This is a genomic window from Chromobacterium sp. INPA-IVC (assembly GCF_059047085.1).
In genome coordinates this window covers 55,929-108,866 of the sequence record NZ_JBTNLS010000008.1, presented here as the reverse complement: position 1 = coordinate 108,866, position 52,938 = coordinate 55,929, and the positions used below count along the sequence as shown (strand labels likewise).

The following is a 52,938-nucleotide window of genomic DNA, read 5'->3' as shown; positions in this document are numbered from 1 at the left end:
GTGACGCCCTCGGCCGCTTCGATGGCGATGGTGAAGGCGGTGCCGTAGCGGCTGCCGTTTTCGGCGGCCATCGGCGGCAACTGCAGCCGCTCGGCCCGCTCGGGCGTGACGCACAGGCAGACGATGCCGCTGCCGTCGCGGATCATCCGCGCCATTTCGGGCACGGTGAGCATGTCGGCGGCCAGGATCAGGTCGGCCTCGTTTTCGCGGTCGGCGTCGTCGGCGACGATGACCGGCAGGCCGCGGCGCAAGGCGTCAAGCGCGGCGTGGACGCGCAGGGAAAGGATATCGGTGTGGGCGTTCATGGAAACGGTCCTCAAATAATGGATTGAGAAACACGTCCCGTGGGCGTGAAGCGGATAGCGTACGGCTATCCGGCGCGATAAACGCGCGGATACGACACAGTTTTCCCGCCGCGGGCGCGGACGGAAAGCTGGCGTCGTCTTCTTTCATCCGGACTATTACCGTCGGCTCTGGCATTTCACCAGATCTGCTGACCCCTCGCCGTGCGGCGAAGGCGCTCGCGGGCTCGGCGCTTGCGCGCCATACCGCCGGTGGGGAATTGCACCCCGCCCCGAAGACGTTGGCCGCACAGCGCGGCCAGCGGCGAGTATAGCGCGGTGTTAGAATGTCGGCAGCAAGATTCATCCCAAGAGTTCCCCCGATGATAGAAACCGACAAGCTGTTCGGCGCCGCGCCGGAGCGCCGCATCGTCACCCCGCAACGCGCGTCCGACCAGGAAGAGGCGCTGGAGCGCGCGCTGCGGCCCAAGCTGCTGGATGAATACGTGGGCCAGAAGAAGGCGCGGGAGCAGCTGGAGATCTTCATCGAGGCGGCGAAGAGGCGCGGCGAGGCGCTGGACCACGTGCTCTTGTTCGGCCCGCCGGGCCTCGGCAAGACCACGCTGGCGCACATCGTCGCGCGCGAGATGGGCGTCAATCTGCGCCAGACCTCCGGCCCGGTGCTGGAGCGCGCCGGCGACCTGGCGGCGCTGCTGACCAATCTGGAGCCGCACGATGTGCTGTTCATCGACGAGATCCACCGCCTGTCGCCGGTGGTGGAGGAAATCCTCTACCCGGCGCTGGAGGACTATCAGATCGACATCATGATAGGCGAGGGCCCAGCTGCGCGGTCGGTGAAGATAGACCTGCCGCCGTTCACGCTGGTGGGCGCCACCACCCGCGCCGGCATGCTGACCAATCCGCTGCGCGACCGCTTCGGCATCGTCGCCCGGCTGGAGTTCTACAACGCCGAGGAGCTGACTCGCATCGTCAGCCGCTCGGCCGGCCTGCTCAATGTGCAGCTGTCCGACGACGGCGCCTTCGAAGTGGCCAAGCGCTCGCGCGGCACGCCGCGCATCGCCAACCGCCTGCTGCGCCGGGTGCGCGACTACGCCGAGGTGAAGTCCGACGGCGTGGTGACGGTGGCGGTGGCCGACGCCGCGCTGGCGATGCTGGACGTCGATCCGGCCGGCCTGGACGTGATGGACCGCAAGCTGCTGCAGGCCATCCTGGAGAAGTTTTCCGGCGGGCCGGTGGGCCTGGACAACGTCGCCGCCGCGATAGGCGAATCCACCGACACCATCGAGGACGTGATCGAGCCTTTCCTGATCCAGCAAGGCTATCTTCAGCGCACCCCGCGCGGGCGGATGGCCACTTCCCAGGCCTATCTGCATTTCGGCCTGCCGGCGAAGGATGCCTGATGTCCTGCCCATGATTCGTTGAGCGGCCCTTCGGGGCCGTTTCCGCATCCCGGATGCGGCAGAAGGGGGCTGCGTTTGTCGGCGCGCAAAGGCTGGCCGGGTGGCGAGCATGCAAAGCGCGTACAATGACAGTATTCCTTGATCGAGCAAGCCATCATGTTCTACGTGTTGTTCACCACCATCCTGATCGTGGTGGTGGTTACCGCCGCCGCCGCCGCCCGTTTCTTCGACCCCGCGGTCGGCAAGATACTCAGCCGCACGCTGGGGCAGGACCTGGCCGACGCCTGGCGCAAGTACGTGTTCTTCGCCATCGTGGTCAGCGGCATTTCCGGCGGCGTGCGCCAATGGTCGCTGCAGCAATATCTGCCGCCGGCGCCGGGCAAGGGCACCACCCAGCTGCAATTGAGCGGCGAGCGCTGGCTGCTGGAACTGTTCCAGGCCTTCATCAGCACCTTGCAATCCATCGCCTGGGTGGTGCTGCTGTTCTTCCTGTGCGCGATGCTGGCCTACGCGATCATGCGCGCGGTGGAGTACCGTCGCGAGGAGTCGGGCCCGCGCCAGCATGGCGACGAGTGACGCAGACGACAAGCTGCGCATCATCGCGCCTTTTGGGTTGGGCGATCTGTTCGGCATGGCGGTGCGCCGCAATCCGGCCAGGGCCAATCTGGAGATTTACCGGCAGCGGGTGGCGGACAAGCGCTACCGCGAGCGCTGGCCGCGGGTGACGGTGATCCATGAATGAAAAACGCCAGCCTGAGGCTGGCGTTTTTCATGGAGCGGGCACTCAGCGGCCGATCTTCACCTGCGACCACTGGCGGTTCAGCTCGCGGCGGGACTTCACGTCCAGATCCTTCAGCGCCACGTACTTGCCCTTGGCCGGCTCCAGCATGATCACCGGGTTGGCCTTGATCTGCGGCTTGAAGAAAGCCTCGGCTGCCTTCACCGGATTGGTGGCGCCGATCTGGTTGGAGATCTCAGACGCGTTCTTGCCGTCCAGCATGAAGTTGATGAACTTGTGCGCCAGGTCCGGGCGCGGCGCGTCCTTCAGGATGGTCATATTGTCGATGGCCAGCACATTGCCTTCCCGCTGCGGACGGTAAGCCAGCTCGAACGGCCGCTTGGCGGTCTTCGCATCCTGCTGCGCCTGGAACAGGTCGTTGGAATAGCCCAGCGCCACCCAGATGTTGCCGACGGTCAGCTCCTTGATGTAGCTCTGGTTGTTGAACGCGGCCCAATACGGCTTGGCCTTGCGTATCGTTTCCGCCGCCGCCTTCCAGTCGGACGGGTTGGTGGAGTTGGCGTCCTTGCCCAGATACATCAGCGCGGCGGCCATCAACTCGCGCTGGCTGTCCAGCACGGTGACCTTGCCCTTGATCTTGGCCAGCACGGCCGGATCGAATACCAGCGCCCAGCTATTGGTTTTGCCTTCGACGCCGGCCTTCTTCAGCTGGGTGGCGTTGTAGCCGATCAGCGTCAGCGACACCACGGTCGGGGCGGCGTAACGGTTGCCCGGATCGAAGGGCTGATTGAGCGCCAGATAGCCGCTGTTCAGGTTTTTCCAGTTGGGCAGCTTGCTCTTGTCCAGCGGCTGCAGCTTGCCCTGCTTCAGCAGCGTGTTCACCGCGAAGGCGGTGGGGAACACCATGTCGTAGCCCTTGGCCCCGGCGGCCAGTTTGGCCAGCATCTCTTCGTTGTCGCCGTAATAGTCCTGAACCAGCTTGCACTTGCACGACTGCTCGAAGCGCTTGGCGGTGTCCGGCGACAGCGCGTTGTTCCAGTTGTAGATGTGCAGCACGTCTTCGGCTGCGGCCGAACCGCAGGCCACCGCCAACAAGGCGGCCAGGGCGATCTTGTTCATATACGGAAAATCCTTGTCGATTATTTTGGTGTTGCAAAAACTAACCCCTGCCGGGCAGGGGTCGGGAAAACCGTTTACCGCATGTCGGGCGATGTCAGAGCGCCACCATATTGTCGCGGTGGATCAATTCCGGCTCCACGATGTAGCCGAGCGCGGCTTCGATCTCGCGCGTGCTCTTGCGCATGATCTGGCGCGCCTCGTCCGAGCTGTAGTTGACCAGGCCGCGCGCCACTTCGTTGCCGGCGGCGTCGACGCAGGCCACCGCCTCGCCGCGCAGGAAATCGCCCTCCACCGCGCTGACGCCCACCGGCAGCAGGCTGGTGCCGCGCTCGCGTATCGCCAGGGCGGCGCCGTCGTCCAGCTGCAGGCGGCCGGCCAGCTTCAGGTGGTCGGCCAGCCATTGCTTGCGCGCGGCCATGCGGTTGGTGGCGGAGACCAGCTGGGTGCCGATGCCTTCGCCGTCGGCCAGCCGCGACAGCACGTGCGGTTCGCGGCCGCTGGCGATCACGGTGGCGGCGCCGCTGCGGGCGGCGCGCTTGGCGGCCAGGATCTTGGTGATCATGCCGCCGGTGCCGATGCTGGAGCCGGCGCCGCCGGCCATTTCTTCCAGGCGCTCGTCGCCGGCCTCGGCCTGGTGGATGAATTCGGCGTCGGGATGCTTGCGCGGGTCGGCGCTGTACAGGCCTTTCTGGTCGGTCAGGATCACCAGCGCGTCGGCTTCGATCAGGTTGGTGACCAGAGCGCCCAGCGTGTCGTTGTCGCCGAAGCGGATTTCGCTGGTGACCACGGTGTCGTTCTCGTTGATGATCGGCACCACGTTCAGATTGAGCAGGCTGGTCAGCGTGGAGCGGGCGTTCAGGTAGCGGGTGCGGTCGGCCAGGTCTTCGTGGGTGAGCAGGATCTGCGCGGTGCGCAGGCCGAAGGAACGGAAAGCGCTCTCATAGGCCTGGCACAGACCCATCTGGCCGACGGCGGCGGCGGCTTGCAACTCGTGCACGCCCTTGGGGCGCACGGTCCAGCCCAGACGCTGGCAGCCTTCGGCGATGGCGCCGCTGGAAACCAGCACCACTTGCTTGCCGCGGCGCTTCAGTTCGGCGACTTCCTCCGCCCAGCGCGCCAGGGCGTTCAGGTCCAGTCCCCTGCCGTCGTTGGTTACCAGGCTGGAGCCTACTTTGACCACGATACGGTCGGAAGCGTGAATCACCGAGTGCATCAACGGACCTCTCTATGAAAGCCAATAATTATAGAGAGGGCAGTGTACCCGAAAAAGCCCGGAGCTTGCGCCAGGTCAAAATTGCTCGCTGGGACGGTATTCCATCAGCTGGAAATGCGGCGATTGCTGGTGCAGCCTGGAGACGCGGATCAGTTGCTCGCCGTTTTCATCGCGCAGCCGGAACTCGCGCAACTGGCTGAAGGGATGGCCCGGCAACAGCAGCAGCGCCGGGGCGCCGGCGCTGGCGGGCAGCCTCAGGCCGCGCTGGAAGCTGTCGCCGCTGTGGGTGATGCTGGGCATGGCCCGCACCGGCTGCGGCTGCGGCCCCAGGATTTCCACGCCGCACTCCACTTCCGCCCCGGCCGGCTGCATCAGCACCCAGCGCACCGCGCACAGCCGGACCTCGCCGGCCAGGTCCAGCAGCAGGACTTCCCCGGCGCGCAACGGCTGTTCCAGCGGCAGGCCGCGCAGCAAATAGCCCGATTCGCTGCGGTTGGCGACGGTCAACAGGCTGGAAGCGGGAGGCGGGCGCAGATGGGCGCTGTCCTCGTCGGGGGGCGCGCCGGCCGGCTGCCAGCTGCCGCCGTTGACGCGGTGCCAGATGGCGGCGACGCCGGCGGTGATTTCGGCCACCGCGCGCGCGTCTTCCCGGTTGTGCCGCCGGCGCCGCGGACGCTGCCACTCCTCGGTCAGGCTGCTGAGCAGCCGCACTTCGTCGTTGAGCATGGGAGAGGCGCTGCCGCTGGAGGTTTTGCGCAGCTGGACCAGGCTTTTCCGCATCGAGGCCAGCGCGCCGGACAGCTCGACCAGGAAGCAGTCCGGCTGGGATGGGGACGGCCGGGCCGGGAGGTAGCGGGGCGGGGCGTCTTCCCGCAGGTCTAGCACATAGCCCTGGCGGCCTTCCGGCAGTTGCGCCAGCGGCAGCAGCTCCACCTGCTTGGCCAGGTCATAAGCCAGCTGTCTGGCCAGCTGCATGTCGCCGGTCGATAGTCGGTTGGTGGCGGTGAGTCCCAACAGCAGCAATTGGCGATACATGATGGCCAGCGTGTCGTCGCCGGCCAGTGATTTGTCCTGCCAGCCGCGCTGTAGCGCCAGCCCGTACAACTGGTGGCAGTCGAGCCAGAAACCGGGAGGCAGCGGACAGTAGTTTTGCTGGCTGATGTTCAGGTATTGGCGCGCGGCCATCATCGTGTACAGCAGCAGTTCCTGTTTGGGCTGCTCGCGCTCCAGCAGCGCATGGCGGGCCAGCTTCTCGTTGAGCGTCTGCTTGAAGGCCAGGAACAGGTTGGCGAACAGCTTGACGCCGATGGCCGCCAGCAGCCGCATCTTGGGGGAGGCGACCGCATCGCCGTGCTGGGCTTCGCTCTCCAGCAAGGGGTAGTAACGATCCAGCGCTTTCAGATAGAGCTTGAGCAGCTTGTAGCGCTGCATGGGATCCATCGGGACGCGGCCCAGCTGGTGGAGGCCCTGGCCCAGCAGCTTGCCGCATTCGGCAAGGTCGGTGTAAGGGAGGCGCTCCAGCCAGGCTGCGACGCTGGCTGGCTGGGTGTCGACGAGTTGCGGGTCCATATCCTTCTTCGGCAAGACGAGTGGCGGCATTCGGGCATGGCTCCGAGGCGGGCGCTGCGAAAGGGAAGGGATGGAGGCGCTCAGGGCAGCGGGGTGGCGTCGCCGCCGGCGCTTGTTCCTGCCAGCACCTCGTCCAGCGCGTCGAGGCTGGCCGTCAGCAGCCAGTCCATCTCTTCGGGTTTCAGCGTATACGGCGGCATGAAGTAGACCGTTTTGCCTATCGGCCGCAACAGGCATCCGCGTTTCAGCATGGCCGAAAAATAAGCCAATGCAAAGTCGGAGCGCGTGGTTTCGACGTCGAAGGCCCAGATCATCCCCTGATGGCGGAAATGGCGGATTTCGGGCCGGCTGGCCAGCGGGCGCATCCGCTCGGTGAAATCGGCGGCCTTGAGCCGGTTGGCCTCCAGCACGTTGTCGTCGTCGAAGATGTCCAGCACCGCCAACGCGGCCGCGCAGGCGAGCGCGTTGCCGGTGTAGCTGTGCGAGTGCAGGAAGCCGCGCGCCACGTCGTCATGGTAGAAGGCGTGGTAGATTTCGTCCCGGGTCAGCACGCAGGACAAAGGCAGGAAGCCGCCGGTGATGCCTTTGGACAGGCACAGGAAGTCCGGCGTGACGCCGGCCTGCTGATAGGCGAAGAAGCTGCCGGTTCTGCCGAAGCCGACGGCGATCTCGTCCGCGATGAGATGCACTTCGTAGCGGTCGCACAGCCGGCGCAGCTCGGTCAGGTAGACCGGATCGTACATCGCCATGCCGGCGGCCCCTTGGACCAGCGGCTCGACGATCACCGCGGCGACCTCGCCGCCATGCTTGGCCAGCAGATTTTCCAGCGAGCGGGCGGCGCGCAGCGCGACATCAGCCGCGCTTTCGCCGGGTCCTGCCTGGCGGGCGTCCGGGCTGGGCGCGCGCAGGCCGGGCTTCAGCAGCTCGGCGTAGGTGGACGAGAACAGCGGCACGTCGGTGACCGCCAGCGCGCCGACGGTTTCGCCGTGATAGCTGTTTTCCAGACTGACGAAACGGCTTTTCTGCGGCCGGCCGACATTCTTCCAGTAATGAAAGCTCATTTTCAGCGCGATTTCGGTGGCGCTGGCGCCGTCGGAGCCGTAAAAGGCATGGCCGAGGCCGGATAGCTTGGCCAGGCGTTCGGACAGCTCCACCACCGGGCGGTGGGTGAAGCCGGCCAGCATCACGTGCTCCAGCCGGTCCAGCTGCTCGCGCACCGCTTGCTTGATCCGCGGGTGGCCGTGGCCGAACAGGTTCACCCACCAGGAGCTGACGCCGTCCAGGTAGCGCTTGCCGTCGAAATCGGTCAGCCATACGCCGTCCGCGCTGGCGATGGGTACGATGGGAAGCCGCTCGTGGCGCTTCATCTGGGTGCAGGGGTGCCAGACGGCGGCGAAACTGCGCTCCAGCCAGGCTTGGTTGCTCATGCGGCGGCTCCTGTGTATCCGGGTGGGAAAGCGATGCTAGCACAGTCCGAACGGGCAGTCGGGGTGACGAAAAACGGCAGTTTCTGACCTATGCTGACAAAGCTGTGCCCGGGCCGGCGCCGATGGCTGCTCTTTGCGGGGCTGGCATGTTTCGTGCTGGCTGGTTTCGGTACAACATGACGGGGCAAACCCGCGACCTTTGAAGATGGGAGGGAGGGATGCGCAAACGCGCCTGCCTCCGCTTTGGCTAAGCTTGGCTCAAACTGGGAGTTCAACATGAAGAAACAGCATAAACAACAGGGCTTCACGCTGATCGAACTGATGATCGTGGTGGCCATCGTCGGCATCCTGGCCGCGATCGCGATTCCGGCTTATCAGGACTACTCGAAACGCGCGCGGGTGTCGGAAGGCTTGCAGCTTGCCTCTGCCGCGCAGACAGCGGTGGCAGAATATTATTCGACCAATAACGCGTGGGCGAGCGGTACCGCTCCTTTGAACTCCCTCTATGGGCTTGCCACCACCATTCAGGGCACTTCCGTCCAGGGCGTAGCGGTTGGTGCCAACGGCATCATCTACGTTGCCTTCAATGGCACAGTGTCTTCAGGCAGCGCGATCGCGCTGGTGCCGACCGTCGGGTCCGGCAGCATCACCTGGGGTTGCTATTACTCCGCCGCATCTGCGGTAGGCACGGCGCCTACCGGCTATACGATGAACGGCTTGACCGCGAATGTGGTTCCGACGACTTGCCGGAATTGATGCTTAGAATGCAGTGATGGAACAGGAGGCGCATGCGCCTCCTTTCTTTTTTGGCGCATTCCAAGCGAGAATGCGATTGCATATCAAGCATGGGGGCGCGAGGTGGTGAGCGGCAATATTTCGAACAATATTCGTAGCGGCGGCTTGCTGGCCTTGCTGTACGCCCTGCTTTTCATTTCTCCTTTTCTGAACTTCGCTCGCTACCCTCCCTTTCAGGATTGGTGGAGCAATGCGCTTGCCGTCGGCGGCTGTGGTTTGGCGTCGATATTGCTTCTTTCGACTCGGGCAGAGCTGCTGGCCATTCCGCGAGTGGTGTTGGTATTAGCCGCGCTATTGTTGCAATGGGGCTATTTGTCCGGACTCTGGTATCAGAATTTCCTGTTCGCCATTCCCGCTCTTGGCGCCTTGTGCTGCATGCTGTTTCTTTCCCTGTTCGTCAGCAACGCCGCCCATATAAGCAGGGAGAGGTGGTGCGCGCTCTTGGCAGCTTGCTTGGTGTTGGGCGCTTCGCTCCAGATCATATTGGGCGCGATACAGATCGTGGGACTGGCGCCGCTTTTCCGCGGTTGGGTGTTGTTCAATATGGGTTCGCCGACGGATCTGCTCGGGAATGTCGGCCAGCGCAATATGTATGCCGAGTATGTGGCATGGGCCATTCCCGCGGTTTGCCTGTTGTATGCGCGCGGTGCGTTGAGAATGGGTTTCTGCTTTGCCGTTCTTTTATTTCTGGCGTTGTTCATGACCTGGACGGGAGCCCGGCTGGTGTTGGCGTATGGTTTGGCCTGGGCATGCGTCGCATGGTTCTGGTATCGCCGATCGCCAGCGGATCCAGTGCTGAAACGCATGCTGCACGCGATGCTGTCCGCAGTCATCCTGCTGGTGTTGTTGCAGGTATTCAACCGGGAGATCATTGCCGGGCTGAATCATTTGGGATTGCATCTGCAGATGCAGAGCGGTTCGGATCGTCTGATGGACGCAGGTTTCGGCGCCAGGAGGCGGATAGAATGGAGCAAGGCGTGGGAAGTCTTTCTGGCGCATCCTTGGGTGGGGGGAGGACTGGGCAGTTACGCGGCCGAGTCTGTTCGTCTGGAGGCGTTTGGAGGACTGCCCAAGGCGCCGGAAAGTTGGTTGTTTACGCACTGCCACAACCTTTTCTTCCAGCTATTGGCTGAAACAGGCTTATCCGGCGCGCTGACTGTTCTGGTCGGGCTGGTTTGGTGCCTTTTCCCCTATATGGGAAGGGGCAGGCAAACACCCGAGAACATGATGTTGATCAGCATCGCCGCGGCAATACTGATCCATAGCCAGTTTGAGTTTCCGCTATGGTATATGCCGTTTTTGGCAATGTTGACGCTGATATGCGCCTTGTCGCCTGCCGCGGCGTTGACGCTGCCTTTTTCCCGACTGCTGCGCAATGGCCTCTGCTTGTTGGCCGGCAGCGCGATGTGGGCGCATGTCGCCGGCGGCGCTTTTTTGTTTCCGAAGCTGATTCGATACAATTATCCGACACGATCGATTGCCGAAAATCAGCAGAGGATCATCTTCCTGGAAAAGGCGGGTTTGAATCCGTTCTGGACTGCGGAGACCAATCTCATGCTGGCGAACTATCTGGTGCCGACCCGGGAAATGCTGGCGCTTGAGCTTCCTCGTTTCGAACAGTTTGCCAAGTGGCAGCCTTATCCATCCACGCTGGTCAAGCTCAGCCAGCTGCAAGCTTTGGCTCATCAGCCGGAGGCTGCCCAGGCAAGCCTGGCGCTGGCGATCGCGAGCTTTCCTGACTATTGCCCTCAGTTTGCCGCAGTGCTCGCAGCTAGCCAGGAGCCGGAGATGAAGCCGTTGGCGAGCCTGGCGGGGCGATCCGCTCAGGCATACGCCGCGCATGGCATGTCTACGGATGCCGGCCGCGTGGCCGCGGTGATGACTGTCGCGTCGCCGGTCACGCGCAAGACGCTGTTCTGAGCTTTGTAACGCGCCGACACACTTGATGGGTTTTGCCGGGGCGGCGCATGCGGTATGCTGCCCGCTTCCTGCTTTCCGACATCTGATCTGCCATGACTTTTCAGAAGATTTCCGAGCGCCTGGCGTTGCTGGCACTTTGCCTGATCGCCATCGTGCCTTTCGCCTCCCGCGTCCACTTCGTGCCGCTGCCGCAGTGGTTCGGCGAGATCAACGTGATCTGGCTGCTACTGGCCGCCGGCGTGTTTCTGCTGCCCGGCGCGCGGCTGTTCGATTCGATGCCGCGCGCCGGCTGGCTGTGCCTGGCCCTGGCCGGGGCCTGGGCGCTGCAGCCGCAGTTCGTCCACCTGCTGTTTCCCGGCATGAGCTACGTCACTGCGCTGGCCTGGCTGGCGGCGGCGTTGCTGGCCTCGGTCACAGCGTCGCTGCGCGGCGCCCTGGGCGACCGGGAGTTCGCGGTGTGGCTGGCGCGGGCGGTCATCGTCGGTGGCTTGGTGCAGTCGCTGATCGGCACCGCCCAGCTGACCGGCCTGGCGCCGGCGCTGGGGCTGTTCTACGACGGTTCCCACCCCACCAGCAATATCTTCGGCCATATCGGCCAGCGCAACCAGTACGCCCATTACCTGATGTGGTCGGTGGTGTCCGGCGTCTACCTGTTCGCCGTCGGCCGCCTGGGGCGCGGCTGGCTGGTCGCGCTGGTGTTGTGGATGGCGCTGATGCTGGGCTGGGCCGGCTCGCGCACCATCCTGCTCTATCTGGTGGCGCTGTCGGCGCTGGCCGGCTTGTGGCACTGGCGCGGCCGCGACGAGGCGTCGCGCCGGATGATGCTGGCGATGTGGGCCGCTTCCGGCACGATTCTGGCCGCCCAGTTCGCGCTGCCGTTGTTCAATCACCTGATTTCGCTGCTGACCCACTCCGATGTCGAGAACGCGTCCGGCATCGCGCGGCTGGCGGCCAACGGCGACGATATGGGCGCGCGCCGCTTCGCCGAGATGCACAAGGCCTGGATGACCTTCCAGGCGCATCCGCTGTGGGGCGTGGGCTGGTCGCAGTACGCGGCGGAAAGCGTGCGCCTGCAGCCGCTGCCGCAGTTCGCCGCGGCCGGCTACAACAGCGGGCTGTTCACCAACGCCCACAATCTGCTGATGCAGCTGCTGGCGGAGATGGGCGGCGTGGTGACCGCGCTGGTGGTGGCCGGCTTCGTCTGGACGGTGCTGCCGTTCTTCCGCCGCAAGGCCGAGCCCGAAGGTGTGTTGGCGCTGGGCTGCGTCGCGGTGACGCTGACCCACAGCATGCTGGAGTACCCGCTGTGGTACTACTACTTCCTGGCGATGCTGGTGGTGTTCATGGCGATGGCGCCGCGCAGCGAGCGCCCGCTGGCCTGGCCGCTGCGGCTGCCGTTGCTGGCGGCGCTGGTATGGGTGGGCTGGCTGTCGATCAGCACCTCCTCCATGTTCTGGGAGCTGGTGAACCTCTACGTGCCGACCGGCAACGCGGCCAAGGACAAGGTCCGCACCGAGCGCCTGGTCGAAATCGTCGAAACCAAGCCCTTGTTCGCCTACCACGCGCTGTACACGCTGGACGATTATCTGCCGGTTAACCGGGACAATTTGAAGCAAAAGCTGGCGCTGGAAGACCGGCTGACCGAGTTCCGCCCTTATCCGGATGTGATGCTGAAGCGCGCCCAGCTGGAGGTGCTGGCTGGCAAACAGGCCAAGGCCGAGCAGACGCTGCGCACCACGCTGGCATCGTTCCCGACCTATGCCGGCCAGTTCCTGGAGACGCTGGGCGATCAGGAGCCGGCCTGGGCGCCGCTGCGCAAGATCAGCCGCGACGCCTACGACAAGCTGCCGGCGAAGTTCCGCACGTTGCAGGAGTGATGGTTTTCCTCCGCGCAGGATGGCGGAGGGAATAAAAAAGCCGCTCGAATCTTCGAGCGGCTTTTTCGCGTCCGGCGGCGCGGGATCAGTTGTCGAGCACCACGCCTTCGCTGAGCGCGGTTTTCATCTTGGTCAGCGCCTTGGCCTCGATCTGGCGGATGCGCTCGGCCGACACGCCGAACTCGGCGGCCAGCTCATGCAGCGTGGAGCCGCTGTCGTCGGCCAGCCAGCGCGCCTCTACGATGCGGCGGCTGCGGGCGTCCAGCGTGGACAGCGCGTATTCCAGGCCTTCCGACTGCAGATGGTCGAAAGCGCGGCGCTCCAGCGCGCGGGTCGGCTCGCTGTGGCTGTCGGCCAGCCAGTCTATCGGCGCGTAGCTGTCCTCGTCGTCGCTGTCGGCCAGCAGGGAGATGTCCTGGCCGTTCATGCGGATTTCCATTTCGCGCACTTCCTCGGGCTTGACGCCCAAGTCGTTGGCGATGGATTTGGCTTCCTGCTCGGACAGCGCGGAGAAACCGCTCTTCATGCTGCGCAGGTTGAAGAACAGCTTGCGCTGCGGCTTGGTGGTGGCGATGCGCACCAGGCGCCAGTTGCGCAGGATGAATTCGTGGATCTCGGCCTTGATCCAGTGGATGGCGAACGAGAACAGGCGCACGCCGCGGCCCGGCTCGAAGCGCTTCACCGCCTTCATCAGGCCGATATTGCCTTCCTGGATCAGGTCGGCTTGCTGCAAGCCGTAGCCGGCGTAACCGCGCGACACGGACACCACCACGCGCAGGTGCGACAGCACCATCTGCCGCGCCGCTTCCAGGTCGTTTTCCTGCTGGAAACGGGTCGCGAGTTCGGTTTCCTGCTCCGGCGTCAGCATGGGCACGCTGTTGACGGCCTGGATGTACTGTTCCAGGCTGCCGCTGGTCGACGGGACGGGAAGGGCAAATGTTGTGTTCATTGCGATGGCTACCTCCTTGGGTAGTGCTATGTTAGCACTCGAGTATTGAGAGTGCTAGCAGCGAAAGGTTCCCGAGTCAATGATATTTAACAATCGGCCCGATAGTTGAAACCTTTCGCTTGTCATTTTTACTTCGGCTCCACCTTGCGTAGGTGGTGGTCGGCCGCCAGCCGCGCGCCCAGCATCGCCAGCGCGGCGGAGATGCCGATCAGCGCCGCCAGCTCCGGCAGGTTCAGCGCGCGCAGCTCCACCCGCTCGCCGTACAGCATCGCGAACTCGCTGATGGCCGGGTTGGCCATCGCGGCCAGCCAGCAGGACAGGCCCCAGGCCAGCAGCGCCGCCAGCACGCCCTGCCAAAGCGCGTGATACAGGAAGGGGCGGCGGATGAAACTGTCGGTGGCGCCGATCAGCTTGGACACCGCGATCTCGTCCTGGCGGGCCAGGATCTGCATCCGGATCGCGTTGTGGGTGACCAGCACCAGCGCCAGGCCCAGAGCGGCGGCCAGGAACCAGGTCAGCTTCTTGCCCATCTCCACCATGCCGTACAGGCGCTTGGCCCAGCTGGCGTCGAATTGCGCCAGCTCCACCATCGGCAGGCCGGACAGCTCCTTCTGCAGCATGTCCAGCTCGCGCGGCTCGAGAGACTTGGGCGTCACCACGAAGGCGTCGGGCAGCGGGTTGCCTTCCAGGCCGTCGGACAGGCCGGACAAGCCGTTGCGCTTTTCAAGATCCTGCAGCGCCTGGCCCTTGCTGACGAAGGAGAAGCTCTTCACCTTGGGGTGGTGCGACAGCGTGCTGTTGACGGCGGCGATGTCGGCCTGTTCGGCTGTCTGCTCCATGAACAGCGTGATCTGCGGCGTGGCGGTCAGGCGGCCCACCCATTCCTGCACGCTGTTGACCGCGAGGTAAAGGGACAGCGGCAAAGCCAGCGCCAGCGCCAGCATCAACAGGGTCAGCAGGCTGCCGAAGGGCTGGCGGACGATCTTGGCCAGCGCCTGCTTGGCGCTCTGCCAGTTCAGATAGAGAAAGTGTTTCATGCGGCGAACTGTCCTTCCCTCAGGCGGATGATGCGGCGGCCGTAATCTTCCATCAGCGTTTCGTCGTGGGCGGAGATCAGCACGGTGACGCCCACCTGATGGAAGGACTTGAACAGCTCCATGATGTCCAGCGCGTAGGCGCGGTCCAGGTTGGCCGACGGCTCGTCCGCCAGCAGGATGCTGGGGCGGTGGACTACGGCGCGGGCGATGCACAGCCGCTGCTGCTCGCCGCCTGACAGCCGGATCGGCATCATTTTTTCCTTGGGCAGCAGGCCCACCTTGTCCAGCGCCGCGCGCACGCGCTTGGCGGCGTCGCGGCGGTCGAAGCCGATGATGTCCAGCGGCAGCATCACGTTGTCGAACACGCTGCGGTCGAACAGGATCTTGTGGTCCTGGAACACCATGCCCAGATGCTGGCGCACGTAGGGCACTTGGCTGGCGCGCAGCTTGGACAGGTTCTGGCCATTGACGATGACGCCGCCGCTGGTGGCGCGCTCGATGCCGGCGATCAGCTTCAGCAAGGTGGACTTGCCGGCGCCGGAGTGGCCGGCGAGAAACACCATTTCGCCGGTTTCTATGGTGAACGACAGGTTCTTCAGGGCTTCGTTGCCGCCTGGATAGCGCTTGGTGACCTGGTCGAACTGTATCATTGAGAGGTTTCCCGCTTGTTGGCTGAGAAAAGGCGGCCGCGCCTGCGGCCGCGAATCATGGTTTTATTCGAACAGCGCGTCGATGTAGTCGCGGCTGTCGAACGGCCGCAGATCATCGATGCTTTCGCCTACGCCGACGAAGCGCAGCGGAATCGGCCGCTGTTTGGCGATGGCGGCGATCACGCCGCCCTTGGCGGTGCCGTCCAGCTTGGTCAGGATCAGGCCGGTCAGGCCCAGCGCGTCGTCGAAGGCCTTCACCTGGCTGACGGTGTTCTGGCCGATATTGGCGTCCAGCACCAGCACCACTTCGTGCGGGGCGTCCGGCAGCGCCTTCTGGATCACGCGCTTCACCTTCTTGATCTCTTCCATCAGGTGCAGCTGCGTAGGCAGGCGGCCGGCGGTGTCGGCCAGCACGATGTCGATGCCGCGGGCGACGGCGGCCTGGATCGCGTCATAGCAGACGGCGGCGGAGTCGCCGCCCTGCTGAGCGATCACGGTGACGTTGTTGCGCTCGCCCCAGGCGATCAGCTGTTCGCGCGCGGCGGCGCGGAAGGTGTCGCCGGCGGCCAGGAGCACGCTTTTGCCCTGGCTTTGGTAGTACTTGGCCAGCTTGCCGATGGAGGTGGTCTTGCCGGCGCCGTTGACGCCGGTCATCATGATCACGAACGGCTTCTTGCCTTCCACGTTCAGCGGCACTTCCAGCGGGCCGATCAGATCCTGCAGCGAATCCTTCAGCGCGCCCTTCAATTCGGACGAATCCTTCAGGCCCTTCAGCGACACGCGCTCGCGCACGTCCTGCAGCAGATGGACGGTGGCGTCCATGCCCATGTCGGCGGTCAGCAGCACCGTTTCCAGTTCTTCGTACAGGTCTTCGTCGATCTTGCCGCCGCCGAACAGGCCGGCCAACTGCTTGCCCAGCCGGTCGCGGGTCTTGGCCAGGCCGGCTTTCAGCCGCTCGGTCCAACTCATTTTCTTCAGCGGCGTCGGCGCTTCTTCGACCGGCGCGGCGGGCGCGGCCGCAATCGGCGCTGCCGGGGCCGGTTCGGGGGCAGCCGGCGTGTCTGTCGTCATCGCCGGCATCGCGTCGAGCTGAGGCGCCGCGGCCGGGGCGGGGTCATGGGCCTCAAACGAGGTGGGCGCTTGTTCCGGCGCGGCCTGCGCCGGGATTTCGATTTGCGGCGTTTCCGCCGGCTTGGTCTTTTTCTTGAAGAAGCTAAACATGCGTGAATGGGCCAGAAAAGCGGTAAATGGCTAAGATTGTATCCTCAAACGCCGCCGAGCACAGAATCGGCTGGCGATGCGTGGTCGGAAAACTGCGGCGTCGCTGGAAACATATATAAGGAATAGTTGCCGAATTTCGCCGCCGGCGCGACAGATTCGCCGCCCGGCGCGCGGGAATGAGGCGCTAAAGTCCTGATCAGGTTAAACTCTCGCGCTTGTCCCTAGAGTTTAGCTTTCATGAGTCAGACACGTAATAAGGTCAGAATCATAGGCGGCGACTACCGTCGCCGCCTGTTGCCTTTCCCCGAAGCCGAAGGCTTGCGGCCGACGCCGGACCGCGTGCGCGAGACGCTGTTCAACTGGCTGGGCCAGGATTTGTACGGCAAGAGCTGCCTGGATCTGTTCGCCGGCAGCGGCGCGCTGGGCTTCGAGGCGGCGTCGCGTTCGGCGCGGCGGGTGGTGATGGTGGAGAAGTCGCGCAAAGTCTATGAGTCGTTGCAGGCCAACCGCCAGTTGCTGCAGGCCGGCACGCTAGACGTGGTCGCAGGCGACGCGCTGCTGTATCTGAAGAACAGCCGCGAAACCTTCGATGTGATCTTCCTGGATCCCCCGTACGACTCCGACCTGCTGCCGCGGGCGCTGCCGCTGGCGCTGGAGCGCTTGTCAGAAGAGGGCGTGCTGTATGTCGAGGCGCGGCAATGGCCGGATGAGTTGCCGGAAGGCCTGGCGGCGCTGCGGCGCGACAAGGCGGGCATGGTCCATTACGGCCTATTGAGCCGCCAGCCTGGATAGGAGCGTCGCGGCGGGGAGTTTGCGCCTATGGATATAACCAGCGCGAACTTGCGACCCCGGGCGGCGGGTGACAGAATTCATGTTGTGGAATACCTGAGGAAATTACTATGTCTTTGATGATTACCGACGAATGCATCAACTGCGACGTCTGTGAGCCGGAGTGCCCGAACAACGCGATCTCCCAGGGCGAGGAGATCTACCAGATCGACCCGGAATTGTGTACCCAGTGCGTCGGCCACTACGACGAGCCGCAGTGCCAGCAAGTCTGTCCGGTCGATTGCATCCCCCTGGATCCGTCCCGCGAGGAGACCCAGGATGAGCTTCACCAGAAATATCTGAAGATTTCCGGCAAGGCCTGATCAAGCTAAGTTATTGAAGCAAAATGGAATGCCCCGCAGGTCGCGGGGCATTTTTTATTTTTCGGCGAAAAAGTGAAGTTTTTTTCGCAAAAGGTGTTGACGATCAGGCGGGTCATCTATAATATTCGGGTCTCTTTCAGGAGGGATTCCCGAGCGGTCAAAGGGATCAGACTGTAAATCTGACGGCTCTGCCTTCGAAGGTTCGAATCCTTCTCCCTCCACCAGAATTAGATGAAGCGCTTGGCAGTGAAGTTAAGCTGTCTTGTTGTAAAGCCAGGCGGGTGTAGCTCAATGGTAGAGCAGAAGCCTTCCAAGCTTACGACGAGGGTTCGATTCCCTTCACCCGCTCCAAGCGTCTGATTGTAGCCTGTTTAAGGGCCCATGTAGCTCAGGGGTAGAGCACTCCCTTGGTAAGGGAGAGGTCGGCAGTTCAATTCTGCCCATGGGCACCACCAATTTTATTTGCTTGTTTCGTATTCAGGAAATTTGCCATGGCTAAGGAAAAGTTCGAGCGGACCAAACCGCACGTAAACGTCGGCACCATCGGTCACGTGGACCATGGTAAAACCACTCTGACCGCTGCTATCACCACCATTCTGTCCAAGAAGTTCGGTGGCGAAGCCAAGGACTACTCCCAGATCGACAGCGCGCCGGAAGAGAAGGCTCGTGGTATCACCATCAATACCGCGCACGTTGAATACGAAACCGAAGCCCGTCACTACGCTCACGTAGACTGCCCGGGTCACGCCGACTATGTGAAGAACATGATCACCGGCGCGGCTCAGATGGACGGCGCGATCCTGGTTTGCTCGGCCGCTGACGGTCCGATGCCGCAAACCCGCGAACACATCCTGCTGTCCCGCCAAGTTGGCGTGCCGTACATCATCGTCTACCTGAACAAGGCTGACCTGGTTGACGATGCCGAGCTGCTGGAACTGGTTGAAATGGAAGTGCGCGATCTGCTGTCTTCCTACGACTTCCCGGGCGATGACACCCCGATCGTGACTGGCTCCGCACGTCTGGCGCTGGAAGGCGACCAGTCCGAAATGGGCGAGCCGTCGATCTTCCGTCTGGCTGACGCGCTGGATTCCTACATCCCGACTCCGGAGCGCGCTGTTGACAAGCCGTTCCTGCTGCCGATCGAAGACGTGTTCTCGATCTCCGGCCGCGGCACCGTGGTGACCGGTCGCGTAGAGCGCGGCATTGTGAAAGTCGGCGAAGAGCTGGAAATCGTGGGCCTGAAGGCTACCGTGAAGACCACCTGCACCGGCGTGGAAATGTTCCGCAAGCTGCTGGATCAAGGTCAAGCTGGCGACAACGTTGGCGTGCTGCTGCGCGGCACCAAGCGTGAAGACGTGGAGCGTGGCCAGGTTCTGTCCAAGCCGGGCAGCATCACCCCGCACACCGACTTCGCAGCTTCCGTGTATGTTCTGTCCAAGGACGAAGGTGGCCGTCACACTCCGTTCTTCGCGAACTACCGTCCGCAGTTCTACTTCCGCACCACCGACGTGACCGGCGCAGTTAGCCTGGCCGAAGGCGTGGAAATGGTAATGCCGGGCGACAACGTGGAAATCACCGTTGCCCTGATCGCTCCGATCGCGATGGAAGAAGGTCTGCGCTTCGCTATTCGCGAAGGTGGCCGTACCGTCGGCGCCGGCGTGGTTGCCAAGATCATCAAGTAAGGTTTAAAGGCCAGTAGCTCAATTGGTAGAGTATCGGTCTCCAAAACCGAGGGTTGGGGGTTCGAGACCCTCCTGGCCTGCCAATTAAGACCAGCCGGCGCGTTGCGCCGGTTGGTCTTTTGTCGCATGTGTGCGAGAGAAAATCGACATGGAAATGCAAGATAAGATCAAGTTGTTCCTGGCTGGTCTTGTGGTGGTTGCCGGCATCGTCGGCTTCTATCTGATTCCGGATGGCCAAGGCTTGTTGCGCGCGCTGGCTTTCGTGGCCTCCATCGTGCTGGCTGCCGGCGTGGTGTGGACTTCTGCTCCGGGCAAGGGCTTGGTCGTGTATGCGAACGAGTCCATGGTCGAGGCCCGCAAGGTGGTTTGGCCGACGCGCAAGGAGGCGACCCAGGTGACGCTGATGGTGTTCGTATTCGTCACCGTTCTGGCGCTCTTCATGTGGCTGGTGGATTCCAGCCTGTCCTGGCTGTTTTACGATGTGATTCTCGGTCGAGGTAGATAATGGCAAAGCGCTGGTATGTGGTACACGCTTACTCTGGTTTTGAGAAGAGCGTGCAAAAAGCGCTGCGTGAACGTATCGAGCGTTCCGACATCGCGGACCAATTTGGTCAGATTCTGGTGCCGGTGGAAGAGGTTGTGGACGTCAAGAACGGCCGCAAGTCCATCACCGAGCGCAAGTTCTTCCCTGGCTACGTGCTGGTGGAGATGGAAATGACCGACGATACCTGGCACCTGGTGAAAAGCACGCCCAAGGTGACCGGTTTCGTCGGCGGCACTGCCAATCGCCCGGCTCCGATTTCCAAGAAGGAAGTCGAGGCCATCATGCAGCAGATGCAAGAGGGCGTGGAGAAGCCGAAGCCGAAGGTGTTGTTCGAGGTGGGCGAGCGCGTCCGCGTCATCGATGGCCCGTTCAACGACTTCAATGGCAGCGTCGATGAAGTGAACTACGAGCGCAACAAGCTGCGCGTGTCGGTTCAGATCTTCGGTCGCGACACGCCGGTTGAGCTGGAATTCGGCCAAGTCGAAAAGCTGTAAGATTTTGCTTGGCAAACTTTTGGAAAGCGTGTAACATTCTGCGCTTTCGTCCGGGAAGCGAACGCCTGTTCGCGCTATACCCATTTTAGGAGTTTTAATCGTGGCAAAGAAAATTGTCGGCTATATCAAGCTGCAAGTCGCCGCTGGCAAAGCCAACCCGTCGCCTCCGATCGGTCCGGCACTGGGTCAGCGCGGTCTGAACATCATGGAATTCTGCAAGGCGTTCAATGCTCAAACCCAGGGCATGGAACCCGGCATGCCGATCCCGGTTGTGATCACCGCCTACGCTGACAAGTCCTTCACCTTCACGATGAAGACTCCGCCGGCAACCTTCCTGCTGAAGAAGGCCGCTGGCATCAAGTCCGGCTCCGCCAAGGCGCACGTGGACAAGGTTGGTAAAGTAACCCGCGCTCAGCTGGAAGAAATCGCCAAGACCAAGCAAGCGGATCTGACCGCTGCTGATCTGGACGCCGCTGTTCGCATCATCGCCGGTTCCGCCCGTTCGATGGGTCTGGAAGTGGAGGGCGTATAAATGGCTAAGATCTCCAAGCGCCTGCAAACTCTGAAGGCCACCGTTGACCGCAACAAGCTGTACGCCGTCGACGAAGCCATCGCTCTGGTCAAGGCTGCCGCCACTGCCAAGTTCGACGAGTCGATCGACATCGCCGTGAACCTGGGTGTGGATCCGCGTAAATCCGACCAAGTGGTCCGTGGTTCCGTGGTTCTGCCGCGCGGTACCGGCAAGTCCGTACGCGTTGCCGTATTTGCTCAAGGTGCCAACGCCGAAGCCGCCAAGGCTGCCGGCGCTGAAGTGGTCGGTTTTGAAGACCTGGCCGAGCAAGTCAAGGCCGGCAACCTGAACTTCGACGTTGTGATCGCTTCCCCGGATGCGATGCGCGTTGTGGGTCAGCTGGGCCAGATCCTGGGCCCGCGTGGCCTGATGCCGAACCCGAAGGTCGGCACTGTTACCCCGAACGTCGCCGAGGCTGTGAAGAACGCCAAGGCCGGTCAGGTTCAGTACCGTACCGACAAGGCTGGTATCATTCACGCCACCATCGGCCGCGCTTCTTTCGAAGCAGAAGCCCTGCGTGAAAACTTCTCCGCTCTGGTTGATGCCCTGGTGAAAGCCAAGCCGGCAGCTTCCAAGGGCGTGTATCTGAAAAAGATCGCCGTCTCCAGCACCATGGGCGTCGGCGCTCGCGTAGATACCGCTACCGTCAACGCCTAAGCGTTGCCGGAGCATGACGGGGCGGCGAAAGCCGTCTTGTCAAGGCTTTGGGCTGGCAGGCTCGCCTGCCAGATTGTCAAAGACCGTAGGCGCCGAAAGGCTTAATCGCAGATTGGCTAGCGTAGCAATCCGCATCCTACGCAGATGGTGTACCCGAAACAGGCTTCTTAAGTTCAAAGCTCATGTAGCTCAGGGGTAGAGCACTCCCTTGGTAAGGGAGAGGTCGGCGGTTCAATTCCGCCCATGAGCACCAGTTCTTTTTGATGTCTCCTGATACAGGTCGCCGCTGCAAAGCGAGATGGAAATTTTTCCATTTCATTTCAGTTTAGGAGGTAGACCTTGAGTCTCAATATCGAAGATAAAAAGGCGGTCGTCCAAGCAGTTTCTGCTGAACTGGCAGGCGCTCAGACCCTCGTTATCGCTGAATATCGGGGCATCGAGGTAAGCAGCATGACCAAACTCCGCGCTCAGGCGCGCGAGAGCGGCGTTTACCTGCGCGTTCTGAAGAACACGCTGGTTCGTCGCGCCGTGGAAGGCACTCCGTTCGCTGAACTGGCTGACCAGATGGTCGGCCCGTTGGTGTACGCGATTTCCGCCGACCCGGTTGCTGCTGCCAAGGTGCTGCATCAATTTGCCAAGGCTGACGACAAGATCGTCGTGAAGGCAGGTTCCTACGAAGGCAAGGTACTGTCCGCTGCTCAGGTTGCTGAGCTGGCGTCCATCCCGAGCCGCGAAGAACTGCTGTCCAAGCTTCTCTACGTTATGCAGGCTCCGGTCGCTGGCTTTGCCCGCGCGCTGGCCGCCCTGTCCGACAAGAAGCAAGCCGAAGCCGCTTAACTTATTTGATTCTTATAGAATTCAGGAGATTTTCACATGGCAATCACCAAAGAAGACATCCTCGAGGCCGTTGCTGGTCTGACCGTGATGGAACTGAACGACCTGGTTAAGGCGTTCGAAGAGAAGTTCGGCGTTTCCGCCGCTGCTGTAGCTGTTGCTGGCCCGGCTGGCGCCGGCGCTGCTGCCGCTGAAGAAAAGACCGAGTTCGACGTTGTTCTGTCCGCCGCTGGCGACAACAAGGTTGGCGTGATCAAGGTTGTTCGCGCGATCACCGGTCTGGGTCTGAAGGAAGCCAAAGACATGGTCGACGGCGCTCCGAAGAACGTGAAGGAAGGCGTGTCCAAGGCTGAAGCCGAAGACATCCTGAAGCAACTGACCGAAGCCGGTGCCAAGGCTGAAATCAAATAATCTTCTTTGAAAAAAGAAGGTGAGGCTGGCGGAGAAATCCGCCAGCCTTATTGCGCTTGTAGTTGGCGGAAACGAAGAAGGTAAAAGCCAGCAATATACTAGGCGTGGCTGCTGACTTTTAGTTTCTTGCGCCACCCACCTCGATGGAGACTCTATGAGTTATTCGTTTACTGAGAAGAAGCGTATTCGTAAGAGCTTTGCGAAACGTGCCAGTGTTCTCGACGTCCCCTTCCTGTTGGCGACCCAGATTGATTCCTACACCGAATTTCTCCAGCTGGGCAAGCCGCTGGATGAGCGCAAGGATGTGGGTCTTCAGGCTGCGTTCAAGTCGATCTTCCCGATCGTCAGCCACAACGGCTACGCTAAGCTCGACTTTGCCCATTATATTCTGGGCGAGCCTCCGTTCGACGTGCAGGAGTGTCAGCTGCGCGGCATCACGTTTGCGGCGCCGCTGCGCGCGCGCATTCGCCTGACCATTTTCGACAAAGAGTCTTCCAAGCCGGTGGTGAAGGAAGTGCGCGAGAACGAAGTCTACATGGGCGAGATTCCGCTCATGACCGGCAACGGCTCTTTCATCATCAACGGCACCGAGCGCGTCATCGTCTCCCAGCTGCATCGCTCCCCGGGCGTGTTCTTCGAGCACGACCGCGGCAAGACGCACTCGTCCGGCAAGCTGCTGTTCTCCGCCCGCGTGATTCCTTACCGCGGCTCCTGGCTGGACTTCGAGTTCGATCCGAAAGACCTGCTGTACTTCCGTATCGACCGTCGCCGCAAGATGCCGGTGACCATCCTGCTGAAGGCGCTGGGCTACAGCAACGAAGAAATCCTGTCCGAGTTCTATAGCTTCGACACCTTCTACCTGACCAAGTCCGGCGTGTTCATGCGCGTGGTACCGGATCGTCTGAAGGGCGAAGTGGCCAAGTTCGACATCGTGGCCGCCGACGGCAAGCTGATCGTCGCCAAGGACAAGCGCATCACCGCCAAGCACATCCGCGACATCCAGACCGCTGAGCTGGACCGCATCGAAGTGCCGGCCGACGCGTTGCTGGGCAAGATGCTGGCGCACAACGTCGTCAACCAGAGCACCGGCGAAGTGATCGCGCGCGCCAACGAGGAAGTGACCGAGGAAGTGCTGGCCAAGCTGGCGCTGGCGGAAATCAACCAGGTCGACGTGCTGTTCACCAACGATCTGGACCAGGGCGCTTACATCTCGCAGACCCTGCGCACCGACGACATCCAGGATCAGCTGCAAGCCCGCGTGGCCATCTACCGCATGATGCGCCCGGGCGAGCCGCCGACCGAAGACGCGGTGGAAGCGCTGTTCCAGCGCCTGTTCTTCAGTGAAGAAACCTACGATCTGTCGCGCGTGGGCCGCATGAAGTTCAGCTCGCGCACTTATCAGTACAAGTTCGACGACAAGACCCCGGAATGGTTCAAGTCGCTGATCGGCGACAAGTTCGCTCCGCGCCGCGACGTGATGGAAGGCACGCTGTCGACTGAAGACATCGTGTCCGTGATCGCGATCCTGACCGAGCTGCGCAATGGCCGCGGCGAAGTGGACGACATCGATCACCTGGGCAACCGTCGCGTGCGTTCGGTTGGCGAACTGGCCGAAAACCAGTTCCGCGCCGGTTTGGTGCGCGTCGAGCGCGCGGTCAAGGAACGCCTGAACCAGGCCGAGTCCGACAACCTGATGCCGCACGACCTGATCAACGCCAAGCCGGTATCCGCCGCGATCAAGGAATTCTTCGGTTCCTCGCAGCTGTCCCAGTTCATGGACCAGACCAACCCGCTGTCGGAAATCACCCACAAGCGCCGCGTATCGGCTCTTGGCCCGGGCGGTCTGACCCGCGAGCGCGCAGGCTTCGAAGTCCGCGACGTGCACCCGACCCACTACGGCCGCGTGTGCCCGATCGAAACGCCTGAAGGTCCGAACATCGGCCTGATCAACTCGCTGTCCGTGTTCGCGCGCACCAACGAGTTCGGTTTCCTGGAAACCCCGTACCGCAAGGTAGTGGACAGCAAGGTCACCAACGAGATCGACTATCTGTCGGCGATCGAGGAAGGCCGTTACGTGATCGCTCAGGCCAACGCCGAGCTGAGCAAGGACGGCACGCTGATCGACGAGCTGGTGACCTGCCGCGAGAAGGGCGAAACCATTCTGGCGACCCCGGACCGCGTGCAGTACATGGACGTGGCCACCGGCCAGGTGGTGTCCGTGGCGGCTTCGCTGATTCCGTTCCTGGAACACGATGACGCCAACCGCGCATTGATGGGCGCCAACATGCAACGCCAGGCCGTGCCGTGCCTGCGTCCGGAAAAAGCCTTCGTCGGCACCGGCATCGAGCGTTCCGTGGCTGTCGACTCCGGCACCACCGTGGTCGCCCGTCGCGGCGGCGTGGTGGACTATGTCGACGCCGGCCGCGTGGTGGTCCGCGTCAACGATGAAGAAGCGACCGCTGGCGAAGTGGGCGTGGACATCTACAACCTGACCAAGTTCACCCGTTCCAACCAGAACACCAACATCAACCAGCGTCCGATCGTGAAAGTGGGCGACCACATCGCGCGCGGCGACGTGGTGGCCGATGGCGCCTCCACCGACCTGGGCGAGCTGGCGCTGGGTCAGAACATGACCATCGCCTTCATGCCGTGGAACGGCTACAACTACGAAGACTCGATCCTGATCTCGGAGAAGCTGGTCGCCGAAGACCGCTACACCTCGATCCACATCGAAGAACTGTCCGTGGTTGCCCGCGACACCAAGCTGGGGCCGGAAGAAATCACCCGCGACATCCCGAACCTGTCCGAACGCATGGCTGGCCGTCTGGATGAGTCCGGCATCGTCTACATCGGCGCGGAAGTCGAAGCCGGCGACGTGCTGGTGGGCAAAGTGACGCCGAAGGGCGAAACCCAGCTGACCCCGGAAGAGAAGCTGCTGCGCGCGATCTTCGGCGAGAAGGCCTCCGACGTGAAGGATACGTCCCTGCGCGTGCCGACCGGCACCGTGGGCACCGTGATCGACGTGCAGGTGTTCACCCGCGAAGGCATCGAGCGCGACAAGCGCGCCCAGTCCATCATCGACGTGGAGCTGAAGCGCTATCGCCTGGACCTGAACGACCAGCTGCGTATTTTCGACAACGACGCCTTCAGCCGTATCGAGCGCCTGATCGTCGGCAAAGCCGCCAACGGCGGTCCGAAGCGTCTGGCCAAGGGCACCGTGATCGACCAGGAATACCTGGCCGGCCTGCCGACCAAGCACGACTGGTTCGACATCCGCATGGCTGATGAAGACATCGCCAAGCAGCTGGAACTGATCAAGGAAAGCCTGGCGCAGAAGCGCGAAGAATTCGACCTCAAGTTCGAAGACAAGAAGCGCAAGCTGACCCAGGGCGACGAGCTGCCGCCGGGCGTGCAGAAGATGGTCAAGGTCTACCTGGCCGTCAAGCGCCGCCTGCAGGCCGGCGACAAGATGGCCGGCCGCCACGGCAACAAGGGCGTGGTCTCCCGCATCCTGCCGGTGGAAGACATGCCGTACATGGGCGACGGCCGTCCGGTCGACATCGTGCTGAACCCGCTGGGCGTACCGTCGCGTATGAACATCGGCCAGATTCTGGAAGTGCACCTGGGCTGGGCCGCCAAGGGTATCGGCGAGCGCGTCAACCGCATGATCAAGGAGCAGTCCACTGCCGAGATCCGCGGCTACCTGGAGCGCATCTATAACGAAACCGGCAAGCCGGAGGAAATCGCCGCGCTGTCCGACGTCGAAGTGCTGCAGCTGGCGCAGAACCTGAGCAAGGGCATGACCTTCGCCACGCCGGTGTTCGACGGCGCCAAGGAGGCCGAGATCAAGCACATGCTGGATCTGGCCTACCCGAATGGCGACGCGCTGACCGAGCAGATGGGTTTCAACGAGTCCAAGACCCAGATGACCCTGTTCGACGGCCGCTCCGGCGAAGCCTTCGACCGCAAGGTCACCGTGGGCGTGATGCACTACCTGAAGCTGCATCACCTGGTCGATGACAAGATGCATGCCCGTTCCACCGGTCCGTACTCGCTGGTGACGCAGCAGCCGCTGGGCGGTAAGGCCCAGTTCGGCGGCCAGCGTTTCGGTGAGATGGAAGTGTGGGCGCTGGAAGCTTACGGCGCCGCCTACACCCTGCAGGAAATGCTGACGGTGAAGTCGGACGATGTGACCGGCCGTACCAAGGTCTACGAGAACATCGTCAAGGGCGAGCACAAGATCGACGCCGGCATGCCGGAATCCTTCAACGTATTGGTGAAGGAAATCCGCTCGCTGGGCCTCGATATGGACCTGGAACGTTTTTGATTGGGTAATAGGGCGCGGCGGAAAGCCGCCGCGCCTGTCCCCTGAACTGGAGACGCAATGAAAGCTTTGCTCGATCTCTTTAAGCAAGTTACGCAAGAAGAAGAGTTTGATGCGATCAAGATCGGCATCGCCTCGCCTGACAAGATCCGTTCCTGGTCTTATGGCGAAGTCAAGAAGCCGGAAACGATCAACTACCGCACCTTCAAGCCGGAGCGCGATGGCCTGTTCTGCGCCCGCATCTTCGGACCGGTGAAGGATTACGAGTGCTTGTGCGGCAAGTACAAGCGCCTGAAGCATCGCGGTGTGATCTGCGAGAAGTGCGGCGTCGAAGTGACGCTGTCCAAGGTGCGCCGCGAGCGCATGGGCCACATCGAGCTGGCCAGCCCGACCGCGCACATCTGGTTCCTGAAGTCGCTGCCGTCGCGTCTGGGCATGGTGCTGGACATGACGCTGCGCGACATCGAGCGCGTGCTGTACTTTGAAGCGTTCGTGGTGACCGATCCGGGCATGACCCCGATGCAGTACCGCCAGCTGTTGACCGAAGAGGACTTCCTGGACAAGGAAGACCAGTACGGCGAAGAGTTCGTCGCGATGATGGGCGCCGAAGCCGTCAAGGAACTGCTGAAGAAGCTGGATCTGGACGCAGAGATCGAAGGCCTGCGCCGCGAGCTGGAAACCACCAACTCCGACACCAAGATCAAGAAGATCGCCAAGCGCCTGAAGGTGCTGGAGGCGTTCCAGCGTTCCGGCATGAAGCCGGAATGGATGATCCTGGAAGTGCTGCCGGTGCTGCCGCCGGAACTGCGTCCGCTGGTTCCGCTGGACGGCGGCCGTTTCGCCACTTCGGACCTGAACGACCTGTATCGCCGCGTCATCAACCGTAACAACCGCCTGAAGCGCCTGCTGGAGCTGCGCGCGCCGGACATCATCGTGCGCAACGAGAAGCGCATGCTGCAGGAATCGGTTGACTCGCTGCTGGACAACGGCCGTCGCGGCAAGGCGATGACCGGCGCCAACAAGCGTCCGCTGAAGTCGCTGGCCGACATGATCAAGGGCAAGGGCGGTCGTTTCCGTCAAAACTTGTTGGGTAAGCGCGTCGATTACTCCGGCCGTTCCGTGATCACCGTGGGTCCGACCCTGCGCCTGCACCAGTGCGGCCTGCCGAAGAAGATGGCGCTGGAACTGTTCAAGCCGTTCATCTTCCACAAGCTGGAAGTGATGGGCCTGGCGTCCACCATCAAGGCGGCCAAGAAGCTGGTCGAGCAGGAAGTGCCGGAAGTCTGGGACATCCTGGAAGAAGTGATCCGCGAGCATCCGGTTCTGCTGAACCGCGCGCCGACGCTGCACCGTCTGGGCATCCAGGCGTTCGAGCCGGTGCTGATCGAAGGCAAGGCGATCCAGCTGCACCCGCTGGTTTGCGCGGCGTTCAACGCCGACTTCGACGGTGACCAGATGGCCGTCCACGTCCCGCTGTCGCTGGAAGCGCAAATGGAAGCCCGCACCCTGATGCTGGCCACCAACAACGTGCTGTCTCCGGCCAACGGCGAACCGATCATCGTGCCGTCGCAGGATATCGTGCTGGGTCTGTACTACATGACCCGCGACAAGGTGAACGGCAAGGGCGAAGGCATGGTGTTCGCCGACACCAAGGAAGTGCATCGCGCCTACGAAACCCGTCAGGTCGAGCTGGCCACCCGCATCACCGTCCGCCTGAAGGAATGGGAAAAGGACGAGCAGGGCGAGTTCCAGCCGGTGATCAAGCGTTACGACACCACCGTCGGCCGCGCGATCCTGTCGGACATCCTGCCGAAGGGCCTGCCGTTCGAGCACATCAACAAGGCGCTGAAGAAGAAAGAAATCTCGAAACTGATCAACGTTTCGTTCCGTCGTTGCGGCATCCGCGACACGGTGATCTTCGCCGACCAGCTGATGTACACCGGTTTCGCCTACTCCACCCGCGGCGGCATCTCCATCTGCGTGGACGACATGCAGATCCCGGCCAAGAAAGTTGACCTGCTCGGCGAGGCCAACAAGGAAGTCAAGGAGATCGAGGAACAGTACCGTCAAGGTCTGGTCACCCAGGGCGAACGCTACAACAAGGTAGTGGACATCTGGGGCCGCACCGGCGACAAGATCGCCAAGGCGATGATGGACGAGCTGTCCAAGCAGAAGGTGCTGGACCGCGAAGGCAAGGAAGTCGATCAGGAATCCTTCAACTCCATTTACATGATGGCCGACTCGGGCGCGCGGGGTTCCGCAGCCCAGATCAAGCAGCTGGCCGGCATGCGGGGTCTGATGGCGAAGCCGGACGGCTCGATTATCGAGACGCCGATTACCGCCAACTTCCGCGAAGGCCTGACCGTACTCCAGTACTTCATCTCGACTCACGGCGCCCGTAAGGGGCTGGCGGATACGGCGTTGAAGACCGCCAACTCCGGTTACCTGACCCGTCGTCTGGTCGACGTGACCCAGGATCTGGTGGTGATCGAGGACGATTGCGGCACCAGCAACGGCTTCACCATGAAGGCCGTGCTGCAGGGCGGCGACGTGATCGAAGCGCTGCGCGACCGCATCCTCGGCCGTGTGACCGCGGTCGATGTGGTGGATCCGTCCTCCGGCGAGACCGTGATCGAAGCCGGCACGCTGATGGACGAGCAGATGGTCGACCTGGTCGATAGCCTCGGCATCGACGAAGTCAAGGTTCGCACCGCGATCACTTGCGACACTCGCTACGGCCTGTGCGCGAAGTGCTACGGCCGCGACCTGGCGCGCGGCAAGCGCGTCAACGCCGGCGAAGCCGTGGGCGTGATCGCCGCTCAGTCGATCGGCGAACCGGGCACCCAGCTGACCATGCGTACCTTCCACATCGGTGGCGCGGCGTCGCGAAACGCGGCCGCCAGCCAGGTGGAAGGCAAGTCCAACGGCACCGTGCGCTTCTCCAGCCAGATGCGCTACGTGGCCAATACCAAGGGCGAGCTGATCGTCATCACCCGCTCCGGCGAAGTGGTGATCCACGACGACATGGGCCGCGAGCGCGAACGCCACAAGGTGCCGTACGGCGCGACCCTGATGGTGACCGACGGTCTGGTGATCAAGGCAGGCGCTGTGCTGGCCACCTGGGATCCGCACACCCGTCCGATCATCACCGAGTACGCTGGCCGCGTGAAGTTCGAGAACGTGGAAGAGGGCAACACCGTAGCCAAGCAGACCGACGAAGTGACCGGCCTGTCGACGCTGGTGGTCATCGACCCGAAACGCCGCGCCGGTTCGCAGTCGAAGATGCTGCGTCCGTTGGTGAAGCTGCTCGACGACAACGGCAACGAAGTGAAGCTGGCCGGTTCCGACGCGTCGGTATCGATCACCTTCCAGGTGGGCGCGATCATCACGGTCCGCGACGGCCAGGACGTGGGCAAGGGCGAAGTGCTGGCCCGCATCCCGCAGGAATCGTCGAAGACCCGCGACATTACCGGTGGTCTGCCGCGCGTGGCCGAGCTGTTCGAAGCCCGCTCGCCGAAGGATGCCGGCATGCTGGCCGAGGTGACCGGTACCGTTTCGTTCGGTAAGGACACCAAGGGCAAGCAGCGCCTGATCATCACCGATCTGGAAGGCAACGGTTACGAAAACCTGATTCCGAAGGACAAGCACGTGCTGGTCCACGACGGTCAGGTGGTGAACCGCGGCGAATCCATCGTCGACGGTCCGGTCGATCCGCACGACATCCTGCGTCTGCAGGGCATCGAGGCGCTGGCTCGCTACATCGTCCAAGAGGTGCAGGAGGTGTACCGTCTGCAAGGCGTGAAGATCAACGACAAGCACATCGAGGTGATCATTCGCCAGATGCTGCGTCGCGTCGTGATCTCCGACAGCGGCGACACCGAATTCATCCAGGGCGAGCAGGTGGAGCGCGCCGACGTGCTGGAAATGAACGACAAGATGATGGCGGAAAGCAAGGAGCCGGCGCAGTACGAAAACGTGCTGCTGGGCATCACCAAGGCTTCGCTGTCCACCGACTCGTTCATCTCCGCGGCTTCCTTCCAGGAAACCACGCGCGTGCTGACCGAAGCGGCCATCATGGGCAAGCGCGACGATCTGCGCGGTCTGAAGGAAAACGTGATCGTCGGCCGTCTGATTCCGGCCGGTACCGGTCTCGCTTACCATCGTACCCGCCGCCGCCAGAACCTGGGCCTGGACGCGGCCGATTCGATGTTGTTCGACTCGGCTCCGGCTGCGCTGGAAAGCGGCGACTAACACCGGCCTGACGGCCAAGTGTTGAAAAAACGCTGCTCCATCAACGGTTAACGTTGGCGGGGCGGCGTTTTTTATTTGACGCTTGGCCGTTGACTAAAATATAATCCTCCGTCCTTTCTGGAGGCGTGTTGTCTTCAGGAAGAATCAACTAGGAACTGATAGTAATGCCAACCATTAACCAACTCGTTCGCAAGGGCCGCGTCGCCATCACGGCGAAGAGCAAGGTGCCTGCGCTGGAAGCCTGCCCGCAGAAGCGTGGCGTGTGCACCCGTGTTTACACCACCACTCCGAAGAAGCCGAACTCGGCTCTGCGTAAAGTGTGCAAGGTTCGTCTGACCAACGGTTTCGAAGTCATTTCGTACATCGGCGGTGAAGGCCACAACCTGCAGGAACACTCGGTCGTGCTGATTCGCGGCGGTCGTGTGAAGGACTTGCCGGGTGTGCGTTACCACACCGTGCGCGGCTCCTTGGATACCGCCGGCGTTAAAGACCGTAAGCAAGCTCGCTCCAAGTACGGCGCCAAGCGTCCCAAGTAATCGGGATGTTTTGAAGGCGGCCTGATCATTCTTCAGGATCGTCTAGTAAGTGACTGCTCCGCTGGGTAGTCATGAGCGAATAGAGCTCAACTGAATATTTAAGGAAGTAACATGCCACGTCGCAGAGAAGTCCCCAAGCGCGAAATTCTGCCGGATCCGAAGTTCGGTTCCCAAGATCTGTCCAAGTTCATGAACGTTGTCATGATCGATGGCAAGAAGTCTGTTGCTGAGCGCATCATCTACGGTGCTCTGGAACAGATCGAAAAGAAATCCGGCAAGAACGCTCTCGAAGTGTTCAACGCCGCACTGTCCAACGCCAAGCCGGTGGTGGAAGTGAAGAGCCGCCGCGTAGGCGGTGCCAACTATCAAGTTCCTGTTGAAGTACGTCCGTCCCGTCGTATGGCTCTGGCCATGCGTTGGCTGCGTGACGCTGCGCGCAAGCGCGGCGAAAAGTCCATGGACCTGCGCCTGGCTGGTGAATTGCTCGATGCGGCCGAAGGCCGTGGCGGCGCAATGAAGAAGCGTGACGAAGTGCATCGCATGGCAGAAGCCAACAAGGCCTTCTCGCACTTCCGCTTCTAAGCTCACCCACTTAATCAAGGTGTAGATCGTGGCACGGAAAACCCCCCTCGAGCGCTACCGTAATATCGGTATCTCCGCTCACATTGACGCCGGTAAGACTACTACTACCGAGCGTATTCTGTTTTACACCGGTGTGAACCACAAGATCGGTGAAGTGCATGATGGCGCGGCCACCATGGACTGGATGGAGCAGGAGCAGGAACGTGGTATCACCATCACTTCCGCTGCTACCACCACCTATTGGAAAGGTATGGCCCTGCAGTACCCGGCCCACCATTTCAATATCATCGACACCCCGGGACACGTGGACTTTACCATCGAGGTAGAGCGTTCCATGCGTGTTCTGGACGGCGCCGTGATGGTTTACTGCGCTGTGGGCGGCGTTCAGCCCCAGTCGGAAACCGTATGGCGTCAGGCCAACAAGTACAAGGTTCCGCGCATCGCGTTCGTGAACAAGATGGACCGTCAAGGCGCCAACTTCTTCCGCGCGGTCGAGCAGGTGAAAACCCGCCTGCGCGGCAACCCGGTGCCCATCGTGGTGCCGATCGGCGCTGAAGACAACTTCACCGGCGTGGTCGATCTGCTGAAGATGAAGGCCATCATCTGGGATGAAGCGTCTCAGGGCATGAAGTTCGAATACGGCGATATCCCGGCCGACCTGGTTTCCGTTGCCGAAGAATGGCGCGAGAAGATGGTTGAAGCCGCCGCCGAAGTCAGCGACGAGATGATGGACAAGTACTTGGGTGGCGAAACGCTGACCGAGGAAGAAATCATCGCCGGTCTGCGCGAGCGTACCCTGAAGTGCGAAATCCAGCCGATGCTGTGCGGCTCCGCGTTCAAGAACAAGGGTGTTCAGCGCATGCTGGACGCCGTGATCGAACTGCTGCCGAGCCCGCTCGACGTTCCCCCGGTTCCGGGCGAGAACGAAGACGGCACGCCGACCACTCGCGAAGCTTCCGACAGCGCATCGTTCTCCGCGCTGGCGTTCAAGCTGATGAACGACCCGTACGTGGGCCAGCTGACCTTCTTCCGCGTCTACTCCGGCGTGGTGAAGTCCGGCGACACCGTGCTGAACTCGGTCAAGGGCAAGAAAGAGCGTATCGGCCGTATCGTGCAGATGCACGCCAACGACCGTAAAGAGATCGAAGAAGTGCACGCCGGCGACATCGCCGCTGCCATCGGTCTGAAGGAAGTCACCACTGGTGAGACCTTGTGCGCCATCGATGCTCCGCTGATTCTGGAACGCATGGAGTTCCCGGAGCCGGTGATTCACGTCGCCGTTGAGCCGAAGACCAAGGCCGACCAGGAGAAGATGGGCGTGGCCCTGAACCGCTTGGCGAAGGAGGATCCGTCGTTCCGCGTGCGTACCGACGAAGAATCCGGCCAGACCATCATTTCCGGCATGGGCGAACTGCACCTGGAAATTCTGGTTGACCGCATGAAGCGCGAATTCGGCGTTGAAGCCAACGTCGGCGCGCCGCAAGTGGCCTACCGTGAAACCATCACCAAGACGGTGACCGACGTTGACGGCAAGCACGTCAAGCAGTCCGGCGGTAAGGGTCAGTACGGCCATGCAGTCATCACCCTGGAGCCGTCCGGCGAGGGTAATGGCTACAAGTTCGTCGACGAGATCAAGGGTGGCGTGATTCCGCGTGAATTCATTCCGTCCGTGGACAAGGGTATTCAAAACACTCTGTCCAGCGGTATTCTCGCCGGCTTCCCGGTGGTTGACGTCACTGTGCGTCTGACCTTCGGTTCCTACCACGACGTCGACTCCTCGCAGATCGCGTTCGAACTGGCTGGCTCCATGGCATTCAAAGAAGCCATGCGCCGCGCCGGTCCGTGCATCCTCGAGCCGATGATGGCTGTGGAAGTGGAGACTCCGGAAGAGTACATGGGCGACGTCATGGGTGACTTGAACCGCCGCCGCGGCATGGTTCAAGGCATGGACGACGACGGTTTGGGCGGCAAAATCATCAAGGCTGAAGTACCGCTGGCCGAGATGTTCGGCTACTCCACCGATCTGCGTTCGGCAACCCAGGGTCGTGCGACCTACTCGATGGAGTTCAAGCACTACTCCGAGGCTCCGAAGCACGTCGCTGAAGCCGTAATGGCCGCCAGGAAGTAATGCGCGCTGAGGCTGGCCGGGCCGACCCGGCCAGTCCCGATCTAATGTTCTTTAATTAAGGATTTTTGCAAAATGGCAAAAGAAAAGTTTGAGCGGACCAAACCGCACGTAAACGTAGGCACCATCGGTCACGTGGACCACGGTAAGACCACCCTGACCGCCGCTATCACCACCATTCTGTCCAAGAAGTTCGGTGGCGAAGCCAAGGACTACTCCCAGATCGACAGCGCGCCGGAAGAGAAGGCTCGTGGTATCACCATCAATACCGCGCACGTTGAATACGAAACCGAAGCCCGTCACTACGCTCACGTAGACTGCCCGGGTCACGCCGACTATGTGAAGAACATGATCACCGGCGCGGCTCAGATGGACGGCGCGATTCTGGTTTGCTCGGCCGCTGACGGTCCGATGCCGCAAACCCGCGAACACATCCTGCTGTCCCGCCAGGTTGGCGTGCCGTACATCATCGTCTACCTGAACAAGGCTGACCTGGTTGACGACGCCGAGCTGCTGGAACTGGTTGAAATGGAAGTGCGCGATCTGCTGTCTTCCTACGACTTCCCGGGCGACGACACCCCGATCGTGACCGGCTCCGCACGTCTGGCGCTGGAAGGCGACCAGTCCGAAATGGGCGAGCCGTCGATCTTCCGTCTGGCCGACGCGCTGGATTCCTACATCCCGACTCCGGAGCGCGCCGTTGACAAGCCGTTCCTGCTGCCGATCGAAGACGTGTTCTCGATCTCCGGCCGCGGCACCGTGGTGACCGGTCGCGTAGAGCGCGGCATCGTGAAAGTCGGCGAAGAGCTGGAAATCGTGGGCCTGAAGGCTACCGTGAAGACCACCTGCACCGGCGTGGAAATGTTCCGCAAGCTGCTGGACCAAGGTCAAGCCGGCGACAACGTTGGCGTGCTGCTGCGCGGCACCAAGCGTGAAGACGTGGAGCGTGGCCAGGTTCTGTCCAAGCCGGGCAGCATCACCCCGCACACCGACTTCGCAGCTTCCGTGTACGTTCTGTCCAAGGACGAAGGCGGCCGTCACACCCCGTTCTTCGCGAACTACCGTCCGCAGTTCTACTTCCGCACCACCGACGTGACCGGCGCAGTTAGCCTGGCCGAAGGCGTGGAAATGGTAATGCCGGGCGACAACGTGGAAATCACCGTTGCCCTGATCGCTCCGATCGCGATGGAAGAAGGTCTGCGCTTCGCTATCCGCGAAGGCGGCCGCACCGTCGGCGCCGGCGTCGTTGCCAAGATCATCAAGTAACGGAAGCGGAGATTTCTCATGTCTAGCCAAAAGATCCGCATCCGCCTGAAGGCGTTCGATTACAACCTGATCGACCGTTCCGCTCAGGAAATCGTTGAAACCGCCAAGCGCACCGGCGCCGTTGTAAAAGGCCCGGTTCCGCTGCCGACCAAAATCGAGCGCTTCAACCTTCTGCGTTCCCCGCACGTGAACAAGACTTCCCGCGACCAGCTGGAAATCCGCACTCACCTGCGTCTGATGGACATCGTAGACCCGACCGACAAGACTGTTGATGCTCTGATGAAGCTCGACCTGCCGGCCGGTGTGGATGTGGAAATCAAGCTGCAGTAATCGCTTAAGTTCAAGGGTTTGCGGGCTAAGTGCTTGCGATTCTTGAATTTTCTGTGATACATTAGCGGACTCGCCATTTTGGCGAGTCCGTTTTTGTTTTTTATGTCGTGTTTTTTATGCCGGTCAATCGCAATCGGCGCCTGAAAAAGGAAATAAACATGAGTTTAGGTCTTGTCGGTCGCAAAGTCGGCATGACCCGCATTTTTGCCGAAGATGGCGCAACCATCCCGGTAACTGTGCTGGACATGTCCTCCAACCGCGTCACGCAAATCAAAACCGCTGAAACCGACGGCTACACTGCCGTTCAGGTTACCTATGGCTCCAAGAAGGCCAATCGTGTCAATAAGGCTACTGCCGGTCACTTCGCCAAAGCTGGCGTGGAAGCCGGTCTGGGTCTGGCTGAGTTCGCTCTGTCCGCCGACGCGCTGTCCAACTTCAAGCCGGGCGATGCTATCGCTGTCGAAATCTTCACCGTTGGTCAACTGGTTGATGTAACCGGCACCTCCAAGGGTAAGGGTTTCTCCGGCGTGATCAAGCGCCACAACTTCTCTTCCAACCGTGCCTCGCACGGTAACTCGCGTTCGCACAATACGCCGGGTTCCATCGGTCAAGCTCAAGATCCGGGTCGCGTTTTCCCGGGTAAGCGCATGGCCGGTCAATACGGCAACGTGAAGAGCACTGTTCAGTGCCTCGAGATCGTTCGTGTCGATGCCGAGCGTCAGCTGATCCTGGTCAAGGGCGCAGTCCCGGGTGCCAAGAATGGCGACGTCGTCGTGCGTCCTAGCGTGAAAGCGGGTGCGTGATGGAATTGAATGTAATCAATACCCAAGGCAAGGCTGTTGGCAGCCTGCAAGTGTCCGACGCTCTGTTCGGCCGCGAATACAACGAAGCTCTGGTGCACCAGGTTGTGACCGCGTTCCTGGCGAACGCGCGCAGCGGCAACCGCGCCCAGCTGACTCGTGCTGAAGTGAAGCACTCGACCAAGAAGCCGTTCCGTCAGAAGGGCACTGGTAACGCTCGTGCCGGTATGACCTCTACCCCGAACCGTCGTGGTGGTGGCCGTGCCTTCCCGAACAAGCCGGACGAGAACTTCACTCAGAAGGTTAACCGCAAGATGTACCGTGCGGGCATCGCGACCATCCTGTCGCAGCTGGTGCGTGACGAACGCCTGATCGTGGTTGACGACCTGTCGGTTGCCAGCCCGAAGACCAAGGAATTCGTCGGCGCCGTTCAGCCGATGGGTCTGGAGCAGGCTCTGTTCATCACCAATGAACTGAGCGAAAACCTCTATCTCTCTTCGCGTAACCTGCCGAACATGCTGGTTATCGAGGCGGTTCAAGCTGACCCGTACAGCCTGCTGCGCTTCAAGAAGACCGTGATCACCCGCGACGCCGTGAAGCAACTGGAGGAGCAGTGGGCATGAACCAAGAACGTCTGTTGCAAGTAATCCTTGCGCCCATCGTTTCCGAAAAGAGCACCATGATCGCTGAGAAGAACCAGCAAGTGGCGTTCCGCGTTGCTACCAACGCAACCAAGCCGGAAATCAAGGCCGCCGTGGAAATGCTGTTCAACGTCAAAGTTGACGGCGTGTCCACTGTGAACGTCAAGGGCAAGGTTAAGCGTTTCGGCCGCAGCACGGGTCGTCGCAGTGACTGGAAAAAGGCCTATGTTAGCCTGGTCGAGGGTCAAGAACTTGACCTGACCGCTAGCCCGGCCGCGGCGGAGTAAGGAGATAGAGCATGCCTATCGTTAAGGTAAAACCGACTTCCGCGGGCCGCCGTGCCGTTGTCAAGGTGGTACACCCTGACCTGCACAAAGGTGCTCCGCACGCTGCCCTGGTTGAGAAGAAAAACTCGACCGGCGGCCGTAACAACAATGGCCACATCACCACGCGTCATCGTGGTGGCGGTCATAAGAAGCACTACCGTCTGATCGACTTCCGTCGCAACAAGGATGGCATCCCGGCGAAAGTGGAACGCATCGAATACGATCCGAACCGCACCGCCCACATCGCCCTGTTGTGCTACGCCGATGGCGAACGTCGCTACATCGTCGCTCCGCGCGGCGTGAAGGTTGGCGCCGTGCTGCTGTCCGGCTCCGAGGCTCCGATCAAGGCCGGTAACGCTCTGCCGATCCGCAACATCCCGGTGGGTACCACTATCCACTGCGTGGAAATGCAACCCGGCAAGGGCGCTCAGATGGTTCGTTCCGCTGGCGCTTCTGCGATGCTGCTGGCTCGCGAAGGCGTGTACGCTCAACTGCGTCTGCGCTCTGGCGAGATCCGCCTGGTGCACGTCGATTGCCGTGCGACCATTGGTGAAGTGGGTAACGAAGAGCACTCCCTGCGCAAGCTGGGCAAGGCTGGCGCTTCCCGTTGGCGCGGTGTTCGCCCGACCGTTCGCGGTACGGCGATGAACCCGATCGACCACCCGCACGGTGGTGGTGAAGGCCGCACTGGCGAAGGCCGCGTACCGGTTAGCCCGTGGGGCACTCCGGCCAAGGGCTTCCGTACCCGTCGCAACAAGCGTACCGACAACATGATCGTACGCCGTCGCTATTCCACCAAAGGGTAATTGACAATGGCACGTTCGCAGAAAAAAGGCCCGTTCGTCGACCTGCATCTCCTGAAGAAGGTGGATGCGGTACGGGCAACCAGCGACAAGCGTCCGATCAAGACCTGGTCGCGTCGTTCGACCATCCTGCCGGACTTTATTGGTCTGACCATCGCTGTGCACAACGGTCGCACTCACGTACCGGTCTATGTTTCTGAAAACATGGTCGGCCACAAACTGGGTGAATTCTCTCTGACTCGTACCTTCAAAGGCCATGCTGCCGACAAGAAGGCGAAGAAGAAGTAAGGTGAAGCGATGAGAGTATCTGCAAATCTGAAAAGTGTTCGCCTTTCGGCTCAAAAGTGCCGTCTGGTAGCCGATCTGGTCCGCGGTCAGTCCGTGGCCCAGGCGCTGAATATCCTGGCCTTCTCCCCGAAGAAGGGCGCGGTAATCATCAAGAAAGTGCTGGAATCTGCAATCGCTAACGCCGAGCACAACGAAGGCGCTGACATCGACACCCTGCGTGTCACCAGCATCTTTGTTGACAAGGGCGCTAGTCTGAAGCGTTTCACTGCCCGTGCTAAGGGTCGTGGCAATCGCATCGAAAAGCAGACCTGCCACATTTCCTTGACCGTTGGCAATTAAGGGGTAAGAAATGGGTCAGAAGATTCATCCGACGGGATTCCGTCTTGCCGTTAACAAAAACTGGTCTTCCAAGTGGTTCGCGTCTTCGCAGAACTTCCCGGAAATGCTGAAACAGGATATCGAAGTTCGCGCATTCCTGAAGAAGCGTCTGGGTCACGCTTCGGTTGGCCGCGTAACCATCGAGCGTCCGGCCAAGTCCGCCCGCATCACCATTCACAGCGCCCGTCCGGGCGTGGTGATTGGCAAGAAGGGCGAAGACATTGAAGTTCTGAAGCAAGAACTGCAAAAGCGCCTGGGCGTTCCGGTCCACGTGAACATCGAAGAAGTTCGCAAGCCGGAACTGGACGCGCAAATCATCGCCGACGGCATCGCTTCCCAGCTGGAGAAGCGCGTGATGTTCCGTCGCGCCATGAAGCGCGCCATGCAAAACGCCATGCGTCTGGGTGCCGAAGGCATCAAGATCATGTCGTCCGGCCGTCTGAACGGCATAGACATCGCTCGTAGCGAATGGTATCGCGAAGGCCGCGTGCCGCTGCATACCCTGCGCGCCGATGTGGATTACGCTACTTCGGAAGCCAAGACCACCTACGGTATCATCGGCATCAAGGTGTGGGTGTACAAAGGTGAGCTGAAGCCGGGCCAGGTTGTGGCTACGCCGGCAGCTCCCGAGAAGAAAATGAGAAAGGGTGCCCGCAATGCTGCAGCCAACTAGACTCAAGTACCGCAAACAGCACAAAGGCCGTAACACTGGTATCGCCACTCGTGGCAACAAGGTGAGCTTTGGCGATTTCGGTCTGAAGGCTATGGGTCGCGGTCGCCTGACGGCTCGCCAGATTGAAGCTGCGCGTCGCGCGATGACCCGTCACATCAAGCGTGGCGGCCGCATCTGGATCCGTATCTTCCCGGACAAGCCGATCACCTCCAAGCCTGCCGAAGTCCGTATGGGCGGGGGTAAGGGCTCTCCGGAGTACTACGTGGCTGAAATTCAGCCTGGCAAGATGCTGTACGAAATGGATGGCGTATCCGAGGAACTCGCTCGCGAAGCTTTCCGTCTGGCCGCCGCCAAGCTGCCGATCGCCACTGTGTTCGTAACCAAACAGGTAGGTCAGTAATGAAAGCGTCCGAACTGAAAGCCAAAACTGTTGACGAGCTGAAGGTGGAACTGCTGAGCCTGCTGAAGGCCCAGTTTGCGCTGCGCATGCAGCACGCTACTCAGCAACTCGCCAAGACCTCTGAACTGAAGAAAGTGCGTCGCGACATTGCTCGTGTGCGTACCGTTCTGAAAGAAAAGGCAGTTTAAGATGAGCGAAACCAAAGTAGTACGTACGCTGACCGGCGTTGTGGTCAGCGACAAGATGGATAAGACTGTGACCGTTCTGGTCGAGCGCAAAGTTAAGCACCCGATCTACGGCAAGATTATCCGTCGCTCCAAGAAGTTCCACGCGCACGACGAAAACAACGAGTTCAAGGCAGGCGATCTGGTGATCATCAGTGAGTCCCGTCCGCTCTCGAAGACCAAGTCGTGGGTGGTAACTGGCCTGGTTGAGAAATCTCGTCAGGTATAAAGCTTGCAGAGGGCTGCGTCCCTCTGTATAATGGCCATCTCCTACGCGCTAACTGCGTAGGAGTTCCGCCCTTACGGGGTCCAAAACTGGCCGTTTGACACGCCACAGAATGTTCTGTGGCGTTTCCGCTGTTCGAGTCTGGCGACATATGCCCAGGCTAACGGCAGTGGAAAGTGACGGATAAAGTTGGATTAGAAAGGTAATCTCAAATGATCCAAATGCAGACCATGCTTGAGGTCGCTGACAACACTGGTGCACGTCATGTTCAGTGCATCAAAGTGCTGGGTGGCTCCAAGCGTCGCTATGCTAGCGTAGGTGACATCATCAAGGTGAGCATCAAGGATGCCGCTCCGCGTGGTCGCGTCAAAAAAGGCGACGTATACAACGCGGTCGTGGTACGCACTGCCAAAGGCGTGCGTCGTCCCGACGGCTCTTTGATCAAGTTTGACAGCAACGCTGCTGTTCTGCTCAACAACAAGCTTGAGCCGATCGGCACACGCATCTTCGGACCCGTTACGCGCGAACTGCGTACCGAGCGTTTCATGAAGATCGTATCGCTGGCTCCTGAAGTGCTGTAAGGAGAGGTCGCATGCGCAAGATTCGCAAGGGTGATGAAGTCGTAGTAATCACCGGCAAAGACAAGGGTAAGCGCGGCACTGTCCTGCGTGTTCTGGAAACCAAGCTGGTAGTGGAAGGCGTGAATGTCGCCAAGAAACACCAGAAGCCGAACCCGGTACGTGGCGTAGCTGGCGGTATCGTCGAGAAGACCATGCCCATCGACGCTTCTAACGTCGCGATTTTCAATCCGGCAAGCCAAAAGGCTGACCGCGTAGGCTTCAAGGTTCTTGAAGACGGCCGTAAGGTGCGCGTGTTCAAGTCCAGCGGCGAAGTTATCGGCGCCTAAGGAGCAAACATGGCACGTCTCTACGATTTCTACAAAGACAGCGTAGTGCCGGAACTGATGAAACAGTTCGGCTACAAGTCGATCATGCAAGTTCCGCGTATCGAGAAGATCACCGTGAACATGGGCGTGGGTGAAGCCGTTGCCGATAAGAAGGTAATGGAATTCGCCGTGGGCGACATGGAAAAGATCGCCGGCCAGAAGCCGGTCGTCACCACCGCTCGCAAGTCCATCGCAGGCTTCAAGATTCGCGACGACTATCCGGTTGGTTGCAAGGTAACTCTGCGTCGCGAACGCATGTATGAGTTCCTGGACCGCCTGGTCACCATCGCGCTGCCGCGAGTTCGCGACTTCCGTGGTGTTTCCGCCAAGTCTTTCGACGGCCGCGGCAACTACAACATGGGCGTCAAAGAACAGATCATCTTCCCGGAAATCGAGTACGACAAGATCGATGCTCTGCGTGGTATGAACATCACTATCACTACCTCGGCGAAGACTGACGAAGAGGCCCGCGCTCTGCTGGCCGCGTTCAAGTTCCCGTTCAAGGGTTAAGCACATGGCACGACTTGCACTGATTAACCGTGAAGAGAAGCGCGTCAAGCTGGCTGAGAAGTTCTCCGCCAAGCGTGAGGCCCTGATCGCCACCATCAACAACCAGAACCTCTCGGAAGAAGAGCGTTTCGCCGCCCGCCTGCAACTGCAGCAACTGCCGCGCAACGCTTCTCCGGTTCGCCAGCGTCGTCGCTGCGCCGTGACCGGTCGTCCGCGTGGTGTGTTCCGTAAATTCGGTTTGGGTCGCAACAAGCTGCGTGAGATCGCCATGAAGGGTGAGATTCCGGGTGTTGTGAAGGCCAGCTGGTAATAGGAGACACATAAATGAGCATGCACGATCCTATTTCCGATATGTTGACCCGCATCCGCAACGGCCAACAAGCTTCCAAAACCAAGGTTTCCATGCCTTGCTCGAAGCTGAAGGTTGCGCTGGCGCAGGTGCTGAAAGAAGAAGGCTACATCGAAGACTTCGCCGTCGCCGGCGAAGAGAAGAAGCCTGTTCTCGATATCCAGCTCAAGTACTACGCTGGCCGTCCGGTGATCGAGCGCATCGAGCGCGTATCCCGTCCTGGCCTGCGCGTGTACAAGGGCTCCACCGAAATCCCGAAGGTCATGAACGGCCTGGGCGTGGCGATCCTGTCCACTTCCAGCGGCGTGATGACCGATCGCAAGGCGCGCGCTGCCGGTATCGGCGGCGAACTGCTCTGCGTCGTGGCGTAAGGGGGTCAAATGTCTCGCGTAGCTAAGAATCCGGTAGCCATTCCGGCCGGCGTCGAAGTCAAGTTCGGCGCTGCAGATGTGACTGTCAAGGGTGCCCTGGGCTCCCTGAGCACCGCTCTGTGCAACGACGTGGAAGTCAAGCTGGACAACAACCAGCTGACTTTCGCCGCCAAGAACGACAGCAAGTTCGCGCGTGCCATGTCCGGCACCCTGCGCGCCCTGTTGAACAATATGGTGAACGGCGTATCCAAGGGCTTCGAGAAGAAGCTGCAGCTGGTCGGCGTGGGCTATCGTGCCCAAGCCCAAGGCGATACCCTGAACCTGTCTCTGGGTTTCTCGCACCCGGTGGCTCACAAGATGCCCGCTGGCGTCAAAGTTGAGACTCCGACTCAGACCGAGATTCTGGTCAAGGGCGCTGACAAGCAGCTCGTGGGCCAGGTCGCAGCCGAGATTCGCGCTTACCGTTCGCCGGAGCCTTACAAGGGCAAGGGCGTGCGTTATGCCGACGAGGTTGTGGTTCTGAAAGAAACCAAGAAGAAGTAACTGAGGCACTGACATGGACAAGAAACAGACTCGACTCCGCCGCGCACGTAAAACCCGTGCACGGATCGCGGAGCTCAAGATGGTGCGTCTCTCTGTACACCGCACCAATAGCCACATTTACGCCCAGATCATTGACGAGACCGGCAACAAGGTACTGGCCAGCGCTTCCTCGCTGGAAGCCGATGTTCGCTCCGCAATGGCCAATGGTGGCAACGTGGCAGCTGCAGCCGTGATCGGCCAGCGCATTGCCGAAAAGGCAAAAGCCGCTGGCATCGAGCAAGTTGCTTTCGATCGTTCCGGTTTCAAATACCACGGTCGCATGAAGGCACTGGCTGACGCCGCTCGCGAACACGGCCTCGTATTCTAATTCGGAGTAAAGAATGGCTAAGCACGAAATGGAAGATCGCGGCGACGGTCTGGTCGAGAAAATGATCAGCGTCAACCGCGTCACCAAAGTGGTTAAGGGCGGCCGTATCATGGCTTTCTCCGCCCTGACCGTGGTTGGTGATGGCGACGGCGGTATCGGCATGGGTAAGGGCCGTTCCAAGGAAGTTCCGGTTGCCGTACAAAAGGCGATGGAACAAGCCCGCCAAAACATGGTGAAGATCAAGCTGTACAACGGTACCGTGAAGCACACCGTTGAAGGCCGTCACGGCGCGACTCGCGTCCTGATCCAGCCGGCAAAGGATGGTACTGGCGTTAAGGCCGGCGGTCCGATGCGCGCGATCTTCGACGCAATGGGTATTCACAATGTTTCGGCCAAGATCCATGGCTCCACGAACCCGTACAACGTGGTGCGTGCGACTCTGGACGGCCTGAGCAACCTCAACACCCCGGCGCAAATCGCCGCCAAGCGCGGTCTGAGCATCGAGGACATCCTGGGGGTGGGTCATGAGTAACGCCAAGACTGTCAAGGTCACTCTGGTAAAGAGCCTGATCGGTCGCCTGGAGTCTCACAAGGCTTGCGCCCGCGGTCTGGGTCTGAAGAAAATTCGTCAGACTGTTGAAGTGCTCGATACCCCTGAAAACCGTGGCATGATCAACAAGATCAGCTACCTGCTCAAATTCGAGGGCTAAGAGATGCTGCTGAACACCGTACAACCGGGCGTCGGCGCCAAGCATGCCAAGCGCCGTGTAGGCCGTGGCATCGGTTCCGGCCTGGGCAAGACTTGCGGCCGCGGCCACAAGGGTCAGAAGAGCCGTGCCGGTGGCTTCCACAAGGTAGGCTTCGAAGGCGGTCAAATGCCGCTGCAACGTCGTCTGCCGAAGCGCGGCTTCAAGTCTCTGACGGCTCGCTTCGTATGCGAAGTTCGCCTGTCCGAACTGAACCTGCTGCCGGTCGATGAAATCGATCTGCTGGCTCTCAAGCAAGCCGGTCTGGTGGCTGCTCAGGCACTCGTTGCCAAAGTAGTCCTGTCCGGCAAGGTTGAGCGCGCGGTCAAACTGCGTGGTATCAGCGTTACCGCTGGCGCCCGCGCTGCCATCGAGGCTGCCGGCGGCAGCATTGAATAAGGCATAAATTTGTGGCGAATACTTCTCTAGTGGCCAATGCCAATAAGTTTGGTGATCTGAAGCGTCGTATCTGGTTCCTGATTGGCGCGTTGATCGTTTATCGTATCGGCGCCCATATTCCGGTCCCGGGTATCAACCCTGCCGAACTAGCGAAGTTGTTCCACACATCGCAGACGGGCCTGCTCGACATGTTCAACATGTTCTCGGGCGGCGCCCTCTCGAGGTTTACGGTATTTGCCCTGGGCATCATGCCGTACATCTCGGCTTCCATCATTCTGCAGCTTGCGGCCGAGGTTCTGCCCAGCCTGAAGCAGCTGAAGAAGGAAGGCGATGCGGGACGTCGCAAGATAACCCAGTACACGCGTTATGCCACCGTGGGGCTCGCGACTTTCCAAAGTTTCGGCATCGCGGTGATGTTGTACAAGCAGCCTAACCTGGTGATGACTGCTCAGTGGGAGTTTTACCTGACAACCGTGGTGTCTCTGGTCACCGGAACCATGTTCTTGATGTGGTTGGGCGAGCAGATCACCGAGCGCGGTATCGGCAACGGTATCTCGTTGATCATCTGCGCGGGTATCGCCGCAGGTGTTCCGGCTGCGATCGGCAAGACCCTGACTCTGACCAGCCAGGGCTCTTTGCCCATCCTGTTTGCCGTGCTGCTGTTTGTCGGAGTGATTCTGGTCACCTTCGTCGTTGTCTACGCTGAGCGCGGCCAACGCAAGGTGCTGGTGAACTACGCCAAGCGTCAAGTGGGCAATCGCGTCATGCAAGGCCAGAGCACGCATCTGCCGCTCAAGCTGAACATGGCGGGGGTGATTCCTCCGATTTTCGCCTCGAGCATCATCCTGTTCCCGGCCACCGTTCTCGGTTGGTTCGGCCAGGGTGAGCACATGGCTTGGCTGAAGGGCGTGGCTGACAAGCTGCATCCGGGTCAGCCGATCTATGTGCTGCTGTACGCGGCGGCGATCATCTTCTTCTGCTATTTCTACACGGCGTTGGTTTTCAACCCGAAGGAAACGGCTGACAACCTGAAGAAGAGCGGGGCATTCATCCCGGGCATCCGTCCAGGTGAGCAAACTTCTCGATATATCGAGAAGATCATCCTGCGGCTGACGCTGATCGGTGCGATCTACATCACGCTGGTCTGCTTGTTGCCGGAATTCCTGATCCTGAAGTGGAACGTGCCGTTCTATTTCGGTGGTACATCGCTGCTGATCATCGTAGTGGTGACGATGGACTTCATGGCGCAGGTGCAGTCCTACGTGTTGTCGCATCAGTACGAGAGCTTGCTGAAGAAGGCCAACTTCAAAGGCAACGCCCTTACCCGCTGACACACGAGTTGACACTGGGTTATATGGCTAAGGAAGACACTATCCAGATGCAAGGCGAGATCTTGGAAAATTTGCCCAGCGCAACTTTCAAGATCAAGCTTGAAAATGGACACGTGGTACTCGGGCATATCTCTGGGAAGATGCGGATGCACTACATCCGCATCCTGCCAGGTGACAAGGTGACTGTGGAGTTGACTCCATACGATCTGTCCCGGGCCCGAATTGTGTTCCGTGCGAAGTAACGCATTCGCTCTTTTTTGGATTTGAAAGGATCTGAACATGCGAGTACAGCCTTCTGTAAAGAAGATTTGCCGTAATTGCAAAATCATTCGTCGCAATCGCGTAGTTCGCGTGATCTGCACGGACCCGCGTCACAAGCAAAAACAAGGCTAACATTTGTTAGACCTCGATTTGCGTGATACAATCGCAAACTTTTCAAGGTCTTAAGGCTTAAGGAAAGAGTATGGCCCGTATTGCAGGGGTAAACATCCCCAATCATGCGCATGCCGTTATCGGCCTGCAGGCAATTTTCGGCGTCGGTCAGACTCGCGCTCAGCAAATTTGTGCTGCCGCTGGCGTGAATCCTTCCACCAAGGTGAAGGATCTGACTGAAGCTGAGATGGAGACTCTGCGTGATCAAGTCGCCAAGTTCACCGTTGAAGGTGACCTGCGTCGTGAAATCACCATGAGCATCAAGCGTCTGATGGACATGGGCTGCTATCGCGGCTTCCGCCATCGTCGCGGCTTGCCGTGCCGCGGTCAGCGCACTCGCACCAATGCCCGTACCCGCAAGGGTCCGCGCAAGGCGATTGCCGGCAAGAAGTAAACTAAGGAACACAGAGAATGGCTAAAGCAAACACAGCTGTCCGTGTACGTAAAAAAGTGCGCAAGTCTGTTAGCGAAGGCATCGTGCACGTGCACGCTTCGTTCAACAACACCATCATCACTATCACCGACCGTCAAGGCAATGCACTGTCTTGGGCTACCTCTGGCGGCGCTGGTTTTAAGGGCTCGCGCAAGAGTACACCCTTTGCTGCTCAGGTAGCGGCGGAGCACGCTGGTAAAGTTGCCCAAGAATATGGTGTGAAGAACCTCGAAGTTCGTATTAAAGGCCCGGGCCCGGGTCGTGAATCCGCTGTTCGCGCACTCAACTCGCTGGGTTTCAAGATCACCAGCATCTCCGACGTGACGCCGGTACCGCACAACGGTTGCCGTCCGCCCAAAAAACGTCGTATCTAATTCGGAGAGTGTGAGAACATGGCACGTTATATTGGCCCGAAGTGCAAGCTCGCTCGTCGTGAAGGCACCGACCTTTTCCTGAAGAGCGCGCGTCGTGCACTGGATTCCAAATGCAAACTGGACACCCCTCCTGGTCAGCATGGCGCTCGTCGTACCCGCCTGTCTGACTACGGCGTCCAGCTGCGTGAAAAGCAGAAAATCCGCCGCATCTACGGCGTACTCGAGCGTCAGTTCCGCAATTATTTTGCGGAAGCTGTTCGCCGCAAGGGCTCCACGGGTGAAAACCTGCTGAAGCTGCTTGAGTCCCGCCTGGACAACGTTGTATATCGCATGGGCTTTGGCTCCACTCGCGCCGAAGCGCGCCAGCTGGTTAGCCACAAGGCTATCGTGGTGAACGGCCAGGTTGTGAACATTCCGTCCTACCAGGTTAAAGCCGGTGACGTAGTGATCGTCCGTGAGAAGGCCAAGAAGCAGGCCCGTATCGTCGAAGGCCTGGCTCTGGCCGAGCAAGGCGGCTTCCCGTCTTGGGTGTCTGTTGACTCCAAGAAAATGGAAGGCGTTTTCAAATCCACTCCGGAACGTTCCGAACTGTCTAGCGATATCAACGAACAACTCGTTGTGGAATTCTACTCCAAGTAATCGCTAGCTCTTAGGGAATGACTATGCAAAACAGCGCTTCGGAATTTCTGAAACCTCGTCTGATCGATGTACAGCCGGTTTCCGCCACTCACGCTCGCGTGTCGATGGAGCCGTTCGAGCGCGGCTATGCCCATACCCTGGGCAATTCGCTGCGTCGTATCCTGCTGTCGTCGATGCCGGGCTATGCTCCGACCGAAGTGACTATCGCTGGCGTTTTGCATGAGTATTCCGCACTTGACGGCGTGCGGGAGGATGTCGTTGACATCCTCCTCAACCTCAAGGGCGTGGTGCTTAAGCTGCATGGTCGCGACAGTGTCGTGCTGACCTTGAAAAAGGAAGGCGAGGGCGCTGTCTTGGCTAGCGATATCGAGCTGCCGCATGATGTGGAAGTGATCAATCCGGAACACGTGATTTGTCACATCTCCTCCGGCGGCAAGATCGACATGGAGGTCAAGGTGGAGAAGGGTCGCGGCTATCAGCCGGTGTCCGTTCGCACCAGCCATGACGACAATCGTTCCATCGGTACCATTCAACTGGACGCTTCCTTCTCGCCGGTTCGCCGCGTGAGCTTCGCTGTGGAAAGCGCCCGTGTGGAACAGCGTACCGACCTCGACCGCCTGGTTCTCGACATCGAGACCAACGGCGTCATCGAGCCGGAGCAGGCTGTGCGCAACGCAGCCCGCATCCTGATGGATCAGCTGTCGATCTTTGCCGACCTCCAGGGCACAGCGGTTGAAGAAGTCGTTGAAAAGGCGCCGCCGATCGATCCGATCCTGCTGCGTCCGGTAGACGATCTTGAACTGACGGTTCGTTCGGCCAACTGCCTGAAAGCAGAGAACATTTATTACATCGGCGATCTGATCCAGCGCACCGAAACCGAGCTTCTGAAGACTCCGAACCTCGGCCGCAAGTCGCTGAACGAGATCAAGGAAGTTCTCGCTTCCAAGGGCCTGACTCTCGGCATGAAGCTCGAGAACTGGCCTCCGGCTGGTCTGGAAAAGCCGTAAGTTTGAGACTAAAGGACATTAACAATGCGTCATCGTTACAGTAATCGTAAACTGAACCGCACGACCAGCCATCGTCTGGCGATGCTGCGTAACATGGCCAACTCGCTGCTGAAGCACGAAGTTATCGTGACCACGCTGCCGAAGGCCAAGGAACTGCGTCGTGTGGCCGAGCCGCTCATCACGCTCGGCAAAAAGCCGTCTCTCGCCAACCGTCGTCTGGCGTTCGACCGCACCCGTGACCGCGAAATCGTGGTTAAACTCTTCGACGTGCTCGGCCCGCGCTTCTCCGCCCGCAATGGCGGTTACGTGCGTATCCTGAAGTACGGTTTCCGCAAGGGCGACAACGCCCCGATGGCTCTGGTAGAGCTGGTGGACCGCGCTGAAGATGCCGTTGCCGTTGTAGACGACTCCGCCGAGTAATCGACGAAGTTGCAAGAAAAAGCCAGCTCCTTGGAGCTGGCTTTTTTCATGTCCGTCAAAGCCGGGTTGCCTGAGGCGCCCGGCTTTGACGCGTCTAGAAGATGGACAGCCCGGTGCGGGTGGTGAAGCGGTCCAAGGCTTCCAGCCCTAGCACCGAATTGCCGCGCGCATCCAGCTGCGGGCTCCACACTGCAATGCTCATCTTGCCGGGAATCACCGCCAGCAGGCCGCCGCCGACGCCGCTCTTCACCGGCAGGCCGACGCGATAGGCGAATTCGCCGGCGGCGTCATAGGTGCCGCAAGTCAGCATGACGGCGTTCACCTGTTTGGCCTGGCTGCGGGTCAGGTATTGTCGTCCGGTCTGCGGCGAGACGCCGTGGTTGGCCAGGAACAGGCCGGCGCGCGCCAGCTCGCGGCAGCTCATCGCAATGCTGCAGTTGTGGAAATATTGATCAAGCACGGTTTCTACCGGGTTGCCGAGGTTGCCGTAGCTTTTCATGAAATGGGCCAAGGCCGCATTGCGGTCGCCATGCTCGCGCTCGGACGCCGCGATCGCCTTGTCTGCGGCCAGGCTGGAATTGCCAGCCTCGTCCCGCAGCCAGGCGAGCAAGCGCGCGTGCGCGTCGCCGAAGTGGCCGATCGCGCGGTCGGTGACCGCCAGCGCGCCGGCGTTGATGAAGGGGTTGCGCGGGATGCCGTGCTCGTACTCCAGTTGCACCAGGGAGTTGAACGGATTGCCGGACGGTTCCTTGCCGACGTGGCGCCACAACTCTTCGCCGTCGGCCTGCAGCGTCAGGGCCAGCATGAAAGCTTTGCTGATGCTCTGGATCGAGAATGGGATGTCGGCGTCGCCGCAGCCATATTCCTGTCCATCCAGCGTGTGGATGGCGAAACCGAATTGATGCGGCAGCACCGAGGCCAGCGCCGGTATGTAGTCGGCGACTTGGCCCTGGTCGTAAAACGGCAGCACTTGCTGCCGGATATCTTCAATGAGCGCTTGCAGATTCATTGACAGATTGTAAGCACTTGCCGGCAGCCCAGTCTAGAAGCTGTAACGCTGCTCGAGCACTTCCACCGGCGCGTTCAGCTCCAGCACGCCTTCGTTGCGGGCGCGCAGGTTCATGCCGAAGCAGACGCCCTCATCCAGGCGCCGGGTGCGGACCAGTGTTTGCAGCGGTTCGCCGTCGGCGCGTTTCTCGCCCAGATCCGGATCCACCGTGGTCAGCACGCAGCGCACGCAGGGTTTCATCACGTCGAATTCAAGCTCGCCGATGCGGATCACCTGCCAGTCGTCCTCTTCCCATGGATACGCGCCGCTTACGACCAGATTGGGGCGGAAGTGGCGCAGGGTGACGGGCTCGGGGAGCTGGCGGTTCAAATCGTCGAGCGAGGCTTGGTTGACCAGCAGGAAGGGATAGCCGTCGGCGAAGCTCATCTTGTCGGGCCCGCCCTTGAACGCGCGGTTGGATTGCGCGCCCAGCCACAGCAGCCGGCATTCGCAGCCGAGGAGGTCGGCGAACCAGGCGTCGACTCGCTCGTCGCCGTGCCAGGCCTGGAAGCCGTCTTTCCACACCTGGGCCGGATGAGGCCGGGTGTAGACGGTGGCCATCGCGAAGATCGGCGGTTTGCCGGCGTGGTGAAGCAGCACGCCGCCCGGCAACAGTTCCGCGCGGACGGTGACCAGTTGGGGATGCGTCCGAGCGGTGATCTGCTGGCCGTCGGGCGTGACCAGCAGCCATTCGCGGTCATGCAGCAGACCCAGCTTGCCCGCGTAGGCGCGGTCGAAGGCGATGCCGCGGCAGGATTTGACCGGATGGATGAACATGTCGCTCAGATGCATGGGGGTCTCCGTTGTCGTATAGACGGCATGCTAGCACGGCGGCGGCGGAGGACGGGCGCGGCGTGCCGATTTTCAAGCATGGCACCTGAATGAGAACGGCAAGTTGTAACGCGGGCATTGCATATCTGCGAACGGCCATTTACATTGAGATGCCCGCCGCAGATTGTCGGACTGTCGTGCGATGGCCGGCGATGCCTATGGGGCGGATGTTTCATGCCATTCGGAAAAACGGGGGGCAAAATTCGCAAGAAGGGAATTGTTCGTTGAGCTTTATGCTGATACGGACTAAACCTGAGTAGAGGCTTACAAGACAACAGCGCCCGATGCCGCAAGCCCGCGGCCGATGCGGCCTGGCAAGTGATTGGGGATGAGGAGGAAGTGTAATGCGCTCTTTGCGTGTCAAGCTGATTGCAGTGATTGCCCTGCTGCTGGTATTGCTGGGTATGGTGATTACCGTGCTGGTCTACGGCCAGATGCGGAACGAGATCGTCCGAGGCGTCGATAATGAGTTGGGCGGCACTTCCAAGGGTTATTCGGCCCTGGTGAGCAGCTGGTACAAGAGCAAGGTGGGCGTGGTGATCGCGGCAAATCCGCTGGTGGGCACGCCGGATCCGCGCCAGACGCTGGCCCGGATGAGCCAGGCCGGCGGCTTCGATATGACCTATATCGGCACCGCCGACCATGTGATGATCCGCTCCGACATGAAGCCGCAGCCGCAAGGCTACGACCCGGTGGCGCGGCCGTGGTATCAGCAGGCGGCGGCCAGCGGCAACCCCGGCGTCTCCGATCCCTATGTCGATTTCGACACCAAGAAGCTGGTGGTGACTTTCGTCTCCCCGGTTAAAGACGGCAGCACGCTGAAGGCGGTGGTCGGCGGCGACATCTTCATCGACGACCTGGTCAAGACCGTGCTATCGGTCAAGCTGCGCGGCAACGGCTACGCTTTCCTGGTGGACAAGAGCGGCAAGGTGATCGCCCACCCGGACGCCAGCCTGACGCTGAAGCCGCTGTCCGAGAAAGTGCCGGAGCTGACCAGCGACCGTCTGACCAAGCTGGCGACCAGCACAACGATGGAAGAGGTCAGCATCGGCGGCGACAACAAGCTGATCGAGGTGCAGCCGGTGGAGGGCACCAACTGGCTGCTGGGCGTGGTGACCGACGAGTCGGTGGTCACCGGTCCGCTGAATACCTTGTTGCTGACGGTGATCGGCATCGGCGCGCTGTGCGTGGTGATCCTGATTCCGGTGGCGAGCGTGATGCTGAGCAAGATGCTGGCCGGCCTGGGTCGCCTGCGCAACGCGATGCTGGAAATTTCCCAGGGCGAGGGCGACCTGACCCGCCGTATCCAGGTGACCGGCCAGGATGAGATCGCCGAGACCGCCACCGCGTTCAACCGTTTCATCGGCCAGCTGCAGAAGATGTTCATCGCGGTGAAGGAAGAGGCCGAGCGGGTGACTGGCGGCGTCGAGAGCGTGACCGACACCGTGGACAAGGTG

Annotated in this window: 62 protein-coding genes, 5 tRNA genes and 1 riboswitch (2 of these 68 running past the window's edge); of the genes, 56 read left to right on the top strand and 11 right to left on the bottom strand. The window is 60.8% G+C overall.

Annotated features, from left to right (window positions below):
• Positions 1-305, bottom strand: partial view of a 3,4-dihydroxy-2-butanone-4-phosphate synthase gene (gene ribB, locus ACX17K_RS16210; RefSeq protein WP_493775596.1) — the start only. 328 nt of this gene lie to the left of the window's left edge; 305 of the gene's 633 nt are visible here — the first part of the coding sequence; the start codon lies at positions 303-305; its stop codon lies off the left edge, out of view.
• Between the two features lie 132 nt (positions 306-437).
• Positions 438-586: riboswitch (FMN riboswitch) on the bottom strand.
• Positions 587-664: 78 nt separating this feature from the next.
• On the opposite strand from ribB, the gene ruvB reads away from it, so the two are divergent.
• The 3 genes from ruvB to ACX17K_RS16195 all read left to right on the top strand — a co-directional run bounded on the left by ruvB (position 665) and on the right by ACX17K_RS16195 (position 2,444).
• The gene (ruvB, locus tag ACX17K_RS16205) at positions 665-1,702 is read left to right on the top strand and encodes a Holliday junction branch migration DNA helicase RuvB (protein ID WP_493775595.1); all 1,038 of its coding nucleotides are present in this window, start codon (positions 665-667) and stop codon (positions 1,700-1,702) included.
• Positions 1,703-1,858: 156 nt separating this feature from the next.
• Positions 1,859-2,278, top strand: a complete 420-nt coding sequence (locus ACX17K_RS16200; protein WP_346560770.1) for a hypothetical protein — start codon at positions 1,859-1,861, stop codon at positions 2,276-2,278.
• Positions 2,265-2,444 carry a nucleotidyltransferase family protein gene (locus ACX17K_RS16195; RefSeq protein ID WP_493775594.1) on the top strand — a complete coding sequence of 60 codons (180 nt, stop codon included), beginning with the start codon at positions 2,265-2,267 and terminating at the stop codon, positions 2,442-2,444. Before ACX17K_RS16200 ends, ACX17K_RS16195 begins: the two co-directional genes overlap by 14 nt.
• 42 nt (positions 2,445-2,486) lie before the next feature.
• On the opposite strand, the gene ACX17K_RS16190 is transcribed toward ACX17K_RS16195, so the two are convergent.
• From ACX17K_RS16190 to ACX17K_RS16175, 4 genes are all read right to left on the bottom strand, one after another.
• Positions 2,487-3,560 (bottom strand): ABC transporter substrate-binding protein, encoded by a 1,074-nt coding sequence (locus tag ACX17K_RS16190; RefSeq protein ID WP_493775593.1) that lies wholly within the window; start codon positions 3,558-3,560, stop codon positions 2,487-2,489.
• Positions 3,561-3,654: 94 nt separating this feature from the next.
• Positions 3,655-4,773, bottom strand: a complete 1,119-nt coding sequence (proB, locus tag ACX17K_RS16185; RefSeq protein WP_493775592.1) for a glutamate 5-kinase — start codon at positions 4,771-4,773, stop codon at positions 3,655-3,657.
• A gap of 75 nt (positions 4,774-4,848) precedes the next feature.
• Positions 4,849-6,342 (bottom strand): cyclic-di-GMP receptor FimW-related protein, encoded by a 1,494-nt coding sequence (locus ACX17K_RS16180; RefSeq protein WP_493775591.1) that lies wholly within the window; start codon positions 6,340-6,342, stop codon positions 4,849-4,851.
• A gap of 80 nt (positions 6,343-6,422) precedes the next feature.
• Positions 6,423-7,769, bottom strand: a complete 1,347-nt coding sequence (locus tag ACX17K_RS16175) for an adenosylmethionine--8-amino-7-oxononanoate transaminase (RefSeq protein WP_493775590.1) — start codon at positions 7,767-7,769, stop codon at positions 6,423-6,425.
• 276 nt (positions 7,770-8,045) lie between these two features.
• Between ACX17K_RS16175 and ACX17K_RS16170 the strand changes: the two genes are divergently transcribed.
• The 3 genes from ACX17K_RS16170 (at position 8,046) to ACX17K_RS16160 (ending at position 12,361) form a co-directional block, all read left to right on the top strand.
• Positions 8,046-8,525 carry a pilin gene (locus ACX17K_RS16170; RefSeq protein WP_493775589.1) on the top strand — a complete coding sequence of 160 codons (480 nt, stop codon included), beginning with the start codon at positions 8,046-8,048 and terminating at the stop codon, positions 8,523-8,525.
• 105 nt (positions 8,526-8,630) lie between these two features.
• Positions 8,631-10,484 carry a PglL family O-oligosaccharyltransferase gene (locus tag ACX17K_RS16165; protein WP_493775588.1) on the top strand — a complete coding sequence of 618 codons (1,854 nt, stop codon included), beginning with the start codon at positions 8,631-8,633 and terminating at the stop codon, positions 10,482-10,484.
• Between the two features lie 92 nt (positions 10,485-10,576).
• Positions 10,577-12,361, top strand: a complete 1,785-nt coding sequence (locus ACX17K_RS16160) for a PglL family O-oligosaccharyltransferase (RefSeq protein ID WP_493775587.1) — start codon at positions 10,577-10,579, stop codon at positions 12,359-12,361.
• An 85-nt stretch (positions 12,362-12,446) separates the two neighbouring features.
• On the opposite strand, the gene rpoH is transcribed toward ACX17K_RS16160, so the two are convergent.
• From rpoH to ftsY, 4 genes are all read right to left on the bottom strand, one after another.
• On the bottom strand, positions 12,447-13,310 hold the full coding sequence (rpoH, locus tag ACX17K_RS16155; protein WP_021478152.1) for an RNA polymerase sigma factor RpoH: 864 nt from the start codon (positions 13,308-13,310) through the stop codon (positions 12,447-12,449).
• Between the two features lie 128 nt (positions 13,311-13,438).
• Entirely contained in the window at positions 13,439-14,347 is a 909-nt protein-coding gene (gene ftsX / locus ACX17K_RS16150; protein WP_046158084.1) for a permease-like cell division protein FtsX, read from the bottom strand.
• Entirely contained in the window at positions 14,344-14,997 is a 654-nt protein-coding gene (gene ftsE, locus ACX17K_RS16145) for a cell division ATP-binding protein FtsE (RefSeq protein ID WP_011137750.1), read from the bottom strand. Before ftsE ends, ftsX begins: the two co-directional genes overlap by 4 nt.
• A 63-nt stretch (positions 14,998-15,060) precedes the next feature.
• Positions 15,061-16,218, bottom strand: a complete 1,158-nt coding sequence (gene ftsY, locus ACX17K_RS16140; RefSeq protein WP_493775586.1) for a signal recognition particle-docking protein FtsY — start codon at positions 16,216-16,218, stop codon at positions 15,061-15,063.
• 237 nt (positions 16,219-16,455) lie between these two features.
• Between ftsY and rsmD the strand changes: the two genes are divergently transcribed.
• The 49 genes from rsmD (at position 16,456) to rplQ (ending at position 49,602) form a co-directional block, all read left to right on the top strand.
• The gene (gene rsmD, locus ACX17K_RS16135) at positions 16,456-17,010 is read left to right on the top strand and encodes a 16S rRNA (guanine(966)-N(2))-methyltransferase RsmD (RefSeq protein ID WP_493775585.1); all 555 of its coding nucleotides are present in this window, start codon (positions 16,456-16,458) and stop codon (positions 17,008-17,010) included.
• Between the two features lie 107 nt (positions 17,011-17,117).
• A complete protein-coding gene (locus ACX17K_RS16130) occupies positions 17,118-17,369 on the top strand; it encodes a YfhL family 4Fe-4S dicluster ferredoxin (protein ID WP_021478148.1) in 252 nt (83 codons plus the stop codon).
• Positions 17,370-17,508: 139 nt separating this feature from the next.
• Positions 17,509-17,593: transfer RNA gene (locus ACX17K_RS16125), tRNA-Tyr, on the top strand.
• A 53-nt stretch (positions 17,594-17,646) separates the two neighbouring features.
• Positions 17,647-17,720 (top strand) — tRNA-Gly (locus ACX17K_RS16120).
• A 26-nt stretch (positions 17,721-17,746) separates the two neighbouring features.
• A tRNA-Thr gene (locus tag ACX17K_RS16115) sits at positions 17,747-17,821 on the top strand.
• Between the two features lie 39 nt (positions 17,822-17,860).
• Entirely contained in the window at positions 17,861-19,051 is a 1,191-nt protein-coding gene (gene tuf, locus ACX17K_RS16110) for an elongation factor Tu (RefSeq protein ID WP_347370143.1), read from the top strand.
• Between the two features lie 7 nt (positions 19,052-19,058).
• Positions 19,059-19,134: transfer RNA gene (locus ACX17K_RS16105), tRNA-Trp, on the top strand.
• 65 nt (positions 19,135-19,199) lie between these two features.
• On the top strand, positions 19,200-19,556 hold the full coding sequence (secE, locus tag ACX17K_RS16100; RefSeq protein ID WP_231153999.1) for a preprotein translocase subunit SecE: 357 nt from the start codon (positions 19,200-19,202) through the stop codon (positions 19,554-19,556).
• A complete protein-coding gene (gene nusG, locus ACX17K_RS16095) occupies positions 19,556-20,089 on the top strand; it encodes a transcription termination/antitermination protein NusG (RefSeq protein ID WP_021479133.1) in 534 nt (177 codons plus the stop codon). The genes secE and nusG overlap by 1 nt, the downstream gene beginning before the upstream one ends.
• A 100-nt stretch (positions 20,090-20,189) precedes the next feature.
• Complete coding sequence (gene rplK / locus ACX17K_RS16090) at positions 20,190-20,621, top strand: 50S ribosomal protein L11 (protein ID WP_231154000.1); 432 nt, start codon at positions 20,190-20,192, stop codon at positions 20,619-20,621.
• Positions 20,622-21,317: a 50S ribosomal protein L1 gene (gene rplA, locus ACX17K_RS16085; protein ID WP_231154001.1), complete on the top strand. Its 696-nt coding sequence runs from the start codon at positions 20,622-20,624 to the stop codon at positions 21,315-21,317. It begins immediately after the preceding gene.
• A gap of 178 nt (positions 21,318-21,495) precedes the next feature.
• Positions 21,496-21,570: transfer RNA gene (locus ACX17K_RS16080), tRNA-Thr, on the top strand.
• 86 nt (positions 21,571-21,656) lie between these two features.
• The gene (gene rplJ, locus ACX17K_RS16075) at positions 21,657-22,154 is read left to right on the top strand and encodes a 50S ribosomal protein L10 (protein ID WP_021479136.1); all 498 of its coding nucleotides are present in this window, start codon (positions 21,657-21,659) and stop codon (positions 22,152-22,154) included.
• Positions 22,155-22,190: 36 nt separating this feature from the next.
• Entirely contained in the window at positions 22,191-22,562 is a 372-nt protein-coding gene (gene rplL / locus ACX17K_RS16070) for a 50S ribosomal protein L7/L12 (RefSeq protein ID WP_021479137.1), read from the top strand.
• A 154-nt stretch (positions 22,563-22,716) separates the two neighbouring features.
• Positions 22,717-26,889, top strand: a complete 4,173-nt coding sequence (gene rpoB, locus ACX17K_RS16065) for a DNA-directed RNA polymerase subunit beta (RefSeq protein WP_493775584.1) — start codon at positions 22,717-22,719, stop codon at positions 26,887-26,889.
• A 57-nt stretch (positions 26,890-26,946) separates the two neighbouring features.
• Positions 26,947-31,137 carry a DNA-directed RNA polymerase subunit beta' gene (gene rpoC, locus ACX17K_RS16060; protein ID WP_493775583.1) on the top strand — a complete coding sequence of 1,397 codons (4,191 nt, stop codon included), beginning with the start codon at positions 26,947-26,949 and terminating at the stop codon, positions 31,135-31,137.
• A 164-nt stretch (positions 31,138-31,301) separates the two neighbouring features.
• Positions 31,302-31,673, top strand: coding sequence for a 30S ribosomal protein S12 (gene rpsL, locus ACX17K_RS16055; RefSeq protein ID WP_011137738.1), 372 nt, complete (start codon positions 31,302-31,304; stop codon positions 31,671-31,673).
• Between the two features lie 111 nt (positions 31,674-31,784).
• Positions 31,785-32,255, top strand: coding sequence for a 30S ribosomal protein S7 (rpsG, locus tag ACX17K_RS16050; protein WP_021479140.1), 471 nt, complete (start codon positions 31,785-31,787; stop codon positions 32,253-32,255).
• Between the two features lie 28 nt (positions 32,256-32,283).
• Positions 32,284-34,383, top strand: a complete 2,100-nt coding sequence (gene fusA / locus ACX17K_RS16045; RefSeq protein WP_021479141.1) for an elongation factor G — start codon at positions 32,284-32,286, stop codon at positions 34,381-34,383.
• A 72-nt stretch (positions 34,384-34,455) separates the two neighbouring features.
• Positions 34,456-35,646 carry an elongation factor Tu gene (gene tuf / locus ACX17K_RS16040; protein ID WP_347370143.1) on the top strand — a complete coding sequence of 397 codons (1,191 nt, stop codon included), beginning with the start codon at positions 34,456-34,458 and terminating at the stop codon, positions 35,644-35,646.
• Positions 35,647-35,664: 18 nt separating this feature from the next.
• Positions 35,665-35,976 carry a 30S ribosomal protein S10 gene (gene rpsJ / locus ACX17K_RS16035; RefSeq protein WP_493775582.1) on the top strand — a complete coding sequence of 104 codons (312 nt, stop codon included), beginning with the start codon at positions 35,665-35,667 and terminating at the stop codon, positions 35,974-35,976.
• 158 nt (positions 35,977-36,134) lie between these two features.
• Positions 36,135-36,779, top strand: a complete 645-nt coding sequence (rplC, locus tag ACX17K_RS16030; protein ID WP_021478354.1) for a 50S ribosomal protein L3 — start codon at positions 36,135-36,137, stop codon at positions 36,777-36,779.
• A complete protein-coding gene (gene rplD, locus ACX17K_RS16025) occupies positions 36,779-37,399 on the top strand; it encodes a 50S ribosomal protein L4 (RefSeq protein WP_011137732.1) in 621 nt (206 codons plus the stop codon). The genes rplC and rplD overlap by 1 nt, the downstream gene beginning before the upstream one ends.
• Positions 37,396-37,704 (top strand): 50S ribosomal protein L23, encoded by a 309-nt coding sequence (gene rplW, locus ACX17K_RS16020; protein ID WP_021478355.1) that lies wholly within the window; start codon positions 37,396-37,398, stop codon positions 37,702-37,704. Before rplD ends, rplW begins: the two co-directional genes overlap by 4 nt.
• Before the next feature lie 11 nt (positions 37,705-37,715).
• On the top strand, positions 37,716-38,549 hold the full coding sequence (rplB, locus tag ACX17K_RS16015) for a 50S ribosomal protein L2 (RefSeq protein WP_231154856.1): 834 nt from the start codon (positions 37,716-37,718) through the stop codon (positions 38,547-38,549).
• Positions 38,550-38,555: 6 nt separating this feature from the next.
• The gene (rpsS, locus tag ACX17K_RS16010; RefSeq protein ID WP_011137729.1) at positions 38,556-38,834 is read left to right on the top strand and encodes a 30S ribosomal protein S19; all 279 of its coding nucleotides are present in this window, start codon (positions 38,556-38,558) and stop codon (positions 38,832-38,834) included.
• A gap of 9 nt (positions 38,835-38,843) precedes the next feature.
• The gene (gene rplV / locus ACX17K_RS16005; RefSeq protein ID WP_021478358.1) at positions 38,844-39,173 is read left to right on the top strand and encodes a 50S ribosomal protein L22; all 330 of its coding nucleotides are present in this window, start codon (positions 38,844-38,846) and stop codon (positions 39,171-39,173) included.
• Between the two features lie 10 nt (positions 39,174-39,183).
• The gene (rpsC, locus tag ACX17K_RS16000; RefSeq protein ID WP_231154857.1) at positions 39,184-39,885 is read left to right on the top strand and encodes a 30S ribosomal protein S3; all 702 of its coding nucleotides are present in this window, start codon (positions 39,184-39,186) and stop codon (positions 39,883-39,885) included.
• Entirely contained in the window at positions 39,869-40,285 is a 417-nt protein-coding gene (gene rplP / locus ACX17K_RS15995) for a 50S ribosomal protein L16 (RefSeq protein ID WP_043579384.1), read from the top strand. The genes rpsC and rplP overlap by 17 nt, the downstream gene beginning before the upstream one ends.
• Positions 40,285-40,473 (top strand): 50S ribosomal protein L29, encoded by a 189-nt coding sequence (gene rpmC, locus ACX17K_RS15990; protein WP_021478360.1) that lies wholly within the window; start codon positions 40,285-40,287, stop codon positions 40,471-40,473. Before rplP ends, rpmC begins: the two co-directional genes overlap by 1 nt.
• A 1-nt stretch (position 40,474) precedes the next feature.
• Entirely contained in the window at positions 40,475-40,738 is a 264-nt protein-coding gene (gene rpsQ, locus ACX17K_RS15985; protein ID WP_021478361.1) for a 30S ribosomal protein S17, read from the top strand.
• 209 nt (positions 40,739-40,947) lie between these two features.
• Entirely contained in the window at positions 40,948-41,316 is a 369-nt protein-coding gene (gene rplN, locus ACX17K_RS15980; RefSeq protein WP_011137723.1) for a 50S ribosomal protein L14, read from the top strand.
• Positions 41,317-41,327: 11 nt separating this feature from the next.
• A complete protein-coding gene (gene rplX, locus ACX17K_RS15975) occupies positions 41,328-41,642 on the top strand; it encodes a 50S ribosomal protein L24 (protein ID WP_011137722.1) in 315 nt (104 codons plus the stop codon).
• Positions 41,643-41,651: 9 nt separating this feature from the next.
• Entirely contained in the window at positions 41,652-42,191 is a 540-nt protein-coding gene (rplE, locus tag ACX17K_RS15970; protein ID WP_021478362.1) for a 50S ribosomal protein L5, read from the top strand.
• A gap of 4 nt (positions 42,192-42,195) precedes the next feature.
• Complete coding sequence (gene rpsN, locus ACX17K_RS15965; protein ID WP_011137720.1) at positions 42,196-42,501, top strand: 30S ribosomal protein S14; 306 nt, start codon at positions 42,196-42,198, stop codon at positions 42,499-42,501.
• Between the two features lie 14 nt (positions 42,502-42,515).
• Positions 42,516-42,911 carry a 30S ribosomal protein S8 gene (rpsH, locus tag ACX17K_RS15960; RefSeq protein ID WP_021478363.1) on the top strand — a complete coding sequence of 132 codons (396 nt, stop codon included), beginning with the start codon at positions 42,516-42,518 and terminating at the stop codon, positions 42,909-42,911.
• A 9-nt stretch (positions 42,912-42,920) separates the two neighbouring features.
• A complete protein-coding gene (gene rplF / locus ACX17K_RS15955; protein WP_021478364.1) occupies positions 42,921-43,454 on the top strand; it encodes a 50S ribosomal protein L6 in 534 nt (177 codons plus the stop codon).
• Between the two features lie 13 nt (positions 43,455-43,467).
• The gene (rplR, locus tag ACX17K_RS15950) at positions 43,468-43,821 is read left to right on the top strand and encodes a 50S ribosomal protein L18 (protein ID WP_021478365.1); all 354 of its coding nucleotides are present in this window, start codon (positions 43,468-43,470) and stop codon (positions 43,819-43,821) included.
• Between the two features lie 13 nt (positions 43,822-43,834).
• Positions 43,835-44,353, top strand: a complete 519-nt coding sequence (gene rpsE / locus ACX17K_RS15945) for a 30S ribosomal protein S5 (RefSeq protein ID WP_115616260.1) — start codon at positions 43,835-43,837, stop codon at positions 44,351-44,353.
• The gene (rpmD, locus tag ACX17K_RS15940) at positions 44,346-44,531 is read left to right on the top strand and encodes a 50S ribosomal protein L30 (RefSeq protein WP_011137715.1); all 186 of its coding nucleotides are present in this window, start codon (positions 44,346-44,348) and stop codon (positions 44,529-44,531) included. The genes rpsE and rpmD overlap by 8 nt, the downstream gene beginning before the upstream one ends.
• Before the next feature lie 3 nt (positions 44,532-44,534).
• The gene (gene rplO / locus ACX17K_RS15935) at positions 44,535-44,966 is read left to right on the top strand and encodes a 50S ribosomal protein L15 (RefSeq protein ID WP_021478367.1); all 432 of its coding nucleotides are present in this window, start codon (positions 44,535-44,537) and stop codon (positions 44,964-44,966) included.
• 11 nt (positions 44,967-44,977) lie between these two features.
• Positions 44,978-46,297, top strand: a complete 1,320-nt coding sequence (secY, locus tag ACX17K_RS15930; RefSeq protein ID WP_493775581.1) for a preprotein translocase subunit SecY — start codon at positions 44,978-44,980, stop codon at positions 46,295-46,297.
• Between the two features lie 23 nt (positions 46,298-46,320).
• Entirely contained in the window at positions 46,321-46,539 is a 219-nt protein-coding gene (gene infA, locus ACX17K_RS15925; RefSeq protein WP_031296780.1) for a translation initiation factor IF-1, read from the top strand.
• A gap of 37 nt (positions 46,540-46,576) precedes the next feature.
• The gene (gene rpmJ / locus ACX17K_RS15920) at positions 46,577-46,690 is read left to right on the top strand and encodes a 50S ribosomal protein L36 (RefSeq protein ID WP_011137711.1); all 114 of its coding nucleotides are present in this window, start codon (positions 46,577-46,579) and stop codon (positions 46,688-46,690) included.
• A gap of 70 nt (positions 46,691-46,760) precedes the next feature.
• Positions 46,761-47,123 carry a 30S ribosomal protein S13 gene (rpsM, locus tag ACX17K_RS15915; protein WP_021478370.1) on the top strand — a complete coding sequence of 121 codons (363 nt, stop codon included), beginning with the start codon at positions 46,761-46,763 and terminating at the stop codon, positions 47,121-47,123.
• A gap of 17 nt (positions 47,124-47,140) precedes the next feature.
• The gene (gene rpsK / locus ACX17K_RS15910) at positions 47,141-47,536 is read left to right on the top strand and encodes a 30S ribosomal protein S11 (RefSeq protein WP_011137709.1); all 396 of its coding nucleotides are present in this window, start codon (positions 47,141-47,143) and stop codon (positions 47,534-47,536) included.
• Positions 47,537-47,554: 18 nt separating this feature from the next.
• The gene (gene rpsD, locus ACX17K_RS15905) at positions 47,555-48,175 is read left to right on the top strand and encodes a 30S ribosomal protein S4 (protein ID WP_493775580.1); all 621 of its coding nucleotides are present in this window, start codon (positions 47,555-47,557) and stop codon (positions 48,173-48,175) included.
• A gap of 23 nt (positions 48,176-48,198) precedes the next feature.
• Entirely contained in the window at positions 48,199-49,182 is a 984-nt protein-coding gene (locus ACX17K_RS15900; protein ID WP_021478372.1) for a DNA-directed RNA polymerase subunit alpha, read from the top strand.
• A gap of 24 nt (positions 49,183-49,206) precedes the next feature.
• The gene (rplQ, locus tag ACX17K_RS15895; RefSeq protein WP_493775579.1) at positions 49,207-49,602 is read left to right on the top strand and encodes a 50S ribosomal protein L17; all 396 of its coding nucleotides are present in this window, start codon (positions 49,207-49,209) and stop codon (positions 49,600-49,602) included.
• A gap of 94 nt (positions 49,603-49,696) precedes the next feature.
• On the opposite strand, the gene ACX17K_RS15890 is transcribed toward rplQ, so the two are convergent.
• The gene (locus tag ACX17K_RS15890; protein ID WP_493775578.1) at positions 49,697-50,611 is read right to left on the bottom strand and encodes a glutaminase; all 915 of its coding nucleotides are present in this window, start codon (positions 50,609-50,611) and stop codon (positions 49,697-49,699) included.
• A 33-nt stretch (positions 50,612-50,644) separates the two neighbouring features.
• Positions 50,645-51,442, bottom strand: coding sequence for an MOSC domain-containing protein (locus ACX17K_RS15885; protein WP_493775577.1), 798 nt, complete (start codon positions 51,440-51,442; stop codon positions 50,645-50,647).
• A gap of 383 nt (positions 51,443-51,825) precedes the next feature.
• Here ACX17K_RS15885 and ACX17K_RS15880 point away from each other — a divergent pair, with 383 nt between their 5' ends.
• Positions 51,826-52,938, top strand: partial view of a methyl-accepting chemotaxis protein gene (locus tag ACX17K_RS15880; protein WP_493775576.1) — the 5' portion only. It continues 765 nt past the right edge of the window; 1,113 of the gene's 1,878 nt are visible here — the first part of the coding sequence; the start codon lies at positions 51,826-51,828; the stop codon falls past the right edge of the window.

What these genes read in the sequence shown, in the direction of transcription:
- ruvB (WP_493775595.1), top strand. Translation starts at nt 665, where the DNA reads ATGATAGAAACCGACAAGCTGTTCGGCGCCGCGCCGGAGCGCCGCATC.
- ACX17K_RS16200 (WP_346560770.1), top strand. Translation starts at nt 1,859, where the DNA reads ATGTTCTACGTGTTGTTCACCACCATCCTGATCGTGGTGGTGGTTACC.
- ACX17K_RS16195 (WP_493775594.1), top strand. Translation starts at nt 2,265, where the DNA reads ATGGCGACGAGTGACGCAGACGACAAGCTGCGCATCATCGCGCCTTTT.
- ACX17K_RS16190 (WP_493775593.1), bottom strand. Translation starts at nt 3,560, where the DNA reads ATGAACAAGATCGCCCTGGCCGCCTTGTTGGCGGTGGCCTGCGGTTCG.
- proB (WP_493775592.1), bottom strand. Translation starts at nt 4,773, where the DNA reads ATGCACTCGGTGATTCACGCTTCCGACCGTATCGTGGTCAAAGTAGGC.
- ACX17K_RS16180 (WP_493775591.1), bottom strand. Translation starts at nt 6,342, where the DNA reads ATGGACCCGCAACTCGTCGACACCCAGCCAGCCAGCGTCGCAGCCTGG.
- ACX17K_RS16175 (WP_493775590.1), bottom strand. Translation starts at nt 7,769, where the DNA reads ATGAGCAACCAAGCCTGGCTGGAGCGCAGTTTCGCCGCCGTCTGGCAC.
- ACX17K_RS16170 (WP_493775589.1), top strand. Translation starts at nt 8,046, where the DNA reads ATGAAGAAACAGCATAAACAACAGGGCTTCACGCTGATCGAACTGATG.
- ACX17K_RS16160 (WP_493775587.1), top strand. Translation starts at nt 10,577, where the DNA reads ATGACTTTTCAGAAGATTTCCGAGCGCCTGGCGTTGCTGGCACTTTGC.
- rpoH (WP_021478152.1), bottom strand. Translation starts at nt 13,310, where the DNA reads ATGAACACAACATTTGCCCTTCCCGTCCCGTCGACCAGCGGCAGCCTG.
- ftsX (WP_046158084.1), bottom strand. Translation starts at nt 14,347, where the DNA reads ATGAAACACTTTCTCTATCTGAACTGGCAGAGCGCCAAGCAGGCGCTG.
- ftsE (WP_011137750.1), bottom strand. Translation starts at nt 14,997, where the DNA reads ATGATACAGTTCGACCAGGTCACCAAGCGCTATCCAGGCGGCAACGAA.
- ftsY (WP_493775586.1), bottom strand. Translation starts at nt 16,218, where the DNA reads ATGTTTAGCTTCTTCAAGAAAAAGACCAAGCCGGCGGAAACGCCGCAA.
- rsmD (WP_493775585.1), top strand. Translation starts at nt 16,456, where the DNA reads ATGAGTCAGACACGTAATAAGGTCAGAATCATAGGCGGCGACTACCGT.
- ACX17K_RS16130 (WP_021478148.1), top strand. Translation starts at nt 17,118, where the DNA reads ATGTCTTTGATGATTACCGACGAATGCATCAACTGCGACGTCTGTGAG.
- tuf (WP_347370143.1), top strand. Translation starts at nt 17,861, where the DNA reads ATGGCTAAGGAAAAGTTCGAGCGGACCAAACCGCACGTAAACGTCGGC.
- secE (WP_231153999.1), top strand. Translation starts at nt 19,200, where the DNA reads ATGGAAATGCAAGATAAGATCAAGTTGTTCCTGGCTGGTCTTGTGGTG.
- nusG (WP_021479133.1), top strand. Translation starts at nt 19,556, where the DNA reads ATGGCAAAGCGCTGGTATGTGGTACACGCTTACTCTGGTTTTGAGAAG.
- rplA (WP_231154001.1), top strand. Translation starts at nt 20,622, where the DNA reads ATGGCTAAGATCTCCAAGCGCCTGCAAACTCTGAAGGCCACCGTTGAC.
- rplL (WP_021479137.1), top strand. Translation starts at nt 22,191, where the DNA reads ATGGCAATCACCAAAGAAGACATCCTCGAGGCCGTTGCTGGTCTGACC.
- rpoB (WP_493775584.1), top strand. Translation starts at nt 22,717, where the DNA reads ATGAGTTATTCGTTTACTGAGAAGAAGCGTATTCGTAAGAGCTTTGCG.
- rpoC (WP_493775583.1), top strand. Translation starts at nt 26,947, where the DNA reads ATGAAAGCTTTGCTCGATCTCTTTAAGCAAGTTACGCAAGAAGAAGAG.
- rpsL (WP_011137738.1), top strand. Translation starts at nt 31,302, where the DNA reads ATGCCAACCATTAACCAACTCGTTCGCAAGGGCCGCGTCGCCATCACG.
- rpsG (WP_021479140.1), top strand. Translation starts at nt 31,785, where the DNA reads ATGCCACGTCGCAGAGAAGTCCCCAAGCGCGAAATTCTGCCGGATCCG.
- tuf (WP_347370143.1), top strand. Translation starts at nt 34,456, where the DNA reads ATGGCAAAAGAAAAGTTTGAGCGGACCAAACCGCACGTAAACGTAGGC.
- rpsJ (WP_493775582.1), top strand. Translation starts at nt 35,665, where the DNA reads ATGTCTAGCCAAAAGATCCGCATCCGCCTGAAGGCGTTCGATTACAAC.
- rplC (WP_021478354.1), top strand. Translation starts at nt 36,135, where the DNA reads ATGAGTTTAGGTCTTGTCGGTCGCAAAGTCGGCATGACCCGCATTTTT.
- rplD (WP_011137732.1), top strand. Translation starts at nt 36,779, where the DNA reads ATGGAATTGAATGTAATCAATACCCAAGGCAAGGCTGTTGGCAGCCTG.
- rplW (WP_021478355.1), top strand. Translation starts at nt 37,396, where the DNA reads ATGAACCAAGAACGTCTGTTGCAAGTAATCCTTGCGCCCATCGTTTCC.
- rplB (WP_231154856.1), top strand. Translation starts at nt 37,716, where the DNA reads ATGCCTATCGTTAAGGTAAAACCGACTTCCGCGGGCCGCCGTGCCGTT.
- rpsS (WP_011137729.1), top strand. Translation starts at nt 38,556, where the DNA reads ATGGCACGTTCGCAGAAAAAAGGCCCGTTCGTCGACCTGCATCTCCTG.
- rplV (WP_021478358.1), top strand. Translation starts at nt 38,844, where the DNA reads ATGAGAGTATCTGCAAATCTGAAAAGTGTTCGCCTTTCGGCTCAAAAG.
- rpsC (WP_231154857.1), top strand. Translation starts at nt 39,184, where the DNA reads ATGGGTCAGAAGATTCATCCGACGGGATTCCGTCTTGCCGTTAACAAA.
- rplP (WP_043579384.1), top strand. Translation starts at nt 39,869, where the DNA reads ATGCTGCAGCCAACTAGACTCAAGTACCGCAAACAGCACAAAGGCCGT.
- rpmC (WP_021478360.1), top strand. Translation starts at nt 40,285, where the DNA reads ATGAAAGCGTCCGAACTGAAAGCCAAAACTGTTGACGAGCTGAAGGTG.
- rpsQ (WP_021478361.1), top strand. Translation starts at nt 40,475, where the DNA reads ATGAGCGAAACCAAAGTAGTACGTACGCTGACCGGCGTTGTGGTCAGC.
- rplN (WP_011137723.1), top strand. Translation starts at nt 40,948, where the DNA reads ATGATCCAAATGCAGACCATGCTTGAGGTCGCTGACAACACTGGTGCA.
- rplX (WP_011137722.1), top strand. Translation starts at nt 41,328, where the DNA reads ATGCGCAAGATTCGCAAGGGTGATGAAGTCGTAGTAATCACCGGCAAA.
- rplE (WP_021478362.1), top strand. Translation starts at nt 41,652, where the DNA reads ATGGCACGTCTCTACGATTTCTACAAAGACAGCGTAGTGCCGGAACTG.
- rpsN (WP_011137720.1), top strand. Translation starts at nt 42,196, where the DNA reads ATGGCACGACTTGCACTGATTAACCGTGAAGAGAAGCGCGTCAAGCTG.
- rpsH (WP_021478363.1), top strand. Translation starts at nt 42,516, where the DNA reads ATGAGCATGCACGATCCTATTTCCGATATGTTGACCCGCATCCGCAAC.
- rplF (WP_021478364.1), top strand. Translation starts at nt 42,921, where the DNA reads ATGTCTCGCGTAGCTAAGAATCCGGTAGCCATTCCGGCCGGCGTCGAA.
- rplR (WP_021478365.1), top strand. Translation starts at nt 43,468, where the DNA reads ATGGACAAGAAACAGACTCGACTCCGCCGCGCACGTAAAACCCGTGCA.
- rpsE (WP_115616260.1), top strand. Translation starts at nt 43,835, where the DNA reads ATGGCTAAGCACGAAATGGAAGATCGCGGCGACGGTCTGGTCGAGAAA.
- rpmD (WP_011137715.1), top strand. Translation starts at nt 44,346, where the DNA reads ATGAGTAACGCCAAGACTGTCAAGGTCACTCTGGTAAAGAGCCTGATC.
- rplO (WP_021478367.1), top strand. Translation starts at nt 44,535, where the DNA reads ATGCTGCTGAACACCGTACAACCGGGCGTCGGCGCCAAGCATGCCAAG.
- infA (WP_031296780.1), top strand. Translation starts at nt 46,321, where the DNA reads ATGGCTAAGGAAGACACTATCCAGATGCAAGGCGAGATCTTGGAAAAT.
- rpmJ (WP_011137711.1), top strand. Translation starts at nt 46,577, where the DNA reads ATGCGAGTACAGCCTTCTGTAAAGAAGATTTGCCGTAATTGCAAAATC.
- rpsM (WP_021478370.1), top strand. Translation starts at nt 46,761, where the DNA reads ATGGCCCGTATTGCAGGGGTAAACATCCCCAATCATGCGCATGCCGTT.
- rpsK (WP_011137709.1), top strand. Translation starts at nt 47,141, where the DNA reads ATGGCTAAAGCAAACACAGCTGTCCGTGTACGTAAAAAAGTGCGCAAG.
- rpsD (WP_493775580.1), top strand. Translation starts at nt 47,555, where the DNA reads ATGGCACGTTATATTGGCCCGAAGTGCAAGCTCGCTCGTCGTGAAGGC.
- ACX17K_RS15900 (WP_021478372.1), top strand. Translation starts at nt 48,199, where the DNA reads ATGCAAAACAGCGCTTCGGAATTTCTGAAACCTCGTCTGATCGATGTA.
- rplQ (WP_493775579.1), top strand. Translation starts at nt 49,207, where the DNA reads ATGCGTCATCGTTACAGTAATCGTAAACTGAACCGCACGACCAGCCAT.
- ACX17K_RS15890 (WP_493775578.1), bottom strand. Translation starts at nt 50,611, where the DNA reads ATGAATCTGCAAGCGCTCATTGAAGATATCCGGCAGCAAGTGCTGCCG.
- ACX17K_RS15885 (WP_493775577.1), bottom strand. Translation starts at nt 51,442, where the DNA reads ATGCATCTGAGCGACATGTTCATCCATCCGGTCAAATCCTGCCGCGGC.